Raw genomic sequence first — 56,461 nt, 5'->3', positions numbered from 1 at the left:
ACCTCCTCGCCGGCCAGCTTCTTCCTCGACGAGGTCTCGATGATGGTCGGGCAGGCACGACCGCCGAACAGCAAGGACGTGGTGTCGCTCTTCGGATCGCAGCCGATCAGCAGCACCTTCTTGCCCTGCTGCGCCATCATGTAGCTGAGATTGGCCAGCGTGAACGACTTGCCGATGCCGCCCTTGCCATAGATCGCGATGATCTGCGTCTCCTTGGTGACCGCACTTGTCACCGGCGCATCGGGCTCGATCGCGGCTTCGGCGCGCAGCGCATCCTTCATGTCGATCTGCGGGATGGCATTCATGAGGACACTCTCCAGTTCAGGACCATCTTGAGGCAGGCGGCGTCTTCAAACGCCGTGCGATAGGCTGTCGGCGCATCCATCGCGTCATGGCGATGCGTAATCAGGCCATCGAGCGACAGGCGCCCGGAATCGATCAGCGCGCGGGTGGCGGCGAGATCGTCGGGCTGCCACTGTGCCGCGATACGAATCCGCGCCTCCCGCATGAAGGCTTGGGCGAAAGCGAATGTCAGCGGCTCGTGATAAAAGCCCGCGAGCACGATTTCGCCTGTTGGCGCGAGACGCCCGATCAGCGTATCGAGCAGGCCGGCGTCGCCCGAGACATCATAAATGTTCTGGTAGTCGCGGCGCGGATCATTGGTGGGATCGACCACCTCGTAGCCGATCGCGCCGCTCATTCGCACGGGGTTCTTCTCCCACACCACCGGCGGCGCGGCGCGGTCCAGCGCCACCGCGATCCGCGCCAGCAACCGGCCGAGCACGCCATGGCCGACGATGCATTGCGGGAGCGTTGCGCCCGGCACGGCCAGCGCGTGATAGGCGGTGGCCGCCAGCGCCAGCAGGATGCCGCGCTCGCCGAGTTGCGCATCGACCGGCAATATGCGCGCCGCCGGCACCACCAGTCGTGAGGCCGACGCCCCGAACAGGCCGCGCACCTCGCCAAAACATTTCGCGCCCGGCACGAAAACGGGATCGCCGACGCGCAGACCGGTTTGGCCTGCGGTCTCGACCACGCGGCCGACCGATTCGTAGCCCGGGACCAGCGGATAACCCATGCCCGGAAACGCCGGCATTTTGCCGGACCACAACAGACGCTCGGTGCCGGTGGAAACGCCGCTGAAATCGACATCGACAACGACGTCGCCCGCGACCGGAGCCGTCAAAACCAGCGGTTCGAGCGCGATCTGCTCCGGCTGTTTCAAAACGACGGCGATGGTGTCCATCGCTAGCTCCCGATCTTAAGGCACCCGTCGTACCTTAACTGTCAGGTTACGCTGACGCTTCAGAGTGTCAAGTCTAATTAACATGACTTGTGTCAACGACACTCGACATTTTTCGCGCGGTGATCACGCAAGTGAGCATGGGCATGCCGGCCGGCTTCAACGCGATGTCGGCAAAACCGGCCTGGGACAGCATCGCCTGCAGCCGCTCGAACGAGCGCGGCCGGCCGGACCCCATCGCCAGCAGATAAAAGGCAAAATAAGCGTCGGCGATCGCCTCGCCGCCGCGCGTGCCGGAAAGCGGCTCGGCGATCAGCAACATGCCGCCTGCCGGCAATGCATCGTGCACGGCGCGCAACAACGTCATGACGTGATCGTCGTCGTGGTCGTGCAGGATTCGCACCAGGGATATGATATCGGCGCCCTGCGGCAGGGAATCGCCGAGAAAGCTGCCGCCGACCGCGCGGGCCCGCGCCGCCAGCCCCTCGCGTTGAAAGCGCTGGCTTGCCTGCGCGGCCACCGCGGGAAGATCGAACAGCACACAGCGCAGCTCCGGATATTTTGCCGCGACCGCGGACAGGAACGCGCCATTGCCGCCGCCGACGTCGAGCAGGCAGCGATGCCCGGCAAACGAGAAGGCGGCCAGCACCTGCGCCGAGATCATCGGCTGCGACTGCGCCATCAGCGCCGTATAGGGCGACACGTCCGCGCCGGTGAGGTCGGCTGGCGCCTTTGTGCCGGCATAGGGCCAGTAGCGGGCGAGCTGCCCTGCCCCGGACTCGTGACGCAACAGAGCGAGAGGGTCCTTGAGATCGTCATAGAGCATCGCGTGATGCCGGATCATCGCGACGACACCGGGATTGCCGAGCAGGGCAGCGCCGAGCGGACCAAGCCCGTAGCGACCGCCGCTGCGCGTCTGCAATAGCCGCAGCGACACCGCGGCGTCGAGCAGCAGCCGCATCGACGACGGCGGCAACGACAGCCGCGTCGCCAGTTCATCGGCACCGAGCGGCCCGCGCGCCAGCGTCTCGAACAGGCCGAGTTGCACACAAGCTTGCAGGACCTGCGAATAGACGAAGCCGGCGCACAGATCGAACAGCACCGAGGCGCGCTGCCGCGCAATCGGCCGCGTCAGTGCGAAGGAGCCCGCAAAGTGCTGAAATCGCGCATTCGATAGCACGCCATCGCGCCACGACAGCATCCGGTCGCGCCACGACAGAGGCGGGACATGCCGCACCGTCGTCACGCGCTGCGCGACGTCGGCCATGACCTTTAAGCCGCGAATTGCGCGAGCTTGGCCGGCACCAGGCGGCGCACTTCCGACAGCATCAGCGCGCGCAATTCCGCGCCGTTGACGCAGGGCGGCATCGCGCCGATCGCATCGCGCACCAGTTGATGCAAATGCTGCACGGCGCCATCGAGTCCGTAGGACAGCACGGCGCTCGGCCGCCCGTGCACGAGGTCCTGCCCGACCGGCTTGCCGATCTCGTCCTCGTCGGCAGCGGCGTCGCGAATGTCGTCGGCGACCTGATAGGCCTCGCCGAGCTTTTCACCGAGCATACGCCACGGCTCCGCATCCACGCCCGCCGCGGCGGCGCCCGCCACGGAGGCGGCGGCAAACAGCGCGCCGGTCTTGGCGCGGTGATAATGCGCCAGATCGATCTGCGATTCGCACTCCCATGCCTGTCCGGCCACGATGCCCGAGGGCACGCCGACCGAATTGGCGATGGTGAGGGTGAGCGTCGCCAGCCGCTCCGGCGCGCAGGGAATCCGAGCCAGCGTCTGGAACGCCAGCACGATCAGCGCGTCGCCGGCCAGCACGGCGAGCGGCTCGCCAAACGCCTTGTGCACCGAGGGCCGCCCGCGCCTGGTATCGGCCGCGTCGAAACATGGCAGGTCGTCATGCACCAGCGAGGCGCAATGCAGCAGCTCCAGTGCGGCGCCTGCGGCATCGGTCGCCGCGGCATTGTCTTCGCCGCAGGCGGCCGCCACGCTGTGGCATAGCCGGGGCCGGATCCGCGCGCCCTTGGGAAACACCGCATAGCGCATGGCCGCCGCCAGCCGCGGCGGGCATTCGGCCACCTCGCTTCTGGCAATCGCGGTGTTGAGGGCTTGTTCGATCCGGCTGGCGACGTCCATGACAGTCTCCCGTGGCGGTGATATACGTCACATTGACATGACACATCGAACTGTCAATATATATTTACACGTCGTTCGTCCATGAAAGTGTTACCGGGCATGTCGCACCATCGCGTGGTGATCGTCGGGGCGGGGATGGCGGGGCTGAGCTCCGCCATCCCCCTCGCCGCAACCGGCGTCGAAGTCACTTTGCTGGAACGCGACCAGGCGCCCGGCGGCAAGATCCGGCAACTTGGCGGCATCGACAGCGGGCCGACGGTGTTCACCATGCGCTGGGTGTTCGAAGAACTGTTCGCGCAGGCCGGACTAAACTTTGCCGACTATATCTCACTGCAAGCGCTGTCGATCCTGGCCCGTCACGCCTGGGACGAGCGATCGGAGCTCGATCTGTTCGCCGACGAAGAACGTTCGGTAGCCGCGATCGGTGCCTTTGCGGGAGCCGCCGAAGCCGCGCGCTATCGTAGTTTTTGCCGCGATACCAAACGGATCTATGACATCCTCGAAACGCCGTTCCTGCGTGCCGGGCGGCCCAGCATGGCCGCGCTGCTCGGCGCCAACGGGTTTCGCGGGCTGTTCGAACTGCCGGAGATCAAACCGTTTTCATCGATGGCCGCAGCACTCGCGCAATACTTCCACGATCCCCGGCTGCGCCAGTTATTCGGACGCTATGCGACCTATTGCGGCTCGTCGCCCTATCTGGCGCCGGCCACCCTGATGCTGATCGCCCATGTCGAGCGCGACGGCGTCTGGAGCGTTGAGGGCGGCATGCACGCGCTGGCGCAGGCGCTGGCCGGCGCGGCCACATCGCTTGGCGCGCGTGTCCGCTATGACAGCGAGGTCTGCGAGGTACTGGTCGCGAACGGGCGCGCAACCGGCGTTGTCCTGCGCTCCGGCGAGCGCATCGACGCCGATGCGGTAATCATCAACGCGGATGTGTCGGCCGTGGCGGGAGGCCTGTTCGGCCAGCCGGCCGGCCGTTCCGCACCAGCGATCCCGCCGCGCGCCCGCTCGCTGTCGGCGATCACCTGGAGCCTGGTGGCCAGGACATCGGGCTTCGCGCTGTCGCGCCACAACGTGTTTTTCTCGCGCGACTATCCGGCCGAGTTCGACGCCATTTTCAAGCACGATGCGCTGCCGGACGAGCCGACCGTCTACGTCTGCGCGCAGGACCGTAACGACGACAGCGCGGCTGTCGGCGGCGAGGAGCGGCTGCTGGTGCTGGTCAACGCCCCGGCGAATGGCGACCGGCATACTTATAGTTCAATGGAGGTAGAGCGATGTGCGCAAGCGACATTCGGCGTTCTCGAACGCTGCGGGCTGACGATCTCGGGCTCCCCGCAGCAAAGCCAGATCACGACGCCGACGGACTTCAACAAGCTGTTTCCGGCGACGGGCGGCGCCTTGTACGGCCGCAGCTCGCACGGCTGGACGGCCTCGTTCCAGCGGCCGGGGGTGCGGACGAAACTGCCGGGATTGTATTTGGCGGGGGGCAGCGTCCATCCGGGGCCGGGTGTGCCGATGGCGGCGTTGTCGGGCCGCGCGGCGGCGGCCTGCCTGCTCGCGGACCTGACTTCGCGCGCGCCGTCCCGCGCAACGGCTATGCGTGGTGGTATGTCGACGCGCTGAGCGACGATGGCCAGAGCGGCATCACGCTGATCGCCTTCATCGGCAGCGTGTTCTCCCCCTATTATGCGTTTGCCCGGCGCCGCGGACCGGCCGATCCGCTGAACCATTGCGCGCTCAATGTCGTGCTGTACCGCCCGGGCGGCAAAAGCTGGGCGATGACCGAGCGCCCGCGCGGCGCCGTGTCGCGCTCCGCCGATCATCTGCAGATCGGCCCGAGCCGGCTGGACTGGGATGGCAGAGCGCTGACCATCCATTTCGACGAAGTCACCATGCCGTTTCCCGGACGATTGCGCGGCACCGTCCGCGTGGTGCCGTCGGCCCTGAACGCGCAGGCGTTCGAGCTCAACGCATCCGGCCGCCATGTCTGGTGGCCGATCGCACCGCGGGCGCGGGTGCAGGTGGAGCTGGAAGGGCCGCAACTGCGCTGGCAGGGCGACGGCTATTTCGACATGAACCACGGCGACGCGCCGCTCGAAAGCGGCTTCAGCGACTGGCAATGGGCGCGCGGCGCGCTGCAGGACGGCACGACAATTCTCTACGAGGCCCGGCGCCGCGACGGTTCGCACACCAATCTGGCGATGCATTTCAGCGATGACGGCCGGATGCAGCCCTTTACGCCGCCCGATGGCATGGCGCTGAAACAGACCGGATGGCGGGTCGCTCGCAGCCTGCGCAGCGAGAGCGACCCGCGCCTGCTGCGCACGCTGGAAGACGCGCCGTTCTATGCGCGGTCCGCGGTCGCCGGACAATTGCGCGGCGAGCCGGTGGTGATGATGCATGAAAGCCTGTCGCTGGACCGCTTCCGCATGCCGCTGGTGCAAGCGATGCTGCCGTTTCGAATGCCGCGGGCGAGGAAATAGCTGATCATCGAACCCGCAACCGCTGAACTGTCGTCCCGGCGAACGCCGGGACCCGTACACGCTGGAGCTATAGCTGAAACGCAGCAATCGCGACGATACCGTTTCAACTACGATCGACGGAGGCTATGGGTCCCCGCTGTCGCGGGGACGAGTCGTGGAAGCTTCGCGCTCCGCTTTCTTGCGGTCGAGTCGGCGGCCCTGCCATTCGAGCACGGCCCACGCCGCGGCGAACATCGCGACGACGGCGATCAATTCGATTAAGCCGAGATAACTGTCCATGCCGGAGGCTCCATCGGCAACGCGCCCGGTCGCGACGACTTCCTCTACGAGGATTGCTGCCGCAGCATCCGGTCGCGACGCTCCAGCCGGGTGAAGAGATCCAGCACCCAGACCACCCGTTCCTCGACGGGACGCAGGCGCTCCGCCCCCCGCGCCGGCGGCGCCGCGGCGGCCACCGCGTCGATCAGAAACCGGACCTGCGGCAAAGCCGGCTGCGAAAGCGCCTGCGTGTGCCTATTCGAGCCGATCAGCCGGCCCGCCAGCACGGCGGCCTTGCGCCTGTTCGAGACGACAGCGCGCTCTGCGATCGAATTCAGCCCCGCGCGTTCGACCTCGCGGCCGATCTCCGCATAGAGCGCACGCGCGGCCTGAATGCCGGGGCGGCAGGTCCATGGCAGATGCATGATACCCGCGCCGGCACGCGCGTAGAGCGCATCGGCAGCATCGAGCAGGCACTGCACAAGCGCTGCGATTTCCGGCGAAAAACCCGGCTGCGCCAGCCAGGCGTCGGGCTCGATCCCGGCGTCGCGGAGCCAGCGCAGCGGCAGATACAGCCGCCCGGCGCGGGCGTCCTCGCCGATATCGCGGGCGATGTTGGTGAGTTGCATCGCCACCCCGAGATCGCAGGCGCGCGCCATCACATCGGGCGCACGATGTCCCATCACCAGCGTCATCATGGCGCCGACCGAGGCGGCCACGCGCGCGGCGTAATCCGTGAGGTCGTCCAGCGTTTCATAGCGCCGGCTTTCGGCATCCCAGGCCAGGCCCTCGAGCAAAGCCTCCGGCAGCGCACGCGGAATGGCGAATTGCTGCACGACGGCGGCAAAGGCACGGTCGGCGGGATGGGCGCCGGGCTGGCCGCGATAGACCTGTTCGAGCCGCACCTGCAAGCGCTCCACCGCTGCCGCCCGGTCCTGCCCGAGATCAACCGCATCATCGGCGAGACGGCAGAACGCGTAGAGCGCGATGGCGGGATCGGCGACCTTGCGCGGCAACACCAGCGAGACCGCGTGAAACGTGCGCGAGCCGCCTTTGAGCAAGCTGCGACAGGCGGCGATATCTGCTCGAGCGATCATGAGGCCACCACCTGACGGACATCGGGAACGATGGAGTCGAGAATGCGCGCCGACGACAGCACGCCGGGCAGTCCGGCGCCCGGATGCGTCCCGGCGCCGACGAGATAGAGCTGTTTGACGTCCTCGCTCAGATTGTGTGGCCGGAACCACGCGCTCTGCGTCAGCACCGGCTCGAGCCCGAACGCGGCGCCGCGGAACGACGACAGCCGGTCCTGGAAATCCTGTGGCGTCAAAAGGTGCGAGGTCACGATCTGGTTTTCCAGATCGGGCAGCACCGTATCGCTCAACCGCTGCGCTATCGCGCGACGATAGGTCTCGGCCGTCACGCTCCAGTCGGTGCCGCTCTCCAGATTCGGCACCGGCGACAGCACATAGAAGGCATCGCAACCGTCCGGCGCCAGCGATGGATCGGCGACGGTGGGGTGATGCAGATACAGGCTGAAATCATCCGCAAGGACCTTGCGCGTGAACATGTCATGCAGCAGTTCCTTGTAGCGCGGGCCGAGCAGCATCGTGTGGTGCAGCACGTCGGGATATTTCTTGCGGGTCCCGAAATACCAGACGAACAGGCTGGTCGAATAGCGCGCGCGCTCGATCTTCTTGTCGCTCCAGCGCGACCGCGCCGCGGATGGCAGGAGATAGCGATAGGTGGTGGCTGAATCGGCGTTCGAGACCACGATGTCGGCGTCGAGCACCTCGCCGCTGGCGAGCCGCACGCCGCATGCCGCGCCGTTCCTGACGATGATCTCGCGCACGTCCTGACGGAAGTGCAGCGTACCGCCCTGCCCGTGGATCAGCTTGACTAGGCCTTCCACCAACCGCCCCGTGCCGCCCATCGCAAAATGCACGCCCCAGCGCCGCTCCAGAAACGCGATCAGGCAGTAGATCGAACTTGCGGTGAAGGGATTGCCGCCGATCAGCAGCGGATGGAACGAGAACACGATGCGCAGATGCGGATGCTTGAAGAATTTCGAGACCACCGAGTAGACGCTGCGATGGCTCGACAGCCGGATCATCTCCGGCGCGATTTTCAGCATGTCGGTCCACTTGCTGAACGGCACATCGCCGAGCTGTTCGAAACCGACCTTGAAGATCGCTTCCGAGACCTTCATGTAGGCGTCGTAGCCATCGACGTCCTCGGGCGAGATCCGCGCGATCTCGGCGCGCATCGAAGCGGGGTCGCCGGAATAGTCGAAATGCGAGCCGTCATCGAAACGGATACGATAGAATGGCGACACCGGGATCAGCGTGACGTCGTCGGACATCCGCCGCCCGCATAGCCGCCACAGTTCTTCGAACAGGAACGGCGCAGTGACGATGGTCGGACCGGCATCGAAGGTGAAGCCGTCCTTGCGGAAGACATAGGCCCGGCCACCGGGCGCATCGAGCTTTTCCAGCACGGTGACGCGATAGCCCTTGGCCCCCAGCCGGATGGCCGCCGCCAGTCCGCCAAAGCCGCTCCCGATCACCACCGCATGCGGCTGGTGAGGTCCTGGCACCCTTGATGTGACGGCTGTCGGATCAAGCATGCCATCACTGTAACAAATTATGGACACTTGGCTAGAGGAGAACTGTACTATCTTCTTTACATATTTCGGGCTTCTAACCCGGGAACGGCTCCACGGCTGGCCGGGCGTATTTGAAAATGATGTCGGCAGTCCCGGCCGGCGCTTCTTCATGCGCCAGATGCCCGAGTCCGGCCACGCGCTCGATGACCGAGCCCGGCACTTTTGCACCGATCCGGTTGGCAAGCGCCGGCGGGATCGCGCGATCATTGCTGGCGGCGACCAGCACGAGCCTGGGTTTCAACAGAGGCAGCGCGTGTTGCAGCGACGCCAGATCCCAATTGGCCATCATCCGTAGCGCAGCCGCGACGTGGTCGGGATTGCGGACCAGTTTCCGATACAGCGCAACACCCTGCGGATCGATCTGCGAGCCGGTGTTGTCGAGCAGCCGCTCCACGGCGCCGCCATTTCCCGCCTGCCAGGCGAACAAGCGCGGCACCATGGAATTTTTGGCCAATAGCCGAGCCAGCGGCGCAAACAGGTGACCTGCGACCCCGTCGAATGGCAGCAACGCGCCGTTCAGGCTTATCAGCGCCTGGGGAGCGATCCGCTCATCGAGACACATCCGGGCCAGGATCGCCGCACCGGCGGAGTGGCCGACGGCCCATTGCGGGGAAACGCCGAGCGTGCGGAGCAACTGGGCGATGTCGGCGGCCATGCCCGGCAGGGACAATCGATGCGGCGGCGGCGGCGAGGTGAAGCCGTGTCCGGGCAGATCCATGGCGATGACGTCGAAGTGCGCCGCGAGCAGCGGGAGCAGTCCGCGCCATGAATGGGTGGCGGCCCCGGTGCCGTGCAGCAGCAGCATCTGCGGACCCTGCCCCATCCGCTGCACATGCCAGCGAATGCCGGCGGCCTCGACGAAGAAGCTGGCCTCTCGGTTGGGCCAATCCGCGCCGGCGTTGCTCCAGATCAGTTCGGGCATCGCCATTCACACCATCTTTGCAGGGTGGCGAACGCGCTTTGCCCGGTCCGTCCGACGGATGAAACAGCCATGCGCTACTCCGCGACCGTCGCAAGAAATTCGTCATAACGCGCGATGAACGCCGCTTCGGCTTCCATATGCGGCATCGCTCCGGTCTGGAAAATGTCGATGCGCCAGTTCGCGCGTCCCTCTACCGAGGATTTCTCGCCGTAATCGACGAAGTCACCGCGCACGCCGTGCGACATCCACACCGGCAAGGTCAGCGCGTGATAGAACCGCAGGATGTCCTTGCTGAACAGATAGCCGGAGACGAAGTAATACGGCGCATGCTGCGCGCCCGGCTGATGCGAGGTGATATAATCATACTCCGCCAGGCCACGGTCGTAATTGTCGGAGCCCCAGGTCTTCTTCAGAAAGAACCGGATGCTCGGCCGGCTGCTAAGCAGCCTGAAGAAGCCCTCGCTCCACAGCGGAAAGTCGAAGATCGCATGCAGCCAGGGCATCGCCCTTGTGCCGTCCTTGTCCTTGCTCTTGTTTTTCGTGGTCGTGAAACCGGTCGGGCTCACCAGGGCGGCGCTGCGAAACGCCAGCGGTATCTCGGTCACTGCGCGGGCGAGGAATTCCGACGACAGCGACACCGCCAGCGCATCGATCGGCGTCCTGCCGTGATCGTCCTGAATCACGCGCAGCATGGCCAGTATCGCATCCGTCATGATGCGGACGCTGTAGACCCGTTTGCTGCGGTCGGAATGGCCAAAGCCCGGTAGTTCCAGCGCGTAGACCGTCCGAAACTGGCGATAGTGCTCGTAGAGCGGCTTCACCTCATAGGCCGAGGCGGCCGCGTTGATACTGTGGATCAGCAGAAGAGGCGGTAGCTTGCTGCCGCCTTCCGGGTTCGCGGAATAATAGGCCAGACGACCGACCGGGGTGGTGAACTCGTGATACTGGCCGGACACCGGCGCGGGCAACGTGCCATCGCCCCACTGGGGAGGGGCCAGATTGGCAGTCGTCGCGTTCATCGTATCGTCCCTTGCGGTCATCATTCGCTTTAAGCCTAGCAGCCACCCCGGAATCGACAATGGCGCAGATCAGTCAGTTGCGTGGCATCGTGGCCAGCACGGCGCGCGACAACGTCGCGGCGTCGGCGTAAGGCAGCGGCAGATAGCGCGCACCCATCTCTCGCGCGAGCGCTTCCGCCAATGGCCCCGGTCGAGGCGACATATCGACCAGCACGGATGAAACGCCCGCGACGCGCAATTGTTGCGCGGCGCCGGTGGCATCCTGCTCGGCGCGCGGACGGCCCTGCGCGCCGTCGCGGGCGATGTTGGCACGGCCGTCGGTCAGGACGATGACGCTGGGCGTCTGCCCCTTGCGGCGCACCGCATCGGCCATCAGGAAGGCGGCGTCGAGCCCGGCAGCCAGCGGTGTGCCGCCGCCGCCGGGCAATCCGGCCAGGCTGCGCTTGGCGCGCGCCAGCGAACGGGTGGGCGGCAGCAGCACTTCCGCCATCGCGCCGCGAAACGCGATCACCGCGACCTGATCGCGGCGGACATAGCAATCCGCCAGCAACAGTTCGACCGCCCCCTTGGCCTCGGCCAGGCGATGCAGGGCCGCCGAGCCGGAAGCATCGACGACAAAGATCGTCGCCGTCTCGCTGCGCTGGCGGAAGCGGCTGATCCGCAGATCGTCCTTTTCGACGAGAATCCGCGGCGGCATCGACGTGTCGCCGGCCGCGCGGCGCCGCAGCGCCTGCCACGGCGCCGCGGCCCGCAGCGTCTCGATCACATTGAGCTTGGCGCCACCGCGCAACTCCCCGCGCCGCGTGCCGTTAGGACGGCCGCGCTGGCCGGATTTCTGCATCGCGCCCGACTTGCCCGCCGAACGCGAGCGCCTGGCGCCGGCCTCGGCCTGCAGCGCCGCGAGCAGGCCGGGCGGAATGGCGGCACGCGCCGCGGCGAGGATCACTTCGTCGAGCGCGCGATCGAGATCTGGCTGTTGTGGCTCATCATGCTCGCTGGAGGTATCTTTCGACGGGTCCTGCGGTGGCTGCTGGTCCGGCTCCTGTCCGGGCTCGGTCTGCGGTGGCAGGACGAGCGCGCGCGGCGCCAGCACCATCCGGGCAGCACGCGCGATATCGTCCTGTTCGACCTCGGCGTGCCCGTACCAGGCTGCGCTGGCGCGGGCGACGCGCAGCGCCAGCATCGGCGCCCGCAAGGACACGATGCCCAACGCCGCCGCCGCGTGGCACAGCGCCGAGGTCTGTTCGTCTTGCGTCGCGATGCCGGGGAGACGCCTTCGTGCGACGTCGGTCTCTTCGCCAGCGAGCGCAAATTCCTCGGCATCGCGCACCGGCATGTCATCGAGGTCGAGATGCAGCGCCAGCCGGTCACGCAAGGCGGCGGGAGCTGCTTCATCGTCGATGCCTTCATCCAGCGCGACCACGCCGAACCGCGCCGGCCAGCGCAGCGAAAGGCCGTCGCGCTCGACCAGCGCCTCACCGGAATCCATCGCCGCAGTGAGATGCACCATGGTGGAGGGCGGCACGCGCTCCGCCATGGCCAGCATCACCACACCGCCATGGGCTTCGGCCAGCAGGCCGCGCTCGGCCACCGGCCGGCCGGCCCGCAAGGTGGCGTCGAGGTCGAGCCCGCCGAGCAGGCGGCTGTCGGCGATATGCAGCGGCAATTGCCGGAACGGCTGTCCGGCGGGTAGCGCGGCCTTTAACGCGGCCAGCAGGCGATCGCGCACCGGGCCGGCGCGAACCCGCAACAGCAGGCCGATGCCGGGATCGACGGCAAACAATTGCGCCGCCAGAACCGCGTCGGCCCAACGCACCGCGCTCATCCGAAAATTTCGGCAACGGCGCGATCGACGCGCACGCTGGATCCGGCATCGTCGAGCGGATTGCGCCGCAGCCGGTGCCGCAGCGCCGGCGGCGCGATCCGCTTCAGATGGGTGTCGGTGACGGTTGCTTCACCCTCCAGCGCCGCAAGCGCCCGCGCCGCGCGCATCAGGGTCAATTCACCGCGCAAGCCGTCGGTGCCGAGCGCCATGCACAGCATGGCGGCCCGCTCCAGCGCCGCGTCGGGCACGACGACCGATGCCAGATGGTCGCGTGCCGCGGTGATCTTCTTGCGCTGCCGGGTTTCATGTTTGGCCCAGGCGGCCACGAAAGCCGCGCTGTCGCGCTCGAAGGCGTCGCGACGCTTTACGACCTCGATGCGGTCGGGAAGATTATCCGGCGTCCGCACCTCTACCGACAGGCCGAAGCGATCCAGCAATTGCGGTCGCAACTCGCCTTCCTCGGGATTGCCGGTGCCGACCAGCACGAAACGGGCGGGATGGCGTATGCTCAGACCCTCGCGCTCGACGACGTTTTCGCCGGAGGCGGCGACGTCGAGCAGCAGGTCCACGAGGTGATCCTCGAGTAGATTGGCTTCGTCGATATACAAAAAACCGCGATGGGCGCGCGCCAGCAGGCCGGGCTCGAAAGCTTTTTCGCCCCGCGCGAGTGCGCGCTCCAAATCGAGCGCGCCGACGACGCGATCTTCCGTGGCGCCCAGCGGCAGATCGACCACCGGCACGGTGACCGATACGGCCTTCAGCGCGCCTTTCGACGCATTGCTGCGGCAGTCGTCGCAAAATTCCTCGGCACGGTCGGGATCGCAATTGTAGCGACATCCGGCGACCACCTTCATCTTCGGCAGTAATCCCGCCAGAGCGCGCACCGCGGTCGATTTGCCGGCACCGCGATCGCCGAACGCCAGCACGCCCCCGACCTTGGGATCGACCGCTGCGATCAGCAGCGCCAGTTTCATTTCGTCCTGTCCGACGATTGCCGAAAACGGAAACACTATCGCCATAGAGGACCTGCTCATCGCGCCCTGATTGCGGTAGCGGAGATTAGTATCCGCGCGTCGAGGAATGCAAACATCCAATTTGCGCTGCAGCGCAAACCGATAGACCGATGACGATTCCGGCGTCCGACGACGAAACAGATGAGGCAGATCAACTTGCGACTGATAAAGCAGCGCGCCGCAGGATTGGCGGCGCACTGTCGCGTAGCGGTTATTTAACCTGGCCGGTCGATCCGTTTTCAGCGCCCACGCCGGTGTTGGAGCCGGTCGGAGCCGTGCGCGTATCAGGGGCCGGATTGGCCGGCTGATAGGCCTTGGGCTGATCTGCCTTGCCCGGCTCCTGCGCCATGCCAGTCGTCTTGCCGCCGACTGGCGGCGTGATCTGCGCGGTCTCGAAACTGGACTTCCGGCTGTAGCCGGTCGCCAGCAGCCCCATGACGGCCAGCATGACGGCCGCGAGGCCAATAAGTTCAGGTGCTGCGCCCGACGGCACATTGGCCGGCCCGCCGCGACCATCGCCTTGCAGCGCGTCCGCCGCGATTTCGCGATTGCGGCGCGAACGCAGGAAATAGATGAAAGAACCGGCGATGATGAAGACGCCGGAAACGAGCGTGAAGAACGTAAGCGAGGTAATTGCACTGTCGCCCTGCATGGGAAGCTCCTTAGTTGATTTGCAGGACAATCTGAACGATTGTGTTTGGTTCCGATCGCGTTGCGGGCGCGGCATCATGGATCAAGCGGTGGGTGCAGACAGGGCCCTGTCAGGGATCGACGCTCGCCCCGCCGCCCGCTGCCCCGTCCCCACGGCACCGCTATTCCTTCCTCTTGCGCCAGATCAAAGGTTGGTGGCCGGACGGGATCTAGTATCTGGCCACAAGATCAGAGGTTGCCATGCGCGCTGAACAGATCATGACCCGTCACGTCATCGCGGTGTCTCCCGAGACCTCGATACTCGACGCCGTCGATATAATGCTGAAACATCGCGTCAGCGGATTGCCCGTCACAGGCGGTGCCGGTGAATTGCTCGGGATCGTTTCGGAAAGCGATTTTCTGCGGCGCTCCGAGATCGGGACGCAGCGCAAGCGACCGCGCTGGCTGCAATTCCTCGCAAGCCCGGGACGGCTGGCGAATGAATATGTGGCCGAGAGCGGTCGCAGGGTCGAGGACGTCATGACCCGCCCCGCGATCTCCGTCGATGAGCAAACCGAGATGGACGAGCTGGTCTCGCTGATGGAGCGGCATCGTATCAAGCGCCTGCCGGTGATGCAGCAAGGCCGGCTGGTGGGCATCGTGACGAGGTCCAATTTGCTGCAGGCCTTTGCGAGCATGGCCAAGGAAATCCCCCAACCGACCGCGGATGATGATGATATCCGTGCGCGCCTGTTGCGCACCTATGATGCGGCCGAGTGGCGCCCGATCGGCGTGCAGGTGACCGTCCGCAACGGCGTCGTGCACTTGCATGGCCGCATCAGTGACGACCGCGCCCGCCGCGCCGCGGTGGTCGCGGCCGAAATCATCGACGGCGTCAGAGAGGTGCACGACCATATCTGCCTCGTCGATAACTGGTCGGGCCACTACATGGATTCGCCGGAAGACAGCAAAGCAAGCGGCTGACGGGCAACGCCGCCGGCCTGCCGATCACGGCAGCCCGCCAACCTCGTCCGGCGCCAGTCCGAGCCAACGGCTGACTACATCGGTCGTGATGTCGAACAGGTCGAGGACGCGGCCGAGCGTGTGATCGACCACCTGCTCCAGGCTCTCCAGCCGGGCATAAAACGTCGGCACCGGCGGATAGATGATGGCGCCGATCTCGGCGACGGCGATCATCGAGCGCAGATGGCCGAGGTGCAGCGGCGCCTCGCGCACCATCAGCACCAGCCGGCGGCGTTCCTTCAGCACGACATCGGCCGCGCGCGTCACCAGCGACGACGTCACGCCGGTGGCGATCTCCGCCAGCGATCGCATCGAACACGGCGCGATCACCATGCCGAGGGTTTTGAACGAACCGCTGGAAATCGCGGCGCCGATATTGTCGGCCTGATGCACGACGTAGGCGAGATCGCCGAGGTCGGACACAAGCAAGTCCATTTCCTCCGCCAGCGTGATTTTCGCCGACGGGCTGACCACGAGACGCGTCTCGATCATCAAGGGCTGCAGCAGTCTCAGCAACCGGACGCCGTAGATCGCCCCTGATGCGCCGGTGATGCCGACGATCAGGCGCCTCGGTGTGGGCGCCCGGTCGGGAACGGGAGTTTGCATCTGCACCAGCGTCTCGCAATCATCCTGAAGCGCGGCCACCGGGCGGCAAACGCCCGGCCGCATGCTTGGCCGAACCCGCTCTATAGCAATTCGGCGCCGAAGTTGCGCGCCGGGTCCATCTCCGCGACCCGCCGGCCGCCAGGTGCCGCGGCGGCGCCCCCTTCGCGCAGCATCAGGCGACCGTCCCCCGGCTGGCCCGCAAAGCGATCGCCTTCGACCAGCACCCGACCGCGCAGCAGCACGGTTTCCGGCCATCCGGTGATGGTGCGGCCGACATAGGGCGTGAAGCCGGTCTTGTCGTGCATCATCGCATCGGTCAGCGTGACCTCGCGCACGCGGTCCCAGATCGCGATGTCGGCGTCCTTGCCGATCGCGATCGAGCCCTTGCCCGGCAGGTTGTAGATCTGCGCCGGCGCCGTCGAGGTCAGTTCGACGAATTTCGACAGGCCGAGCCGGCCGTTCGACACCATCGCATCGAACAACAGCGGCAGCCGCGTCTCCAGACCCGGCAGGCCGTTGGCGATCTGCTTGAAGCTCGGGTTCGGGCCGGCGCGCAGCTTGCCGGTATCGTCGAAGCGGTACGGCGCGTGGTCCGACGACACCAGTTGCAGGTCGCCAAGTTCGAGCGCGCGCCACAGCGCGTCCTGGTCGTCCGTCGTGCGCGCTGGCGGGCTGCACATCCATTTCGCGCCCTCCGCGCCGGGCTTGTCGAGATCGTCCGCGGTGAGGAACAGATATTGCGGACAGGTCTCAGCGAACACTTTCACGCCGCGGCCGCGCGCCTCGCGGATCACGGCCGCACCCTCGCGGGTCGAGACGTGGAAGATCATGATCGGCTGGTCGAGCAATTCGCTGAATGCGATCAGTCGCGTGAAGGCCTCGGATTCCGACAGCCTCGCATGGCTGACAGGGTGGTATTTTGGCGCGGTATAGCCGCGCTCGGTCAATCGCTTCACCATCCACGAGATGATGCCGTGATTTTCAGCGTGAACGCAGACCAGCGCCTTGGCATCGCGCGCCGCAGCGAGGATATCGAGCAGCTTCTCGTCCTCGACCCGGAGCCGGTCGTAGGTCATGAAGATCTTGATCGACGAGAAGCCCTCGGCCACCAGAGCGGGAATGTCCTCGACGATCACCTTGTCGGTGACATCCGAGACGATGATGTGAAAGGCGTAGTCGATCGTCGCGCCGCGCTTCGCCAGCGCGGTGTAATCGGTCACCACCTCGCGCACGTCCATGCCGACATGTTGGGCGGCAAAACAGATCACGCTGGTAGTGCCGCCGAACGCCGCCGATTTCGTCGCGCTCTCGAAGCTGTCCGCGTTCATGATGCCGGCGGCGGACAGCTGCTCGATATGGGCATGGGCATCGACACCGCCCGGCAGAACCAGCTTGCCGCGCGCGTCGATCTCGGTCTTGCCGGCCGGCAGGCCGCTGCCGATCGCCACGATGGTTTCGCCGATAATGCCGACGTCGGCGGCAAACACATCGCTCGACGTGGCCACCGTGCCACCGCGGATGACGAGATCGTAGATCGAATCGGACAAATCAGGCTCCATTCACTGAACGCTTTGATGCGCAGCACTTTCCGGCAATACTGCCGCCCTGACAAGGAGCCCGGCATGAGCAGGCGCAAGAAGATTCTCGTAATCAACCCGAATTCAAATCCGCAGGTGACACTCAATCTGGCCGAGGCGCTGCGGCCGATCGGCTTCGACGACGGCCCGGAGATCGAATGCGTCACGATGGCGGAAGGTCCGTTCGGCGTCGAGACGCAGGCGGACCTCGAAAGCGCGGTGATGCCGCTGCGCCGGCTGGTGGCGGCGGACAATTCGGCCGATGCCTTCGTGATCGCCTGCTATTCCGACCCCGGCCTGCAGGTCTGCCGCGAGGCGACGTCGCGGCCGGTGTTCGGCATCGCCGAGTCCGGCGTGCTGACGGCGCTGTCGCGCGGCGACCGCTTCGGCGTGATCGCAGTGGCGCAGCGTTCGATCGGCCGCCACATGCGGTATCTGCGGCAGATGGGCCTGATGGACCGCCTCGCCGGCGAACGCCCGCTCGACATGACCGTCGCCGAAACCGCCGCCGGCGAGGGCACGCTGGCGCGCATGGTCAGCGTCGGCCGCGAACTGATCGACCGCGACGGCGCCAATGCGGTGGTGATGGGCTGCGCGGGGATGGCCCGGCATCGCAAGGCGCTGGAGCAAGAACTCGGCGTGCCGGTGATCGATCCGACGCAGGCCGCGGTGGCGATGGCGCTGGGTGTGGTGATGTTTCAGTAGGAACGCGCAGCAACGTGCGGATCACCTCTCCCCGCCGGGGAGAGGTGAGGATAGAGCAACGCTCGCCCTACTACGACGGCAGGATCACGCCGACCTGCGAGGTGATGCGGCCATAGTGCTCGGGGCGGCGGTGGCGCTCGAAGTCGAAGATGGTCTTCTTGCCGAACTTCGTATCGTCGAGGTCGCAGGCATGGACCAGCAGCTCGTCGCCCTCGGTCTCGGCTTCGGCCACGATGACGCCGTCGGGATCGACGATCAGGCTGCCGCCGATCAGCGGGAAGCCGTCCTCGTCGCCGGCCTTGGCGACCGCGACCACGAAGGTCGAATTCTGGTAGGCGCCCGCCTGCACCGACAGACGGTTATGAAACAGCCGCTGCTCCGGGCCTTCCTGCGGCTTCTGCGAATTCACCGACGGCGTGTTGTAGCCCAGCACGATCATCTCGACGCCCTGCAGGCCCATCACGCGGTAGGATTCCGGCCAGCGCCGATCGTTGCACACCATCATGCCGAAAATGCCGTCGAGCGCGCGGAACACCGGGAAGCCGAGATCGCCCGGCTCGAAATAGCGCTTCTCCAGATGCTGGAAGGCGCGCTCGGTGTCGAACTCGACATGGCCCGGCAGATGGATCTTGCGATACTTGCCGACGATCTTGCCGGTGCGGTCGGTCAGGATCTGGGTGTTGAAATGATGCCCGTCCGGCGTCAGTTCGGCATAGCCGATCGACAGCGCAATATTGGCCGCAGCGGCCGCATCGAACAACGGCTGTACCACGGCGTTCGGCATTTCCGACTCGAACCAGGTATCGACCTCTTTCTGGTCGGTCATGTAATAGCGCGGGAAGAACGTCGTCAGGGCCAATTCCGGATAGACCACCAGATCGGCGCCTTTCGCCTTGGCCTGTTCGAGCAGCGCCAGCATCCGCTGCACAACGGATTCGCGGCTCTCGGCCTTCTGGATCGGGCCCAGCTGGGCGGCGGCGACGGTGAGAATACGCATCAAATTGTCCCGTTTGGAGAATGAGAATCGTCAGGCGGCGGCATGGTCTTCGGGCGGGCGCGAGCCGCATCAACGGCCGCAACGGCGTTAGATGTATCGCGCGACGACAGCGGCGTCGAGCGCGCCGCCCGTGCAGTCGTTGCCAGTTTTTGTCGCGCATGCCCGTTTTGCGGTCAGGAGTTATGCGCGCAGCAGCCGTTCCAGAGTGGCGCGAAACCGTCGCGCGATCGGCTCCGCCGCGTGATGGCGGCCGTCGCTGACCAGAAGCTGGCCGCGCACCCAGACGGCGTCGACGGGCGAGCGGCGGGCCGCAAAGACAAAACTGTCGAGGATGGCGTCGCCGTCGCGTGCGACCAAGGCAGCGTTGTCCCCGTCGAGCGCGACGATATCGGCGGAGGCGCCTTCGAGCAGTCCGGCCGCCCCAACGCCCAGCGCCTGCGATCCGCCGTTCAGCGCGCCGTCGAACAGGGTGCGGCCGGTCGATGGCAACGCGCCGGTGACCGCGTTGCGGATCCGCCACGCCAGCCGCTGCGAATATTCGAGCTGGCGCAATTCGTCGCTGACGCCGATCAGCACGTTGGAATCGGTACCGATGCCGAACGCGCCGCCCTGCCCCAGGAAGTCCGGCGCTTCAAAGGTGCCGTCGCCGAGATTGGCCTCGGTGACCGGGCACAGGCCGGCCACCGCGCCGCTCTGCGCCATCCGGCGAATTTCATCTGGCGTGGCATGCGTGGCGTGGATCAGGCACCAGCGGCGATCCACCGCGGCGTGCTCCATCAGCCAGTCGATCGGACGCTGTCCGCTCCAGGCGAGGCAATCCTCGACCTCGCGGGTCTGCTCGGCGATGTGGATGTGGATCGGGCCATCGCCCAGACTTGCCACCGCGGCGAGCTGTTCCGGCGTCACCGCCCGCAGCGAATGCGGTGCGACGCCGAGCACGGCACCGGGCACGCCCGCCACGGCGCCGCGGCTGGCCTCCAGCAGTTTCGCAAAGCCATCGAGATCGTTGATGAATCGCCGCTGCCCTTCGTTCGGCGCCTGCCCGCCGAAGCCAGCATGGGCATAGAACACCGGCAGCAGCGTCAGGCCGATGCCCGTCACGGTGGCGGCGGCGGCGATCCGTTCCGCCAGTTCGGCGATGTTGCCATAGGGCGCGCCGGAAATGTCGTGATGGATGTAATGGAATTCGCCGACGCGCGAAGAACCGGCTTCCAGCATCTCGACGAAGGCCTGCGCCGCCACCGCCTCGATATCGTCCGGCGTCATGCGGCCGACGAAGCGATACATCACCTCGCGCCAGGTCCAGAAACTGTCGGCCGTGGCGCCGCGGATTTCGGCGAGGCCCGCCATGCCGCGCTGGAAGGCGTGGCTGTGCAGATTGGGCATGCCGGGAAGGCCGGTCGCGTGGCGCTCGTCGCCGGGCCGCGGTGTCGTTTGCGTCTCGACGGCCTGCAGCCGTCCCGCCGCGATCGTTAGCCGCACGTCGCGCGCCCAGCCGTCCGGCAGCAGCGCCTGATCGAAAAAGAGGGCGGCCACAGAGATCTCCGCTGATATTGAAGCGCTGGACAGCTCCTGCCCAAACCCATATCACGCGCCCATGACAGACGTCGACCACCTCTGGCATCATTGCCGCATCGCCACGCTGGCGCCATCGCGCGAGGGCCTCGGCCTAATCGAAGACGGCGTAATTGCCGCCCGCGACGGCCGCATCGTCTATGCCGGTCCGGCCAGCGACGCGCCGGTGTTTAACGCAACGGATCGCACCGATTGCGATGGCCGCTGGATCACGCCCGGCCTGATCGACTGCCACACCCATCTCGTTTACGGCGGCAACCGCGCCCATGAATTCGAACGCCGCCTGGCCGGCGCCTCTTACGAAGAAATCGCGCGCGCGGGCGGCGGCATCGTATCGACCGTCAAGGCGACGCGCGAGGCCAGCACTGAACAACTGGTTGCCGCCGCACTTCCGCGGCTCGATGCGCTGATCGCCGAAGGTGTCACGACGATCGAGATCAAATCCGGCTACGGCCTCGAACTCGCCACCGAGCGCCGCCAATTGCAGGCGGCGCGACAGCTCGGCGAACTGCGGCCGGTCTCGGTGCGCACGACGTTTCTCGGCGCCCACACGATTCCGCCGGAGATGAAGGGCAACAGCGCCGGCTATATCGACGCGCTGTGCGCCACGATGCTGCCGGCCATCGCCGGCGAAGGCCTGGCCGATGCGGTGGATGCGTTCTGCGAGGGCATCGCATTTTCGGTCGAGGAGACCGCGCAGGTGTTTGCCAGGGCCCGCGAGCTCGGGCTCCCGGTCAGGCTGCATGCCGACCAGCTCTCCAACCTGCATGGCGCTGCTCTCGCCGTAAAGTTTGGCGCGCTGTCTGCCGACCATCTCGAATTCTGCGATGACGACGGCGTCGCCGCGATGGCGAAAGCCGGCACGGTGGCCGTGGTGCTGCCCGGCGCCTATTACTTCATTCGCGAAACGCAATTGCCACCGATCGCGGCGATGCGCCGCCACGGCGTCAACATTGCGCTCGCCACCGATTCGAATCCCGGCACCTCGCCGATGACCTCGCTGCTGCTGGCGATGAACATGGGCGCGACGCTGTTTCGCCTCACCATCGATGAATGCATCGCCGGCGCCACGCGGGAGGCCGCGCGTGCGCTCGGCGTATTCGATGACACCGGCAGCATCGAAGCCGGCAAGTTCTGCGACCTCGCGATCTGGGACATCGAGCGCCCGGCCGAGCTGGTCTACCGCATGGGCTTTAATCCGCTGCACGCCCGGGTCTGGCACGGCCAGACTACAACCCGCTGATCTCTCGCCGAGGAATGCACCATGACCCGCACCGATAATGAACGCGTCGTCCGCGCCGCGCATGGCAGCGAGCTTTCCGCCAAATCCTGGCTGACCGAAGCGCCGCTGCGGATGCTGATGAACAACCTCGATCCGGATGTCGCCGAGAAGCCCGGCGAACTCGTCGTCTATGGCGGCATCGGCCGCGCCGCGCGCGACTGGGAGAGTTTCGATCGCATCGTCGCCACGCTCAAGCGGCTCGAAGGCGACGAGACGCTGCTGATCCAGTCCGGCAAGCCGGTCGGCGTGTTCAAGACCCATGCCGACGCGCCGCGCGTGCTGATCGCCAACTCGAACCTGGTGCCGCACTGGGCGACCTGGGAGCATTTCAACGAGCTCGATCGCAAGGGCCTGATGATGTACGGCCAGATGACGGCCGGCTCGTGGATCTATATCGGCTCGCAGGGAATCGTGCAGGGCACCTACGAAACCTTCGTCGAGATGGGCCGCCAGCACTTTGGCGGCTCGCTCAAGGGCAAGTGGATCTTGACCGCCGGGCTCGGCGGGATGGGCGGCGCGCAGCCGCTGGCGGCGGTGATGGCCGGCGCTTCGATGCTCGCCGTGGAATGCCAGCCGTCGCGGATTGAGATGCGGCTGCGCACCCGCTATCTCGACAAGCAGGCTGCCAATCTCGACGAGGCGCTGGAGATGATGGCGCAGGCCGCGCGCGACGGAAAGCCGGTCTCGGTCGGCCTGCTCGGCAATGCCGCCGACATATTCCCCGAACTGGTCCGCCGCGGCGTCCGCCCCGATGCCGTCACCGACCAGACCTCGGCGCACGATCCCGTCAACGGCTATCTGCCGAAGGGCTGGACCACCGACGAGTGGGAACGCCGCCGCGCGACCGATGGCGCAAGCGTCGCCAAAGCCGCACGCGCGTCGATGGCCGAACATGTCCGCGCCATGCTGGACTTCCACCGCATGGGCATTCCGGTCGTCGACTACGGCAATAACATCCGCCAGATGGCGCTGGAAGAAGGCGTCTCCGACGCGTTCGATTTCCCCGGCTTCGTGCCGGCCTATATCCGCCCGCTGTTCTGCCGCGGCATCGGCCCGTTCCGCTGGGCCGCGCTCTCCGGCGATCCGGAGGACATCTACAAGACCGACGCCAAGGTGAAGGAGCTGCTGCCCGACAACAAGGCGCTGCATCACTGGCTCGACATGGCGCGCGAGCGCATCTCGTTTCAGGGCCTGCCGGCGCGGATCTGCTGGGTCGGCCTCGGCGACCGCCATCGGCTAGGGCTTGCCTTCAACGAGATGGTGGCGAGTGGCGAGCTGAAGGCGCCGGTGGTGATCGGCCGCGATCATCTCGATTCCGGCTCGGTCGCCTCGCCGAACCGCGAAACCGAAGCGATGCAGGACGGCTCCGACGCGGTATCCGACTGGCCGCTGCTCAACGCGCTCCTGAATTGCGCGTCGGGTGCGACCTGGGTGTCGCTGCACCATGGCGGCGGCGTCGGCATGGGCTTTTCGCAGCATGCCGGCATGGTGATCGTCGCCGACGGCACGCCGGAAGCCGCCGCGCGGATCGGCCGCGTGCTGTGGAATGATCCGGCGACCGGCGTGATGCGCCATGCGGACGCTGGCTACGATCTCGCGATCGAGAGCGCGCGCGAGAATAGTCTCGACCTGCCGAGCCTGACGTAGCCCCGTGCGTCTTCTCCGCGCCTCCGACCGACTGGCGATGCCGTGGAAGAACGGCGGCGGCTCGACCACGGAGATCGCGATCGGCCCGGCCGGCGCATCGCTGGAGTCGTTCGACTGGCGTATCAGCATGGCCGAGGTAGCGACCGATGGGCCGTTCTCGATGTTCGACGGCATCGACCGCACGCTGGCAGTGATTCAGGGCAGCGGTATGGAGCTGAAAATCGGCGAACAAGCCGCTGTCGTCCTTGGCTGCGAGTCCGCACCGCTCAGCTTCCCGGGCGACACGCCGACCACCGCGCGACTGCTGGCCGGCGAGATCACCGACCTCAATGTCATGACGCGGCGCGGGCGGTTCGGGCATCGCGTGATACGCATCACGCATCCGATGGATTGTCGTTTCGACGGCGATGACGTTGCCATCGTGCTGTCGCTCGATGGCACGACCGGGGTGACCGTATCGAACGAACAGACTACGCTTCAACACGCCGATGCCGTCACGATCGAAGCCCACGAGACGCCCACGTTTCAGGTCAATCCCGCGGGCCAGTGCTATCTGATCTGGCTGTCGAGCGCCTTGACCGCCTGATAGATCGCCGCGGCGCCCGCTGCGATCTGGTCGCGGTCGGACCATTCCTCCGGCGCGTGACTCTTGCCGGCGCGGCACGGCACGAAGATCATCGCAGACGGACAGATCCGGCTCATGAACGCCGCATCATGGCCGGCGCCACTCGGCAGATCGGTCAAACTCAGGCCCAGATCCTCCGCTCCCTGCCGCAGCGCCGCGCGCAGGCCTGCATCGCAGGCCACTGGTGGGCCGTCGGAAAGCATCGCAAAACTCGCGCGCGTAACGCGCGCGGCAGCGGCATGCGCTGCGCTTTCAAGATCGATGATTTCGACGAAACGCTGCGTCAGCGCGGGCTGCGTGGTGCGGGCGTCGATCACCAGCCGGCAGCGGCCCGGCACGATGTTCGAGGCGGAGGGATCGACGCCGAGAATGCCGACGGTGGCGACGAAGTAGTCCGTGCCTTCGACCGCCAGTTCCTCGGCGACACGCCGCACCGACGTCACGGTGGCCGCAGCGGCGACCAGCGCGTCGTGGCGCAGCGCCATCGGTGTCGTGCCAGCATGGTCGGCCTCGCCCTGGAAGATCACCTCAAGGCGTCGGATGCCGACGATCGAGGTGACGATGCCGACATCGAGCGATTGCGATTCCAGCACGATACCCTGCTCGATATGCAGTTCCAGAAAAGCCCGGATATCGTCACGCTTAGCCATTTCGAGCCGATTCGGATCGCCGCCGACGCGGACCAGCGCGTCACGCAGCGTCTCGCCACTCGGCTCGGTCAGCGCCAGCATGGTGTCGTCCAGCGACCCGGTCATGCCGCGGCTGCCGACGCAGGACAGACCATATTCGCTGGGCTCCTCGGCGAGAAAGTCGATCACCTCAATCGTATGATCGAGCTGAATGCCGGCATCGCGCAGCGCACGGATGATTTCCAGGCCGGTGGCCACGCCGGCGATGCCATCGAAACGCCCGCCGGACGGCACGGTGTCGCTGTGCGAGCCGATTGCGATGACGCCGAGCGCGGGGTTGCGGCCCTCAAGACGGCCGATCAGATTGCCAGCGGTATCGATCCGCGTGGTCAGGCCCGCCTCCTGAAAGCGCCGGTCCACCCATTCACGGCCTTCCAGAAACAGCGCCGTAAACGAACGTCTTGTATAGGGCCGCGCCGGATCGGTGATCTCAGCCAGATCCATGACATCGGCCCACAGCCGGTCGGCGTCGAGCGGAAGGTTCGTCTTGGCCATGGGAAGCGCCTCGCTTGTGCGAGCCGCGCATGCAAGCGGCCCTCGCCCGGCGATTACCTTGCCGAGGGCCGCGACGCAATCACCCCCAATCGCCGGTCAGGCCGCAGCAGCGCGCCGGTAGAGATGGAAGCCGCCATAGATGCCGGAGCGGTCGGCGGCCAGCGCTTTGCTGCTCGCGGCATCGTCGCGCTGCCAGGTCGCCTGCAGCGACGACAATTCGGGGCCATCCAGCGGCGATTCCGCGCCGGCGGTGCGGAAGATCACGCGGACGTCGTCATGGCCGGCACGATCGATCGCGTTCCACAGCGCGCGGATTTCATCCGGCGCCATCCAGTCCTGCGAATCCAGCAGCACCACGGCGTTGACCTGCCGCGCCGGCTGCGCCTCCAGGAAGACGCGCAGATTGGCATGCACCGGCGTCACCCGACCGGCGGCGCGTTGCATGTCGGCGAAACGGCACTGCTGCAGATACAGCGGCAGGCAGGTGTCGCCGGGGCCGGGATAGCGGCGGGCCAGCGCCTGCCAGGCGAAATAATTGGTCTGGTTGGGATGGACATCGATCAGGGCCAACAGGCGCTGGTGCAGCACCTCGTTGAGCGGCTGACCGCCGCCCAACAGCTCGCGCTGCTGCGGCGGAATGCCGAGGCTGAACAAAAGCGCCGGCATCCGCGTGATCAGACGCGCCAGCCGGGAATGAAACAGGCCATGCAGCCTCTGCATCGCGGCCTGCCGGGCCGGCGAACGGGCATCGTCCTGCAGCAGCACCGCGAGGTCGATGCGGAAGATTTTGGCGAGCTGATGCGCAAAGCCGATGAAGCGGCCGAGCGCACCGTGGCGATAAAAGCCGTCGGTGAAGTAATTGGAGCGCGGCCGCCCGCGGATGTCGCGTTCGTCCCAATAGCCACGCGCCTCGGCGTCCAGCACCGGGCGCAGCCGGAAGTCATACAGTTTGGCGTTGGCGGGCGACGAGCCCTCGCCGAAGAACTGCCAGAACTGTGCATAATTTGGCAGCGCGCGCAGGCCGGCGAGTTTCAGCTTGAGCAGCGACAGATGCGCCTCGTTGAGATCGACGGCAAATATCTGCGCCGGCTTCGCCGCGAGGTAGGACAGCGCGTTGCAGCCGCCGCTGGAAATCGTGACGATGGTGGCGCCGGGCGCAAGCTGCAATGCTGCGAGGTCGGCTTCGGGGTCTTCCCAGATCTGGGTGTAGACGAGGCGGCGAAACCAGAAGGCAAACAGCCGGTCCCAGATGCCGGCCTCTTCGCTGGCGCGGCTGTTACGCACGGCGTCGGTGATCAAATGCGTGTTCATCGTTTCCTCGAATCGACCCTTTGAAACTTTTACCAAGGGCAGGCTGCGGTTTTGCGACAGAGCTTCCGCTGCTGCGCTTCGCGCACTGTCACACCCGCGTCGCGAAGCGGTGGAAAACATTAGTTTTGCGCCGGCTGCTGCGAGAGGGACGCCATGAGCTCGATTTCCGATTTCGACGACGCCGAGACCTCGCTATGGCAGAGCGAAGCCACCGGCCGCATGAACCGGATGTACCGCTGGCAGCGCTACATCTATGACGCGACGAGGCGTTATTATTTGCTCGGCCGCGACGAAATGATCGATCGTATCCAGCCGGCCGCAGGCGCCATGGTGCTGGAGATCGGCTGCGGCACCGGTCGCAATCTGGTGCAGGCCGCCCGGAAATATCCGGCCGCGCATTTCTACGGGATCGACGTCTCCACCGAGATGCTGACGACAGCGATCGCCGCGACGGAGCGCCACCGCCTCAACGGTCGGATTCGCGTCGCGCATGGCGATGCCACCTCGTTCGATCCCGCCGCCTTGTTCGAGGTCGCCGCTTTCGATCATGCGATGATCTCCTACAGCCTGTCGATGATCCCCGACTGGCACGCCGTGCTCGACCAGGCCGTGCTGCGCCTGAAACCGGGCGGCCAGTTGCACATCGTCGATTTCGGACATCAGGAACGGCTGCCGCGAATCGCCCGCGCCGTACTGCTGCGCTGGCTGGCGCTATTCGACGTCACGCCGCGCCGCTCGCTGCAAAGTGCGCTGGAAGCCCTCGCCGCCAAAGCCGGCGCGCGCCTCACCTTCGAGCGGCCCTACTGCGGCTACGCGCAGTCCGCGGTGCTGACGCTACCTAACCGGCCGGACTGACGCCGCGGCGCACGGCATTGCGCCAGGCTTCGACCGCGCCGAACAGTAGCAGCGACAGCACGAACGGGACGAGGTGATAGAACAGCCGGAACAGCAGCAGCGTCGCCAGCAGCTGTTCGTTATGCGCGCCGCCCAGTCCGATCAGGATGGTCGCATCGAAGACGCCGATCCCGGCCGGCGCATGGCTGGCGAAGCCCAGCAATGTCGCGGCGATGAACACCACGACGACGCGGGCAATGCCGACATCCATCCCGGCCGGCATCAACACATACATCGCCAGCGCCGCGGTGCCGAGATCGAACAGGCCAATGCCGATCTGCAGGAACACGTTGCGCCCGCTAGGCAGCGGCACCGCCCATTTGCGGCGGCCCATCTGGCGGCTGCCGTTCCAGGTCCAGCACACGTAGAACACGATGCCGGCGAGGATCGCCAAAGCGATGGCGCTGTTGGCCGTGGGTGACAGATGATCGATCCGGCTGATGGCGTCCGGCTCATACAGCACGCTGAGGCCGAGCGCGGTGAGATTGCCGAGCCAGAAGGTCAGTCCGGTCAGGAAGCAGATCCGCGCGACGTCGCCGGCGCCGATGCCGTGCGGCGCATAGATGCGGTAGCGGATCGCGGAGGAGACCAGCAGCACCGCGCCGGTGCCGTGAGCGATCGGATAGGAGGTGAAGCTGGCCAGCGCGGCAATCCGGAACGGAATGTCGCCGCGCCCGATCAGCACCAGCGCCAGCCGGTCATACAGCGTCAGGCTGGCATAGGATACCGCGACCAGCCCGAGCGACAGTGCCATCGCGGCCGGCGCGGTCTGCCGCATCGCAGCGAGGACTTCGGCGAAATCGACGCCCTTCAGCGCTTGGCTGAGGGATATGAACGCAAAGGTGGCGATCGCGAGGCTGATGCAGAAGCCAAGGCTCTTCCAGCCGAGCTTTCTGCCGATCGCCTTGAGCCTGTCCAAGCCGCGCAGCGGAATCTCCATGGTGACATTGCGCTCAGCGGCGCATCTGTTCGCTGTGTGACAGGTTGCCATGACATCCGCGTAAACGGAACGGGATCAGAGCAATTTTCCGTCCGGCCCGAAGAACGGATGCGGGCCGTCGAACGCCCCGATCGGGACGCTGTGGGTAACGACGTGGCCGAAGCCCTCGCCGGGAAACCAGACATGAAGATGAAACGCCGGCGGCTCGACGATGAAGGATGGCGGCAACAGCGCGCGGAGATCGAGCGCCACGGCATGGTTGGGCGCCGGGCAGATCGTGGCCGGGACGCCTGCGAAGGACGTCAGCGTGGCGCGGTGGACGTGGCCGGCGGCAATGCCCTGCACGCGCGGATGCCGCGTCACGATCGCCGCCAGCGCATCGGCATTAAGCAGGTTCTGCACGTCCATATGCCCGATCCCGGTACGGAACGGCGGATGATGCAGGAAGATCAGGGCCGGAGCCTCGCTCGACCTGGCCAGCGTAGCGTCGAGCCATTGCAGGCTTGCCATTTCGAGCTCGCCATGCGGTTTCGCGTCGACGCTGGAATCCAGCAGGATGATATCGAGGCCGCCGATATTCACGACCTGATCGAGCGCGTCGGGCCCGGCATACTTCCAGTCGGGAAATGCCGTGCGCATCATGGCGCGGGAATCATGGTTGCCGGGAATGCCGATGAACGGAATGGCCAGCGGCGCCAGCAGGCGCTTGAGGTGGTCGTATTGTCCGGGCGTCGGCGTATCGACGAGATCGCCGGAGATCACCACCAGATCGGGGCGCGGCTGCAACTCGTTCAACGCCGCGACGCAGCGCTGCAGCGCCGCCGCGGTATCGACCCGGCCATAGGCCAGTTCGCCGGGCGCCTTGATATGCAGGTCGGAGATCTGCGCAATCAGGATGGGTTTTGACGACATCAGTCCTCGCTTGGTAGCAGCCGCACGGCGTCACGCGCGATCGACAGGCCGACGCGGTCGCCGTTTTTCACGCAAATGGTATTGGGTGCATCGACGGTGAGCGGCCGGTCCGCCGCGCCGGTCACGACGAGGCGCTGCTTGTCGCCAATGAAACTGACGCTGTCGACGAGGCCGCACAGCGAGGCCTCCGCAGCGTCGATGATCCCGATCGTCTCCGGCCGGATCATGGCGGTTGCGGCCGCAGCATTTGCTGCGGCCGCGACCTCGAGGCGTCCACCCGGCAGCACGAGATGCCCCTCGGCCACCGGCGCCTCGATGATGTTGGCGGCGCCGACGAACTCCGCCACGAACCGGCTCTGCGGCGCGAAGTAGACCTCGCGCGGCGTGCCGATCTGTGCGATCTCGCCCTTGCGCATCACCACGATGCGATCGCCGAGCTCCATCGCCTCGGCCTGATCATGCGTCACATAGATCGCGGTGATCCCCAGCGAGCGCAGCAAGCGGTTCAGCTCGCCGCGCAGCCGGTCGCGCAACGAGGCGTCGAGCGCGGTCAGCGGCTCATCCAGCAGCAGCACCCGCGGCCGGATCGCCACCGCGCGGGCCAGCGCCACGCGCTGGCGCTGGCCGCCGGAGAGCTGGTCGATCCGGCGGTTTTCGAGCCCACCGATATTGGTCAGCGCCACCATCTCGGCGATGCGCTGGTCGCGCGCGGCGCGGCCGACGCCGCGGATCTTCAAGCCATAACCGATATTGTCAGCGACGCTCATATTGGGGAACAGCGCATAGGACTGGAACACCATACCGACCTGGCGTTGCTCGATCGGCACCGCCGTCATATCGTTGCGATCGAACAGGATGCGGCCGCCGGGATCCGGCGTTTCCAGCCCGGCAATGATGCGCAGCATGGTGGTCTTGCCGCAGCCGGAGGGGCCGAGCAGCACCAGGGTCTCGCCACTGACGATGTCGAGCGAGGCAGGGGCCAGAGCCTGCGTGCCATCGGCAAACGTCTTGCCGCAGCGCTCGATGTGTACGGCGGCGCCGTGTCCCGCAATCGACGTCATTTCTTCTGGCCCTCGTCGGCAAACATCTGCATCGCCACCAGCAACGGGACAATCATGACAAAGAAAATCAGGGTGTAGGCGGACGCCACTTCGAGCCGCATCGAGGCATAGGCGTCGGCGAGGCCAACCGGCAGCGTCTTGGTCAGCGGCGTGTGCAGCATCCAGGTCAGGTTGAACTCGCCGAGCGACAGCGTCACCACCATCAGCGAGCCCGCCACGATGCCGGGCATCGCGTTGGGCACGATGACGTTGCAAAACCGCGGCCACGGCGAGGCGCCGAGCGAGGCTGCGCCCTCGTCCAGCGTCTTGACGTCGATGCTACCGAACACCGCCATCACCGAGCGCACCATGAACGGCATCGTGAACACGACATGGCCAGCGAGGATGAACAGCCACGAGCGGCGGAAGTCGCCGAACCCGCCATAGGTCAACAGCAGCGCCAGCGCGATGGCGAGGCCGGGGATCGCCAGCGGCAGCGTGATGATCTCCTCGATCACCCGCGACAATCTTCCGCCGCGCACATGCAGCGCATAGGCCGCGGGCACGCCGATGACGAGCGTGACGAGCAACGTCGCGATGGCGATCACGAAGGACAGCAATATCTCTCCGGCATAGAGATCCCACACCTGCATTACCCATTGCAGGGTGACGCCGGAGGAAATGCCGCGGAAGTAGTTGACGGTGACACCGGCCATCAGCGACAGGATCACCGGCACCACGAGGAAGGCGGCGATGAGCAGCGTGAAGCCAAGTTGGCCGATGAAGATCAGGCGATCGCGCATGGCCTAGCCCGCCGCCGCGACGGCGCTGCCGCTGAACGAACGCGCCAGCGCGAGGATCGCCCAAGCGATCAGGCCCAGCCCGATCGACAGCGCCGCCGAGATCGAGAAGTTCGCCGCGAGCGTGAACTCGGTATAGATCAGCATCGGCAACACATCGATATTGGTGGCCAGCGTGAACGCGGTGCCGAACGCACCCATCGCGGTAGCGAAAGCGATCGCGCCGGAGGCGACGAAGGCTGGGCCCAGCGCCGGCAGCACGACGTCGCGCTGCACGGCCCATGGGCTGGCGCCGAGCGAGCGCGCCGCTTCCTCCAGTCCGGCATCGAGCTTCTGCACCGCCGCCATGATGGTGAGGATCACGCGCGGGATCGAGAAGTACAGATAGCCAAGAAACAACCCGAAGATCGAATAGGCAAACACGATCTTCTCGCCGCTCACCGCCTGCGAGATCGCGCCGATCAACCCCTGGCGGCCGGCCAGCAGGATGATCAGGAAGCCGATCACCACGCCGGGAAACGCCAGCGGAAACGTCAGCATCGCGATCAGCACCGCGCGACCGGGAAACCGCTGGCGCTGCAGAAACAGCCCCGCGATCGTTGCAACCACCAGGGTGACCAGCGTCGTTGCCGCCGCCAGCACCACGGTATTGATCAGCGTGGCGCGATAACGCGGCTCGGTGAGAATGGCGAGATAGGCACCTAGGCCACGCGGGCCTGACGCGCCGACCACCAGCAATTGCGCCATCGGCAGCAGGAAGAAGGCAGCGGTCACCACTACCAGTGGCAGCAGGCACAGCCAGACGAAGGATTTATGCGACATGGGAAAACGGTGCCCCGCTCACGGGGCACCCGATAGCAATAACCGTATTCACTGGGATCAACGGACGTCCGCGAGGTAGCGATCGGTGAAGCCCTTTTGCGCGAGCTCCATCTTGCCCCAGTCGACGCTCTTGGCACGAGCGTATTCGCTGTCCGGCAGGAACTTGGCCTTGACCGCTTCCGGCAGCTCGATCTTGCGAGCCGGGCGCAGATAGGCGTTGGTCCAGATCGCCTGACCCTTGTCGGACAGCAGATAGTCGATGACCTTCTTGGCCGTGTCCTTGTCCGGCGCGTTCTTCACGAGGCCGACGACGTACGGAAACACCACAGAGCCTTCGCAGGGAATGACGAACTCGAAATTGCCCTTCTCGGAGTATTTCGCGCGGTAGGCGTTGAAGTCATAGTCGAACAGGATCGGCAGTTCACCCGACACGACGCGGGCGTAGGACGTCTGCTTCGGCACGATCGGATCGTTCTTCTTGAGGTCCTTGAAGAACTTCAAGCCTGGCTCGAAATTGGTATCGGAGCCGCCGAGCGCCAGATTGACGGCGACTGCGCCGACATAGCCGACGGCCGCGGACGACGGATCGAGATAGCCGACCATGCCCTTGTAGGCGGGCTTCAACAGATCAGCCCAGCATTTCGGCACCGGCGCGCCGCCCAGCGCGTCCTTGTTGACGAAGAAGCCCAGCGTGCCGGAATGGATCGTGGTCCAGTACCCCTCCGGGTCCTTCAGGCCGGCATCGACCTGATCCCAGCCCGCGGGCTTGTAGGGCTCCAGCGCGTCCTGTGCCTTGGCCTTCATGCCGAAGGTGACGCCGAAATAGCCGATGTCGCCGACCGGGTTGGCCTTCTCGGCAATGATCTGCGCCAGCGCCTGCCCGGAATTCTTGTTGTCGTGCGGCATGTCGATGTTGAGATCGGCCTTGACCGCCTTGATCATCGACGCCCAGTCCGCCCATTCCGGCGGGCAATTGTAGCAGATCACGTCGGCAGCGCGGGCTGCCGGCGATGCCGCGATGAACACGGCAGCGGACAGCACGAAGGCAAAACGATTCAGGGTCACGACAGTTCTCCATCGAAAGGAAAGGCCATCGAGCGATCGAAATACGCAGCGCGGCTTACGTCGCTTCCATTATCGGCGACCCATGAAAGATTTGTGACAAAGCGATCCGGGCCGTCATGACGCAGACGAAGACGTCGCAACGGCCGCTATTGGTAGCGATGCAGGTTGAAATCGTCGGCTTTGATATCCGGCGTGCGGCCGACGATCTGGTCTGCGAGCACGCGCGCGGCGCCGCAGGCCATCGTCCAGCCCAGCGTGCCATGTCCGGTATTGAGAAACAGGTTCGGATAGCGCGCAGCGCCGATGATCGGCGGACCATCCGGCGTCATCGGCCGCAGACCGCTCCAGAACTCCGCCCGCGACAGATCGCCGGCGCCCGGAAACAGCTCGGTCAGCGAGCGGTCGAGCGTGACCTTGCGGTCGGGATACAATTTGATCTCGTAGCCGCTGAGTTCGGCGGTGCCGCCAACGCGGATGCGGTCGCCCAGCCGCGTGATCGCGACCTTGTAGCTCTCATCCATCACCGTCGATTGCGGCGCGGCGGCCTCATTCACGATCGGCACGGTGATCGAATAGCCCTTGACCGGATAGACCGGAATCTTGATGCCGAGCGGACGCAGCAACAGCGGCGAGAAGCTGCCGAGTGCCACGACGAACGTATCCGCGGTGAACACGCCCTTGTTGGTGGCGACCCGCGCGATGCGACCGCCGGCGACGTCGACCGATGTGACATCGATTCCATACTCGAACTTCACGCCGAGCCCGGCGGCCACTTCGGCGAGCCGCTGGGTGAACAGATGGCAATCGCCGGTCTCGTCATCCGACAGCCGCAGCCCGCCAACGAAGCGATCGCGGGTCGCGGCGAGGCCCGGCTCGGCGCGCACGCAGCCCTCGACGTCCAGCACTTCGAACGGCACGTTGTATTGCTTGAGCACTTCGATATCGCCGCCGATGGCGTCGAGCTGGTACTGCTTGCGGAACAGCTGCAGCGTGCCCTGGCTGCGCTCGTCATAAGTGATACCGATATCGGCGCGCAGCGCGCGCAGGCAATCGCGGCTGTATTCGGCGATCCGCACCATGCGCGACTTATTGACGGCGTAACGCGCCGCTGTGCAGTTGCGCAGCATCTGGAACATCCAGCGCCACATCGCCGGATCGGCCTGCGGACGGATCACCAGCGGGCCATGCTTGTCGAGCATCCAGCGCACCGCCTTGACCGGCACGCCCGGCCCGGCCCAGGGCGACGCATAGCCCGGCGAGACCTCGCCGGCATTGGCAAAACTGGTTTCGAGCCCGGCGCCGGGCTGTCGGTCGAGTACCGTGACGTCGCAACCGGCCTTGGCGAGGTAATAGGCCGAGGTCACGCCGATCACGCCGGCGCCGAGAATAACGACTTTCATGGGAGCATTCCTGGAGGGTCGGTGGGGTCACCGGCGGTGGAACCATCATGTCAGCTCCAACGCGGCGGTTCCCGGCGTTCTGGGCCTCAAAACCCCCTCATTGCGCAGGATTTCGGCTTCAGTTAGACCAGATTCGGGATTTTTCACCGAAGGCCTGACCATGACGCACGACTCATTCGATCTGAAGATCTTGGGCGAGTTGGTCAAGGACGCCCGAGTCAGCCAGGTGCAGCTGTCCGAACGCGTGGGGCTGTCGCCGACCGCCTGTGCGCGGCGGCTGATCCAGCTCGAGGAGACCGGCGTGATCCGCGGCTATTCGGCCGAGATCGATGCCAGCCAGCTCGGCTTCATGATGACTGTGCTGGTCAACATCACGCTGGAGCGGCAGAGCGAGGATGCGCTGGCTGCGTTCGAGAAGGAAATCAGCAGATGCCCGGATGTGGTGTCGTGCCACCTGATGTCGGGCAATGACGATTATTTGGTCCAGGTGCAGGCGCGCGACATGGCGGACTACGAACGCATCCACAAGCTGCATTTGTCGCGGATGCCCGGCGTGTCGCGGCTGCATTCCAGCTTCGCGATGCGCAGCGTAGTGAAACGCAGCATCTCGCCGGCAGCGCTGGCGGGTTGAATCGAGCCACAGCCGTCATTGCGAGGAGCCCTTGCGACGAAGCAATCCAGTTCTTGAAGAGTTCGCGGCCTTCTGGATTGCCGCGTCGCTTCGCTCCTCGCAATGACGTTGGGGGTTGGCCGGTGCGAGCCGCTCAGGATTGAACTATTCCGACGAGGTCCACCTGCACCTCGCCATTCTCAATCCGCACCGCATAACGCCGCAGTGCCCGGCTGGACCAGCCGGGCGAGATCCGCCCATCGATGAGGTCGAACCAGGCCTGATGGCGTGGACAGTGCAACCGGCCATCGGTCACGCGGCCGAGGCTGAGATCGGCCTGCTCGTGCGGGCAGGCGCGCTCGCAGGCATAGAGCCGGTCGCCGTCGCGGATTACCAGCAGCGCCACGCCGGCCGCCTTCGTGCAGATCATCGGCTGATCGCGCAGCCGCTCGGCTTTGCAGACGACGACCCAGCCCGGCTCAGCCGCCAAGATAGGCCCGCCGGACATGCTCGTTCTCGATAAGGTCGTGGCCCGCGCCGGACAGCACCACGCGGCCCGCCTCCAGCAGATAGGCGTGATCGCACATCTCCAGCGCCGCGAAGGCGTTCTGCTCGACCAGCAGCACCGTGGTGCCGGCATCACGTATGGCGCGGATGATCGCGAAGGTGCGCTCGACGATGTTGGGCGCCAACCCGAGCGAGGGCTCGTCGAACATCACCAGACGCGGACGCGACATCAGCGCGCGGCCGATCGCCAGCATCTGCTGCTCGCCGCCGGACAGCGTGCCCGCCGCCTGCTTGCGGCGCTCGGCGAGGCGAGGAAATTCGCCGTAGATGCGGTCGCGGTCAGCGTTTATCTCTGAGGTATCCGAGCGCAGGTACGCGCCCATGTCGAGATTTTCTGCCACCGTCATGTGCGGGAACACGCGACGGCCTTCCGGACAATGCGCGATCCCCTTCGTCAGTACCTTCTGCGGGCTGGCGGAGGTGATGTCCTCGCCCTCGAAAATCATGCTGCCGGAGCGCGGCGGAACGAGTCCCGAGATCGCACGAAGAGTCGTGCTCTTGCCGGCGCCGTTGGCGCCGATCAGCGCCACCAGCTGCCCGGCCTTCACGGACAGGGTGACACCGCGCAGCGCGGTGATCTGGCCGTAGCCGCAGACCATGTCCTGGATCTCAAGCATGCGCGGCCGCCTTCTTTCCGCTCTGGCCAAGATAGGCTTCGATCACCGCGGGATCGTTGCGGATGAATTCGGGCGTGCCCTCGGCGATGATGCGGCCGTAGTTCAGCACCACGATGCGGTCGGAGACTTCCATCACCATCGGCATGTCGTGTTCGACAAGCAGGATGGTGACGCCGCTGTCGCGGATCGATCGGATCAGTTGCACGAAGGTGTGGGTTTCCGATGCGTTCATGCCCGACACCGGTTCGTCGAGCAGCAGCATTTTTGGCTGCGCCGCCAAGGCCAGCGCGACGCCGACCAGGCGCTGCTCACCGTAAGACAACGAGCCCGCGAGATCGTTGGCGCGGGCTTCGAGCCCGACCCGCGACACCAGCTCGGCGGCGCGCTCGCGCAGCAGCCGCTCCGAGGCCCGCGCCTTGGGCAGGCCGAGGATCGCGTTGAGGAGGCCGAGCTTGCCCTGGCGGTGCAGGCCGATCAGCACGTTGTCGAACACGGTGTCGCGCGGAAACACCGATGTGCGCTGGAAGGTGCGGATCAGGCCGAGATCGGCGATCTCGTGGGATTTCAGACCGCGCAATGGCACGTCACGAAACTTCACCGCGCCCTTGGTCGGGGTGAGAAAGCCGGTCATCAAATTGAACGCGGTGGTCTTGCCGGCGCCGTTCGGGCCGATCAGGCTGAGAATTTCGCCTTCGCCGACGCAGAAGTTGAGATCGGACAGCGCGACGAGGCCGCCGAACTGCATGCCGACATGATCGACGCTGAGGATGGTTTCGCGGGCCACGGTCATGCGCCCTCCTCCACGGCGTTTACAGACTTCCGCGACGTACTTCCCTTCTTGCGTTCCAATCCAAGCAGGGGCGCCAGCCTAGGCACGATGCCTGATGGCAGCACGAACAGGATCACGATCAGCACGCAGCCATAGGTGATCCACTGCGCCTCCGGCGGCATGATCGGCCGCAGGAACACCGGCAACAGGCCGAAAATGACGCCGCCGACCACAGGACCGGCGAGCGAGCCCTTGCCGCCGGAGACGACCATGATCACCATGGTCACCGTCGAGATGAAGGCGAAGACATCGGGATCGATGATGCGGATGTAATGCGCATAGAGGCTGCCGGCGGCCCCGGCGATGCCGGCCGAGATCACAGCCGCCAGCGTCAGCGTCTTGGTGACGTCGATACCGACGGCGACCGCGAGCGTCTCGTTCTCCATCAGACCACGCATGGCGCGCCCGTAATGCGAATGCACCAGCCGCGCAATCAACAGATACGACAGCGCGGCAACCGCGAGCACCAGATAATAGTTCTGCAATTTCGTTTTCAGCACCAGATAGCCGAGGCCCGGCAGGCCGATGGTGATGGAGGGAATGTTGGTCAGCGCCAGCGGGCCCTGGGTGAGATCGACCCAGTTCAGCGCCACCAGCCGGACAACTTCGGCGAACGAGATGGTCACGATGACGAAATACGCGCCGCGCACGCGGAACGACAGCCGGCCGACGAGATAGCCGCAGAAGCCGGCAATGACGATCGACAGCGCGAAGCCAGCAATCGGTGGCCACGGCACATGGACGATGTGGAAGTCGCCAACAATCGGCACGTCGAAGCCGAGCGAGGTCAGCGCGCTGACATAGGCGCCGATGCCGAAGAAGGCGATATGACCAAGGCTGAGCTGGCCCGTGAAGCCGAGCAGCAGGTTGAGGCTCATCGCGCCGATAATAAAGATGCCGGTGGTGATCAGCGCGTTCAGCAGATACGGGTCCGTCAGCCACAGCGGCAGCGAGATGAAAGCGGCGAAACAGAGGAGCGTGGCGAGCCGGTTCATCCGACGCGCTCCGCGCGGGCGAACAGCCCGGTCGGCTTGAAGATCAGCACGGCGATAATGATGAGGAAGCCCATTGCGTCGCGATAGCCCGACGACACGTAGCCCGCGCCGAGTTCTTCGGCGAGCGCCAGGATGAAGCCGCCAATCACCGCGCCGGTGATGTTGCCGAGGCCGCCGAGGATGACGATGGCAAAGGCCTTCACGGCGGCGAGGTCGCCCATCTGCGGGAAGATGACATAGACCGGGCCGAGCAGTGCGCCGGCGGCAGCCGCAAGGCTGGAGCCGATCGCGAAGGTCGAGGTGTAGATCCAGCTCACATTGACGCCCATCAGCGCCGCGGTGTCGTGATCCTGGAAGGTGGCGCGCATCGCCTTGCCGAGCTTGGTGCAGTTGATCAAGAGGTAGGCGATGACGATCAAGAGGGCCGCGGCGGCCAGCACGAACAGCCGCAGCCACGACACCGAGACGGGGCCGATAACCAGCGGCGCATCGGGAAACGGGTTGTCGACGGATTTCGCCACGCCGCCCCAGATCCAAAGCGCGCCGGACTGCATCGCGATCCAGGCGCCGATCATCACCAGCATGGTGGTGTCGATGTCGGAGCCGCGCAGCGGCCGCAGCAGCACGATCTCGATGGCTGCCCCGAGCAGCCAGCCGGCCACGATCGACAGCGGCAGCGCGAGAAAGAAGTTCACGCCGAGCTGATGCACAACGATGAACATCATGTAGGCGCCGAAGGTGTAGAGCACGCCGTGCGTGAAGTTGACGACGTTCATGATGCCGAAGATCAGCGTCAGCCCGATGCCCAGCAGCGCATAGGTGCCGCCGAGCACCAGCGTGTTGAGGAGATGTTGCAGAAGCTGGTCCAAAGGGAGATCCTTATGGTCATTCCGGGGCGCGGGCGGCGCTAGCCGACTGCGAGCCCGGAATCCCGAGTTGTTTTGAACATATCGAGGTTCCGCGTTCGCTCGCGCTGATGCGCTCGCGCCCCGCAACGACAGTTTTATCAGAGCGTCTTCATGCCGACTTTGCCGTCGGTGATCTCGATCAGATACACGTTGGGAAAGCTCTGGCCGCTCTCCTGGCCGGCGGGGCCGGACTTCTTGAACACGATGTCGCCGTTCAGGCCCTTGATGTTGATCTCCCAGAGTGCTGCCTTGATCGCGGCGGGCTCGGCCTTGCCGGCCTTCTCGATGGCCGCTGCCGCAGTGCGGATGCCGTCATAGCCGCGGAAGCTCTCGGTCACGCCGGCGAATTCGAAGCCGCGCTTCTTCCACTCGCCGATGAAATAGTTGGTGGCTTCCGGGTTCGGCGTCTTGTCGGGATACCACGGCAGGAACGTGGTCAGATGCATCGTGCCGTTGGCGGCAGCACCCGCCTGCGCAATGATCTGGTCGGGATTCTGCGAACCGCCGGTGGTGATGATGCGCTTCCTCAGGCCGATGGCGGCGGCCTGCTTGAAGATCAGCGTGAGCTGATCGACCGCGGTGGTGACGATGATGGTCTCTGAGTCAGTCGCCTTGAGCTTGGAGAGCTGCGCGCTCATGTCCTGCGCCGACTGGTCCATGGTCTCGACCTGACCGATGACAATGCCGTGCTCCTTCATCATCTTGCCGAAGTCTTCGGCGGTGCCGCGGCCCCAGTCGTTGTTGATGACCAGGAAGTCGGCCTTCTTGATCGCCAGCTTGTCGATGATCTTGCTGAAGGCAGCGCCCTCGACCGCCGACGGCGGCGAGATGCGGAAGATGTAGGGATTTCCCGAAGTGGTTATCTTGCCGGCCGAGGAGGTCTCGACCACCATCGGCACTTCATATTCCACGAGCTTGGGCATCACGGCGAGCGTCAGGCTGGAGCCCCAGGCGCCCATCATTACGGGGACCTTGTCGCGCGTGATCAGCTTCTCGGCGACGGCCGCGGCTTCGGTCGGGTTGCTCTTGTTGTCCTCGATGACCAGCTCGATCTTCTTGCCGAGCACGCCGCCCTTGGCGTTGATCTCGTCGGCGGCGATCTTGGCGCCATTGACGACATAGGTGCCGGACGCGGCGAAGGCGCCGGTCAGGGGCTCGTTGACGCCGATCTTGATGGTTTGCGCGTGCGCCGCGCCGTCGAACAGCGCGAGCGCCAGAGCGATCGCAGGTACGGCCTTGAAGCTTCGTGTCATGTCATTCTCCCGGTGAACGCTGGTGAAAGTCGCGCAGTGCAAACCTCGCCGCCCCGCATGCGGATGCGTCGATTCATGATGCCGTGTCTCCGCGGCCGGTGATCCGGTGCAACATTCGCGCCGCGCGGTCCCGCAGCAGCCCGAATACCAGCGAAATTCCGTTGAGCTCGGCGACCGGCGCCGCCGATGCGCAGGCATCGCCCGACAGCTTGCGATCGAGGTTCTTCGCGAATTCAGCAACCAACCTTGCCGCGAGATCGCGCACCAGGCCGGAGCGGCCGATTTGCGCCAGCACGCCGGTCAGGCTGTAGCCGATCGAAAGTTCGACACGCGTGGCCGCACCGTCTTGAAGCGACAGCAGTTTGTAGCGGATTTCGCCCTGCGTCTGCGAGCGACTGCGCTGGTCGATACCGATGCCGAGGATGCGGCCGGACAAGGTCGCCGGATCGCTCTCGACGCGCGCCGCGCCGTTGAAGTTCGCGGAGATCGGGCCGATCTTGACGCGGATTGCGCCCTCGACGCGCTCCGGCACCGGCGTTCCGGTCAGCGAAGCTCCCGGCAGACAGGATGCGACGGCGGCGATATCGTCGAACATCGCAAACACTTTGGCCGGCGGATGCGCGACGTCGAAAGACTGGTCGAGCACGGTCGACGGCGTGAAGTCGGGAATGACCAGGGGCGCGACCGCACTGCGCTGCTCCACCGGCGCGAGCCGTGGCTTCTTAGTCTCATGTGACGAGTTGCAGGTCTTGTGACCCGACCCGACCGGCCCCAGCAGCTTGCGGCCCGCATCCGGCTCCGGCGCAATGTCGCGAGCGCGGCGATCGGCGATCACCGAGCGCACCGCGTTGACGATGCCGACATAGCCGGTGCAGCGGCACAAATTGCCGCTCATGCCGACGCGGATGGCCTGCTCGTCAGCATCCGGCAGCCGCTTCACCAGATCGCGCGCCGCGACCAGCATGCCCGGCGTGCAGTAGCCGCATTGCAGCGCATGTTCGCGGCTGAAGGCCGCGCGCAGCTCGATCGCGATCTCGTCGTCGTCAAGGCCTTCGATGGTAGTAACTTCGGCGCCATCGCAGGCGACTGCATAGGTGATGCAGGAACGCGCCGGCACGCCGTCGAGCAGCAGCGTGCAGGCGCCGCAGACGCCGTGCTCGCAGCCGAGATGGGTGCCGGTAAGATCGCGCTCGTCGCGCAGGAAATCGGCGAGGCTGGTGCGCGGCTCGACCAGCGCCTGGACGGTGCGGCGGTTGACCGTGAGTTCGATATTGTTCATGCCGCGGCCTCCGCGATGGCTTTGCGCAACACGGCGACATGGATGTGGCGGTCAGCAGCGTCGCTGATGCCGGCCTTCGACAACAGCGCGTCCGCGACGCGCGGATCGAATGTGTTGCCAAACTCGCCGTCGATTCGACCGCCGAACAGTTCAGCGGCCTCGTCGATCACGATTGGCGCGGCTTCGACGGCCCCGATCACAATGCGCGCCGTGGCCGCGGCGGGATCGATCAACACCGCGCCGATGGCGTGGGCAAACTCGCCGGTCTTGCGGCAGGCCTTCACATAGGCCCAGCGCGCCGACGCCGCCATGGCCGGAACGCGCACGGATGCGATCATCTCGCTGGGCATCAGCACGGTTTCGAGCGCGCCGACGACAAAGTCCTTCATGGCGACGTTTCGCACGCCGCGCGCGCTTTGCAGCGTCAGTGTGGCGCCCAGCGCCGACAGCGCCGACACCCAGTCCGCGCTGGGATCGGCATGGCTGAGCGAACCGCCGATCGTGCCGCGGTTGCGCACCGCGCGGTAGGCGATGGCCGAGGCGACGCGCTGCATGGCGCCGCGGGTGACGTCCGGGATACGGCCGTCCTCGATGTCGGCATGCGTGACGCAGGCGCCGATCACCAGTCCGTCACCGACGCTCTCGACTTGCTTCAACTCTTCGAGCCCGGCGATATCGACCAGCAAGTCGGGCGCGACCAGGCGCAAATTCAGCATCGGCCCGAGCGATTGCCCGCCGGCGATGATTTTCACCACACCGTCGCCCGCCATCGCGGCAAGCGCTGCCGAAAGATCGCGCGGACGCTCATAGTCAAAGGGTGCCGGCTTCATGCCGCCGGCCTTTGCGCGTCACGGGCTTCGAGGATCGCAGACATGATGCGGCGTGGCGAGATCGGCGAATGCAACAGTTCGACGCCGAGCGGACGTAGCGCGTCATTGATCGCATTGCCGATCGCCGCCGGCGGTGCGATGGCGCCGCCCTCGCCGATCCCCTTGACGCCGAACTTGGTGTAGGGCGACGGCGTCTCCATATGGTCCATCCGCGGCGAGGGCACTTCGGTCGGGCCCGGCAACAGATAGTCGGCGAGCGTGGTGGCGAGCGGCTGGCCCGCAGCATCGAACGGCATTTCTTCGTACAGAGCGGTGCCGATGCCCTGCGCGAGACCGCCAAAGATCTGGCCGTCAACGATCATTGGATTGACCAGCACGCCGCCGTCCTCGACGATCACGTAGTCCAGAATTTCGACGTCGCCGAGATCGGGGTCAACAGCGACGATCACCGCATGGGCAGCATAGCTGAAGGTGCCGGAATCGCGCTGCGGCTTGTAGCCGGACGTGGTCTCCAGCCCGGCGGGATCGACATCGCCCGGCAGATCCTGCGGGCGGCGATACCAGGTGTGCGCGATCTCCTTCAGCGTCACGCTGCCGCTGGCGCCGCGGACCTCGCCATCGGTCAGGACGACGTCGGCCTCGTCGAGTTGCAGCAGCTTGGCGCCGATCTTTTTGGCGCGCTCGGCGAGTTCGGCGCAGGCGGTGGCCACCGCGCCGCCGGCCATCACCATTGAGCGCGAGCCCCAGGTGCCGGTCGAATACGGCGTCATCGCGGTGTCGCCATGGACCACGCGCACCTTGGCGACCTCGACGCCGAGCATTTCATGCGCGACCTGCGACAGCGTGGTCTCCATACCCTGGCCGTGCGAATGCACGCCGACGCGCAGTTCGAGCCCGCCGTCCGGCGTCAGCCGCGCGGTGGCCTGTTCGTGGCCCGGCACCATCGGGATGCCCCAGCCGGAATAGACCGAGGTGCCGTGCGCGGCCTGCTCGCAGAAGATCGACAAGCCGACGCCGATCAGCCGGCCATCGGCCTCATGCCGGCGCTGCCGCGCGCGCACCGCATCGACGTCGATCATCTTCAGCGCACGCCTCATCGCTTGCGGATAGTCGCCGCTGTCGAAATGCTTGTTGGTGATGTTGTCGAACGGCATCTGCTCCGGCTGCACCAGATTGCGCAGGCGCACCTCGCCGGGCTCCAGCCCCGCTTCGGCCGCGACCAGATCGAGCATCAGCTCCAGCGCGAAGCAGACGCCGGTGCGGGCGACGCCGCGGTACGGCAGGATCGGGCACTTGTTGGTGGCCACCGAATAGGTGCGGCAGCGATAGGCCGGCATCAGATAGGGCCCCGGCAGGATGCTGACCACCTGCGCCGCCTCCAGGCAGGCCGAAAACGGATAAGAGGAGTAGGCGCCGGAATCGACGGATGCCTCGCAGTCGATGCCGCGCAGCTTGCCGTCGCGGTCGGCATAGACGGTGATCTTGTAGTGGTGCTCGCGACAATTGGCCGACGCCACCAGATGCTCGCGGCGGTCCTCGATCCAGCGCACCGGATGGCCGCGCTTCATCGTCAGCCACGACAGGCAGACTTCCTCGGGCAACAAAATGCCCTTGTGGCCGAAGCCGCCGCCGACATCCGGCGAGACGATGCGGATCTGGCCCTGGTCGATGCCCAGCGTATCCGACAGGCCGTTGCGCACGATGTGCGGCATCTGGCTGCCGGTATAGAGCGTGAGCTGGTCGAGCCGGTGATCGAAGGTGGCCACCACGCCGCGGCCTTCCAGCGGCGACATGCATTGCCGGGAGGTCGAGATCTCGCGCGTCACCTTGATCGGCGCGTCCAGCGCGCCTGCGATATCGATCTCGAAAAAGCTTTCGAGAAAGATATTGTCGCCCCAATGCTCATGCACGAGCGGCGAGCCCGGCTCGCGCGCTTGCAACATGTTGTGCACAGCGGGCAGTTCCTCGAGATCGAGCGTCACGGAGGCAGCGATATCCTCGGCCTCGGCGCGCGTCGGCGCCACGCACATGGCGATGAGCTCGCCTACCTGGCGGATCTTGCCGGTGGCGAGGATCGGCTGCTCCGAAATCTTGAAGCCGGGCAGTCCTGTAATGGCGCGGATCGGTTTGACGCCGTCGAGATCCGCTGCGGTGAACACCACGTCGCGATAGCGCTCCGGCACATGGATGGCGCGGATCCGGGCATGCGCCACCGGACTGCGCACGAAGGCGACATCCTGCAATCCAGCAAGGCGAATATCGGCAACGAACTGTCCGCGGCCGCGCATCAGGCGATCATCTTCCTTGCGCAGCACGCGCGCGCCGACGCCCTGCCCTTCGGCAGGCGCATCCGACAGAGGTTTGCGCATATCACTCATAGGTAGACCCTGCTCTCTCATGGGCACCGCTTACGCGGCGACCGCCTCGGGCAGGATCGACGCCACCGCATCATGGCGCACGCCGGCGCGCAGGCAGAACAGCGGCTGCATCAGCCCGTCCGCCACCACTTCGGTATTCTCGTTGTCACGCAGGATGTAGCGGCCCGGCTTGGTCGTGATCACCGAGACGTCGGCATCCACGCCGACCTTCAAGGAGCCGACCGTGTCCGACAAGCCGATCATCTTCGCCGGATTGGACGTCACCATCGGCACCACCTGCTCCAGCGTCAGGCCGAGCGCCATCATCGAGCTCATCGCCTGCACCAGGCTGAACTTGGCCTGACCTGCAAAGGGATGGTTCTCCTCGTCTTCGTGCTCGTCCGGTGTGCCGGCCGGCGCGGGGACATGGGTGTTGTAGCCATGGATGTCGGCGCCGAGCGTGTTCGGCACGATGCCGGCGGCGATCGCCTTCTTCGCCAGGCGGTAGGAGAAGTGGCTGCCGTGGCCGACGTCGATCTTGAGGCCGCGATCGATCGCAGCCCTAATCACCGGATGCACCTCGCCCTCACGATTGACGAAACCGCCGGGATGCCGCGTGAAGGGATGCGCCAGCACGTCGCCTTCCTTGAGCAGAGGGATCACGCGCTCCAGGATGGTGTCGACGTCCTCGCCATTGGTGCCGCTTTCCGGCAGGCCCCAGAGCTGGCCGAAATGCACATAGACCGGCAGTTCGGTCTGCTTGCCGATTTCCGCCGCCATTTCCAGCACGCGAATGCCCCAGCGCGCAAAGCCGCCGATTTCGGCATGCGCCTTGATACCGCGCACCAGATCGCGATTAGCCAAAGCGGATTTCACGGTGGCGTCGATATCGACGCCGTCCGGGCTGTACAGATTGGGATAGAAATGGCCCTCGAGCCCGCCGACCAGATAGGCCGACAGGAAGGCATAGACGCGCGATTTGGCGGGCTCGGCAATGAAGTGACGAAAGCCCGGCAATGTCATGCAGGACGGACCGCCCTGATCGATCAGCGTGGTGACGCCCGATTGCACGCCCACCATGTCGGGATTCATGCCGAAACGCCCCGAGACATATTGATAGACATGCGCGTGGGTGTCGATCAGGCCCGGCAGCACCAGCTGGCCGGTGACGTCGACCACTTCCTTCGCGCTGGTCGGCAAGATGTCGGACTGCACGGCCGCGATCTTGCCATTGCGGATGGCGACATCCTTCAGGCCGTCGATGCCCGAGGCCGGATCGATGACGCGGCCGCCGCGCAACAGCAAATCAAAAGTGGCGGTGACGGACATGACGGTCTCCTCTTACTTAACGGCAGGCTCTGCAGGTCTGCTTCAAATGCGAAGCATACTTCGTATTTTACAAAAGCAAAGACCATGCCATAAGAAACCGATGCTGCGTTTGCGAAGCCGAACGATCAGGAGAGCATGTTGCCATCAGCCAAACCGCCAAGCGACCGGATTGCGCCCAAACCCGCGCACCGCCCCTGGCCGCTGCAACAAAGGCCCGGATTTCTGATCCGCCGGTTGCATCAGATCCACGTCGCGCTGTTTCAGCAGGCCTGCGCCAGCTTCGACGTGACGCCGCTGCAATACAGCCTGCTGTCGGCGCTTGCAGGGCGCGGCGCGGCAGACCAGACTACTTTGGCTGCAGATATTGCTCAGGATCGCACCACCACGACGGGCGCACTGAAGCGACTGGCCGCGCGCGGGCTCGTGGAACGCACGATCGACGGCAATGACCGACGCGCCCAACTGTGCCGGCTGACGCCATCGGGCGCCGCCCTGCTCGCCCGCCTGGAAACGCCGGCGCGCGACGCCCATCGCGCCACGCTCGGCCGGCTAAGCAGGAAGGAACAGGCCGTCTTCATCGCGATGATGCAGCGAATAGTCGCAGAGCAAGCGACTGACGGCAGCGACGGGACGAGCGACCACTGAACTCTGCAACGCTCGCTTGGACCGATTCGACGCAAGGCGTGGCTACAAGATGGGCAGCTTGCTTGGCAAACAGCACACAGTTCGATGCACGCTCGGCGTGTTGAACCGATCGCTCATTTCCTGATCAGACGCATGCGCTACTCTGGTACAGTTCTTGCTGATCGCTTTCGCCGGTAGTTTTCATCAGCGGGGGCGAGCATGACGAATTCCGAGTTGCGGGCCGACATTCACAGCATCGAACCCATTCCCGACGCCGACCGGGATTCCACCGGACCGCAGCAAATGTGGATCTGGGCCGGCGCCAACATCGCGCCGGTGAACTGGGCGCTCGGCGCGCTCGGCATTATTCTCAAGCTCGGCCTGCTGGAAACGATCGCCGTGATCGTGATCGGCAACCTGATCGGCTGCGCAATCTTCGGCGCCTTCACGGTGATGGGCCACAAGACCGGCGTCAACCAGATGGTATTGAGCCGTGCCGCCTTCGGCCGTCGCGGCGCCTATCTGCCGAGCCTGCTGATGTTCCTGATGACGCTGGGCTGGATCGGGGTCAACACCTACTTCCCCGCCAAGATCTCGATGGCCATCCTCGCCCAGTTCGGCATCAGTGACACCTGGACCGCGAACTTCCTCGTCATCACCCTCGTGATGGTGCTGCAGGTGATGATCGGCATCTATGGCTTCTATGCCATCCGTACCTTCGAGAAGTACACCGTGCCGGCGACCGTGGCGATCATGGTGCTGATGAGCATCCTGGCCTGGAGCCAGGCCGGCGTCGTCAATTGGGGCCTCAAGACGTCGCTGGAGCCCGGCGCGCATCTGGCGATGCTGACGCTGCTGATGACCGCCGTCGGCGTCGGCTGGGGAATCTCGTGGGTGACCTGGGCCTCGGACTATTCGCGCTTCGTGCCGCGCACCATCTCCTCGAGACAGGTCTTCTGGTACAGCTACATCGGCATGTTCGTGCCCTCGGTGTGGCTCGCTGTCCTCGGCGCTACCATCGCGTCGGTAACGCTGGATGCCGATCCGGCCAAGATGGTCAGCGCGGTGTTCGGCGGCGTTGCCGCGCTGCTGGTGCTCTTGATGGTTCTGCATGGGCCGATCGCCAGCAACATCCTCAACGTCTATTCGGCGGCGCTGGCGGCGTTGAGCATGGGCCTCAAACTGTCGCGCACGGCGCTGGCGCTGATCGTCGGTGTCGCCGGCTATGCGGTGACGATCTACTTCATCTCTGCGCCGTCTTTCGCCAAGGCGTTCGACAACTGGCTGATCAGCCTGTTGATGTGGATGAGCCCCTATGCCGGCGTGATCCTCGCGGACTTCTTCGTGAAGCGGAAGGGCGTGATCGACGTCGCCGAACTCTACAAGTCTCCGCAGACGAGCGCCTATGGCGATATCAATTGGAGCGGAATGATCGCCTTCGGCGTCGGCTTGGTCGCCGCATGGCTGTTTCAGGACGGGCTGGTGCCGGCGCTGCAGGGACCGATCTCGATCAACCTGCTGGGCGGCGCCGATTTGAGCTGGCTGGCCGGGATTCTGGTGGCGGGCGGTGTTTATCTTGCGATGGACAAGTACGCTGCCACGGCGCCGGCGATCGCGAGCCCGGCGGAGTAAACACCTCCCGCACCACCTTTTTACGAAAACGACGTTCGGTCTCTAGCCCAGCCGCGACGCACGGTTACCTCTCCCCGCCGGGGAGAGGTAACCGAGGGTCGCGGCTAGAATTTGATGTGGGATGGCAAGCAAGCGAGCGCTAAGAACTCTGCTCGCTCAGCTTGCCTGTTCGGCGCTGATGCTGGCGAAGCGGTCGTCCAGCGCGTAGCCGGCGCCGCGCACGGTGCGGATCGGATCCTGCTCGCCGCGCGGGTTGAGGATCTTGCGCAGACGGCCGATATGCACGTCGACGGTGCGCTCGTCGATATAGATATCGCGGCCCCACACGCTGTCGAGCAGTTGCTCGCGGCTGAACACCCGGCCGGGATGTTCGAGGAAGAATTCGAGCAGGCGATATTCGGTCGGGCCGAGATCGATCGGCCGGCCGGAACGAACGACGCGGCGCTTGTCGCGGTCGAGCTCTATGTCGCCGAACGACAGCACGGTCGCCAGCCGCTCCGGCGCGGCACGGCGCAACAGGCCCTTCACGCGGGCCAGCAGCTCCGGCACCGAGAACGGCTTGACGATGTAATCGTCGGCGCCGGTGGCCAGGCCTCGGACGCGTTCGCTTTCCTCGCCGCGCGCCGTCAGCATGATGATCGGCAGCGACTTGGTCTCCGGACGCGCGCGCAGCCGGCGGCACAATTCGATGCCCGACAGGCCCGGCAGCATCCAGTCCAGCACCACCAGATCCGGCACCCGCTCTTTCAAGCGGGTGTCGGCGTCGTCGCCGCGGGCGACGGTCTCGACCTCGTAGCCTTCGGCGTCGAGGTTGTAGCGCAGCAGCGTGGTCAGCGCTTCTTCGTCTTCGACCACCAGAATGCGCGCGTTCATGGGCTTGTCTCTCTCGTTAAACCGGGGCGTTGGCGAAATTGGTCATATCGCCCTTCGGGCGCTTGTCCAGGATCGCTTCGCCCTCAATCATGTAGAATACGGTTTCGGCGATGTTGGTGGCATGATCGCCGATCCGCTCGATGTTTTTGGCGCAGAACATCAGATGGATGCAGAACGAGATGTTGCGCGGATCTTCCATCATGTAGGTCAGCAGTTCGCGGAACAGCGAGGTGCAGATCGCGTCGATCTCCTCGTCGCCCTTCCACACCGCCATCGCCGCCGGCAGATCATGCGCGGCGTAGGCATCGAGCACGGCCTTGACCTGCGAGCGCACCAGATCAGTCATGTGTTCGAGGCCGCGGATCAGCTTCAGCGGATGGAAGTCGCTGTCCAACGCATTGACGCGCTTGCCGATGTTCTTGGCGAGATCGCCGATCCGCTCCAGATCGGTGGCAACCCGCATCGCGCCAACGATCTCGCGCAGATCCACCGCCATCGGCTGACGCCGGGCAATGGTGAGCACGGCACGCTCTTCGATGACGCGCTGCAGTTGGTCGATTTCCTGGTCGGCGGCGGCCACCTTCATTCCCAGCGGAATGTCGCGACGCACCAAGGCGTCGACGGAATCGGTGATCTGCCGCTCCGCGAGACCACCCATTTCAGCGACCAGCCGGGTCAATTCCTGCAGGTCGCCGTCGAAGGCCTTGGTCGTGTGTTCGAAAGCCATATCAATCCCTCCCGCGTTCAACGCGTCAGCCGAACCGGCCGGTGATGTAATCCTGGGTACGGCGATCTGTCGGCGAGGTGAAGATCTTGTTGGTCGGGCCGAATTCGATCAACTCGCCGAGATACATGAAGGCGGTGCTGTCAGAAACGCGCGCCGCCTGCTGCATGTTGTGGGTGACGATGGCAATGGTGTAGTCGTTCTTCAACTCGTCGATCAATTCCTCGATCTTGGCGGTCGAGATCGGATCCAGCGCCGAGCACGGCTCGTCGAACAGGATCACCTCGGGCCTGACCGCAATGGTGCGCGCGATGCACAGGCGTTGCTGCTGGCCGCCCGACAGGCTGAGACCGGAGGCGTTCAGCTTGTCCTTGACCTCGTTCCACAGAGCGCCGCCGCGCAGCGCCTTCTCGACGCGGCCATCCATCTCCGACTTCGAGATCTTCTCGTAGAGACGCACGCCGAAGGCGATGTTTTCGTAGATGGTCATCGGGAACGGCGTCGGCTTCTGGAACACCATGCCGACGCGGGCGCGCAGCAGGTTGAGATCCAGCTTCGGATCGAGCACGTTCTGGCTGTCGAGCATAACCTGACCCTCGGCACGCTGGCCGGGATAGAGGTCGTACATGCGGTTGAAGATGCGCAGCAGCGTGGACTTGCCGCAGCCCGACGGGCCGATGAAGGCGGTGACGCGGTTGGCGACCAGCGTCAGGTTGATGTGCTTCAGCGCGTGATGGTCGCCGTAATAGAAATTCAGGTCGCGGACGCTGACCTTGGAGCGCTCCTCGCCCATCGCCACCTGCGGCGGCAGGGAAACCGAGGATACGCCGGAAGATACGGATAGTTCACTCATTTCGCTGTCCTCTCGGCGCCGAGAATGCGCGCGCCAATGTTAAGGGCAAGTACGGCCAGGGTTATGATCAGAGCGCCGCTCCAGGCCAGCTGCTTCCAGTACTCGTAGGGGCTTTGAACGAAATTGTTGATGGTCACCGGCAGGTTGGCCATGGTCCTGGTGAGATCCAGGCTGAAGAACTGGTTGCTCAGCGCGGTGAACAGCAAGGGCGCAGTTTCGCCGGCGACGCGGGCCGTCGCCAGCAGAACGCCGGTGATGAGGCCGGCGCGGGCGGCGCGGTAGGCGATCCGCTTGATCACCAGCGAACGCGGCAGGCCGAGCGCCGAGGCCGCTTCGCGCAGCGGATTGGGCACCAGGCCGAGCATGTCCTCGGTGGTCCGGACCACCACAGGGATCACGATCACGGCCAATGCCAATGAACCGGCGAAGGCCGAGAAACCGCCCATCGGCACCACCACCGCGCCATAGACGAAAAGGCCGATGATGATTGAGGGCGCCGACAGCAGGATGTCGTTGATGAAGCGGATCACATCGGTGAGCCGGTCGTTCTTGCCGTATTCGGCCAAATAGGTGCCGGCGAACAGGCCGAGCGGCGCGCCGATGCCGACGCCGATCGCCGTCATGATGATCGAGCCGACGATGGCGTTGAGCAGGCCACCTTCGGCGGAGCCCGGCGGCGGCGTGTTCTGCGTGAACAACTGCACGCTGAGGCCGGCGAGGCCGTTGCTGAACAGCGTGAACAGGATCAGCGCCAGCCAGGAGACGCCGAAGATGGCGGCGCCGAAGCACAGCGCACGGATCAGCATGTCGAAACGGCGGCGGGAAGCGTAAATCGGGTTCATGACATCACCTGAAGCATGATGGCCTTATCCGAAAACCGGTATCCACTTTTCGGGGCCATGCTAGTTACCCGCCTTCTTTTCGAGACGCATCAGCATCAGCCGCGCGCCCGACAGCACGAAGAATGTCAGCACGAACAGCAGCAGGCCGAGCAGGATCAATGCGGACTGGTGCAGGCCATCGCTTTCCGCGAACTCGCTGGCGATCGCTGCCGAGATAGTGGTGCCCGGCCCGAATAGCGACCCGGAAATCCGGAACGAGTTGCCGATGATGAAGGTCACCGCCATCGTCTCGCCGAGCGCGCGGCCGAGCGCCAGCATGATGCCGCCGATCACGCCTACCTTGGTGTAGGGGATGACGACATTGCGCACGACTTCCCAGGTGGTGCAGCCGACGCCATAGGCGGCTTCCTTCAGTACCGGCGGCACCGTCTTGAACACGTCGACCGAGATCGAGGTGATGAAGGGCAACACCATGATGGCGAGGATCAGCGCCGCGTTGAACAGGCTGAGATAAGAGGGCGGGCCGGCGAAGATGGTGCCGAGAACCGGCACGCCTTCAAAAGTGGCGATCATGAACGGCTGCACATGATCGGCCAGATACGGCCCGAGCACGAAGAAGCCCCACATGCCGTAGATGATCGAGGGAATGCCGGCGAGCAGTTCGATTGCCATGCCAATCGGCCGGCGCAGCCACTGCGGGCACAGCTCGGTGAGGAAAATCGCGATGCCGAGGCCGACCGGAATGGCGATCGCCATGGCGATCACCGAGGTCACCAACGTGCCGTAGATCGGGCCGAGCGCACCCAGCACCGGCGGATCGTTGGCCGGCGCCCAGCGCTGCGTCCACAGGAACGCCAAGCCGTATTCCTTCATCGCCGGCCAGGCGCCCGCGATCAGCGAGAGAATGATGCCGCCGAGAAGCAGCAGGACGGACATCGCGCACAGGCGCGTGATCCAGTAAAATGCCTGATCACCGAACTTGAAGGCGCTCAGCGCCTTCGCACGATCATACGGTCCGGCAGCTTCCATCGACGAGCTCTGTACGGCCATATCTGCCACGCCAGTCCCCTGTTTTTACTGTACTGGATGCACGGGCGCATCGTTGAGAAATTCGAGCTGCGCTGATGCCGCGCTGCGGTCGTCGTTATGGTGAGCCACCAGTCCCGCGGCCCCCCCTTGCGGGGGAGGGTGGCGCGAAGCGCCGGGAGAGGGCGAGCCGCAAGCGCCGTCGCCCGGCGCCCCCCTCTCCCTGCCCCTCCCCAAAGAGGGGGGAGGGTACACTACTGCCAGCTTGTGATCGCTCAGCTCTTGATGTCAGCCGACCAGGTCTTTTCGATCAGCTTGACGACCGGCTCCGGCATCGGAATGTAGTCGAGTTCCTCGGCCATCTTGTCGCCCTTCTCGAAGGCCCAGGTGAAGAACTTGATGGCTTCGGCGGAGGCTGCCTTGTCGGCTGGAACCTTGTGCATCAGGATGAAGGTTGCGGCGGTGATCGGCCAGGAGGCGTCGCCCGGCTGGTCGGTCAGGATCACGTAATAGCCGGGAGCCTTGGCCCAATCGGCGTTGGACGCGGCGGCCTGGAACGAGGCGACGGTCGGCTGCACGGTCTTGCCGGCCTTGTTGATCATGCCGGCATAGGTCAGCTTGTTCTGCTTGGCGTAAGCGTATTCGACGTAACCGATCGCGTTCTTGGTCTGGCTGATGTTGCCGGCAACGCCTTCGTTACCCTTGGCGCCGACGCCAACCGGCCATTCGACGGCGGTGCCCATGCCGACCTTGGTCTTCCAGTCCGGGCTCGCCTTGGCGAGATAATCGGTGAAGTTGAAGGTGGTGCCCGAACCGTCCGAACGGCGGACCACGGTGATGGCGGCCGAGGGCAGTTTCAGCTTGGGGTTCAGCTTGACGATCGCGGCGTCGTCCCACTTGGTGACCTTGCCGAGATAGATGTCGGCCAGCAGTTCGCCGGACAGAACCAGTTCGCCGGAAGCGATGCCTTCAAGGTTCACGACGGGAACGATCGCGCCCATCACCATCGGCCACTGCACGAGTCCGTCTTTTTCGAGCTGCTCAGCCTTGAGCGGCGCGTCGGTGGCGCCGAAGGTCACGGTCTTGGCCTGGATCTGCTTGATGCCTGCGCCGGAGCCGATCGACTGGTAATTCAGGCCATTGCCGGTCTCTTTCTTGTAGGCGTCAGCCCACTTCGAATAGACCGGGAAGGGGAAGGTCGCGCCCGCACCGGTGATGTCGGCAGCGAATGCCGAGGTCGAAGCGGCCATCAGGCCGACTGCGACGATTGCCTTGAGGAATTTCATGGGTGATCTCCGTTGGGTCAAGGGCGCCCGTCCCGGAGCCCTGTGCCGCCTCTTTACGAGCCTGCTGTGGAGCTAATATTGCAATTGGATGACGTTCATGTGACACGGCATTTCATCAATGATTTCAATGATAAAACCCGTTTCCCCGGAGCTGTGCGAGCGATATTTGGCCGGTTATGGAAGGTTCGATCGTAGACGGGGGTACCAGACGATACCGCGGACTTAGCGCCGCATTAACGAATTGCTAACGCTGGTCTCCGATGAATAGATGCGCGGTTTTCGCGCTGCAATCGAGGCAGGCCCATGTTTGAGCACTTCCCGAGGTTTCGTGCCCAGCACTATCTCCGCGGCATGATCGGCGAGCGCGAATTCAAGGCGCGTTCGGCTTCCCGTGACGCCGAGACCGACAGCGGGCGCGTCCACGCGATCCTGCTGGCGATCGAGCAGGCCTTGACGGGTGCCGAAAAGGAACATGCCGGCCTCACCCGCCGGGTCGATGACGTGCTGTCGCGCGCCGCCGTAACCTTTGGCAACGGCAATGATGAGTATCTGACGCGCGAACCGCTCGACAGCGATCATCTCGATCTGTTGGAGAAGGAGATTTCCAACGGTCAGCGCCGGCTGCGCGAACTCGTCGAGGGCATCGCCAACTACAAATCCATGAGAACCGTGCTGCTGTCACGCTTCGCCGAGCACGAACCGCAACGTTCGGGGACGGCCCCCACTTCTATTTAGGTCGTACGCTTTGATCGGTGGTGGAATTGCCGGGGGGCGGAAGTACCGGGGTCGTACCGGCGTCCGGCGCAGGCACGCGCATTTCTGTATCGATCCCACCGGGCGGACACAACACGCCATCGGATCTGGCCAACCTGTCGCTCAAAGGCTCGGAATTCCGGCCGGATGGCGCGCGCTCAGGTGACAACGTCCCCTGCTGCGGATCGGTCTGCGTCGGCGTGCAATTCGTCGCCTGCGGGAACGCGATGCCCGTGCCGGCGAGTGAAAGACTGACGATCAACAGCGTTGACGTGAACTTCATCGGGGTCAACGGCGCGACCGCCTGCATGTTCCGATCGGCACATCAGGTTTTGCGGTACCGGATCAGCGAAAAATGGCCCATCGGGGGCATCGGACGGCGTTCGGCCAGGGTGATGCCTCCATGTCCGGCAGCCCAGTCCACCAGCCGCCCCCACGGAAACTCGGGACGCCAGCCGAGCCGGCGCGCCAATGGCGCAAAGGCCAACTCGAACAATTTTCGCGGGCCGCTTTCAGCACCGATATGGTTCACAAGGATCAGCTCGCCGCCAGGCTTCAGAACGCGAATGAAATCGTCCAGCGTCGCTTCGGGATCGGGCACGGCGGTGATGACGTACTGCGCCACCACGGCGTCAAAGTAGTCATCCGCAAAAGCGAGGTTCTTGGCGTCCATCACCGCCAGCGTCTCGACGTTGGTCAGGTTCAGCGCCTTCACGCGCTGATGCGCCTTGCGCAGCATCGGCTCGGATATATCGACGCCGCAGATCCGGGTGGTGCGGGAATAATCGATCAGCGACAGCCCGGTGCCGACGCCGACGTCGAGAATACGGCCGCCGATCCGGTCGGCCTCGATGATCGTGGCCTGGCGGCCGGACTCGAATACCTTGCCGAACACGATGTCGTAGATCGGTGCCCACAGCCCGTAAGCCTTCGCGACCCCCGCGCGGTCGATATCGCCAGCCATTTCCTGCCCTGATCTCTTAGATACGCAACGCTGCGACCAGCGGCTGCTGAACGTTAACATCCCTGGCCGGACGACCAACAACGCTGTTTGCCGCCGCGCTTTTGATGAAGCCGCCGCCTAGCACGCGGGCCTGGCCACTGGCGGCATCATAGAACACGCAGGCCTGGCCGGGCGACACACCCTCCTCGCCGCCGACCAGTTCGATCTCGTAACCGCCACTCACCGCGCGCAGCCACGCCGGCTGCGGACCGCGGGTCGAGCGCACCTTGACGAACAGTTCGAGCCCGTCGCCGACCGCCGCATCCAAAGTGCCGCCGCCGATCCAGTTGATGTCACGCAGCGCGATGCGGTGCATGCGCAAGGCCTCGCGCGGACCGACGATGACGCGCCGGGAGGCGGCGTCGAGCTTGATGACATAGAGCGGCGCACTCGCCGCAATGCCGAGGCCGCGGCGCTGACCGACGGTGAAGTGCACGATGCCCTCATGACGGCCGATCACGCGGCCATCGAGATCGACGATGTCGCCGGGCTCCAGCGCGTTCGGCTTCATGCGCTCGATCACGTCGGTGTAACGGCCGGACGGCACGAAGCAGATGTCCTGGCTGTCCTGCTTGTCGGCAACCGACAGGCCGAACTGCCGCGCCAGTTCGCGGGTCTGCGGCTTGGTCATGTCGCCGAGCGGAAAGCGCAGATAGTCGAGCTGTT

The 56,461-nt window shown here is 65.3% G+C and carries 56 protein-coding genes (2 of these 56 cut by a window edge); 12 read left to right on the top strand and 44 right to left on the bottom strand.

The features are described 5' to 3' along the window. The 4 genes from FIU28_RS05955 to FIU28_RS05940 all read right to left on the bottom strand — a co-directional run. Window positions 1-305 carry the beginning of a chlorophyllide a reductase iron protein subunit X gene (locus tag FIU28_RS05955; protein WP_143572091.1) on the bottom strand. It extends 691 nt beyond the left edge of the window, so only the first 305 of its 996 coding nucleotides appear in the window; its start codon is at window positions 303-305; its stop codon lies beyond the left edge, outside the window. Further along, a complete protein-coding gene (bchC, locus tag FIU28_RS05950) occupies window positions 302-1,246 on the bottom strand; it encodes a chlorophyll synthesis pathway protein BchC (RefSeq protein ID WP_143572090.1) in 945 nt (314 codons plus the stop codon). Before bchC ends, FIU28_RS05955 begins: the two co-directional genes overlap by 4 nt. A 73-nt stretch (window positions 1,247-1,319) precedes the next feature. Further along, entirely contained in the window at window positions 1,320-2,510 is a 1,191-nt protein-coding gene (locus tag FIU28_RS05945; protein WP_143572089.1) for a methyltransferase, read from the bottom strand. 5 nt (window positions 2,511-2,515) lie between these two features. Further along, the gene (locus FIU28_RS05940; protein WP_143572088.1) at window positions 2,516-3,382 is read right to left on the bottom strand and encodes a polyprenyl synthetase family protein; all 867 of its coding nucleotides are present in this window, start codon (window positions 3,380-3,382) and stop codon (window positions 2,516-2,518) included. An 81-nt stretch (window positions 3,383-3,463) separates the two neighbouring features. Here FIU28_RS05940 and crtD point away from each other — a divergent pair, with 81 nt between their 5' ends. After that, window positions 3,464-5,008: a 1-hydroxycarotenoid 3,4-desaturase CrtD gene (gene crtD, locus FIU28_RS05935; protein WP_143572087.1), complete on the top strand. Its 1,545-nt coding sequence runs from the start codon at window positions 3,464-3,466 to the stop codon at window positions 5,006-5,008. Continuing rightward, window positions 4,933-5,868: a carotenoid 1,2-hydratase gene (locus FIU28_RS05930; RefSeq protein WP_143576062.1), complete on the top strand. Its 936-nt coding sequence runs from the start codon at window positions 4,933-4,935 to the stop codon at window positions 5,866-5,868. Before crtD ends, FIU28_RS05930 begins: the two co-directional genes overlap by 76 nt. Window positions 5,869-5,991: 123 nt before the next feature. Here the strand turns inward: FIU28_RS05930 and FIU28_RS26305 are convergent, their stop codons facing one another. The 8 genes from FIU28_RS26305 to FIU28_RS05895 all read right to left on the bottom strand — a co-directional run bounded on the left by FIU28_RS26305 (window position 5,992) and on the right by FIU28_RS05895 (window position 14,300). Then, window positions 5,992-6,147, bottom strand: coding sequence for a hypothetical protein (locus FIU28_RS26305; RefSeq protein ID WP_168207209.1), 156 nt, complete (start codon window positions 6,145-6,147; stop codon window positions 5,992-5,994). 44 nt (window positions 6,148-6,191) lie between these two features. Then, entirely contained in the window at window positions 6,192-7,223 is a 1,032-nt protein-coding gene (locus FIU28_RS05925) for a phytoene/squalene synthase family protein (RefSeq protein ID WP_143572086.1), read from the bottom strand. Then, entirely contained in the window at window positions 7,220-8,752 is a 1,533-nt protein-coding gene (locus FIU28_RS05920; RefSeq protein ID WP_143572085.1) for a phytoene desaturase, read from the bottom strand. The genes FIU28_RS05925 and FIU28_RS05920 overlap by 4 nt, the downstream gene beginning before the upstream one ends. Before the next feature lie 73 nt (window positions 8,753-8,825). Then, window positions 8,826-9,713 (bottom strand): alpha/beta fold hydrolase BchO, encoded by an 888-nt coding sequence (gene bchO / locus FIU28_RS05915; protein WP_143576061.1) that lies wholly within the window; start codon window positions 9,711-9,713, stop codon window positions 8,826-8,828. Window positions 9,714-9,787: 74 nt separating this feature from the next. Further along, window positions 9,788-10,732 carry an alpha/beta hydrolase gene (locus FIU28_RS05910; protein WP_143572084.1) on the bottom strand — a complete coding sequence of 315 codons (945 nt, stop codon included), beginning with the start codon at window positions 10,730-10,732 and terminating at the stop codon, window positions 9,788-9,790. Between the two features lie 73 nt (window positions 10,733-10,805). Then, complete coding sequence (locus tag FIU28_RS05905) at window positions 10,806-12,557, bottom strand: magnesium chelatase subunit D (protein ID WP_143572083.1); 1,752 nt, start codon at window positions 12,555-12,557, stop codon at window positions 10,806-10,808. Next, window positions 12,554-13,576, bottom strand: coding sequence for a magnesium chelatase ATPase subunit I (gene bchI, locus FIU28_RS05900; RefSeq protein ID WP_143576060.1), 1,023 nt, complete (start codon window positions 13,574-13,576; stop codon window positions 12,554-12,556). Before bchI ends, FIU28_RS05905 begins: the two co-directional genes overlap by 4 nt. 205 nt (window positions 13,577-13,781) lie before the next feature. Next, the gene (locus FIU28_RS05895) at window positions 13,782-14,300 is read right to left on the bottom strand and encodes a hypothetical protein (protein ID WP_368039458.1); all 519 of its coding nucleotides are present in this window, start codon (window positions 14,298-14,300) and stop codon (window positions 13,782-13,784) included. Window positions 14,301-14,461: 161 nt separating this feature from the next. On the opposite strand from FIU28_RS05895, the gene FIU28_RS05890 reads away from it, so the two are divergent. Next, the gene (locus FIU28_RS05890; protein WP_143572082.1) at window positions 14,462-15,184 is read left to right on the top strand and encodes a CBS domain-containing protein; all 723 of its coding nucleotides are present in this window, start codon (window positions 14,462-14,464) and stop codon (window positions 15,182-15,184) included. Between the two features lie 24 nt (window positions 15,185-15,208). Here FIU28_RS05890 and FIU28_RS05885 read toward each other — a convergent pair whose 3' ends face one another. Together FIU28_RS05885 and hydA are read right to left on the bottom strand one after the other, a co-directional pair. Continuing rightward, window positions 15,209-15,829, bottom strand: coding sequence for a UbiX family flavin prenyltransferase (locus FIU28_RS05885; protein ID WP_143576058.1), 621 nt, complete (start codon window positions 15,827-15,829; stop codon window positions 15,209-15,211). 80 nt (window positions 15,830-15,909) lie between these two features. Further along, the gene (gene hydA / locus FIU28_RS05880; protein ID WP_441351273.1) at window positions 15,910-17,388 is read right to left on the bottom strand and encodes a dihydropyrimidinase; all 1,479 of its coding nucleotides are present in this window, start codon (window positions 17,386-17,388) and stop codon (window positions 15,910-15,912) included. Window positions 17,389-17,451: 63 nt separating this feature from the next. On the opposite strand from hydA, the gene FIU28_RS05875 reads away from it, so the two are divergent. Continuing rightward, the gene (locus FIU28_RS05875; RefSeq protein WP_143572080.1) at window positions 17,452-18,111 is read left to right on the top strand and encodes an aspartate/glutamate racemase family protein; all 660 of its coding nucleotides are present in this window, start codon (window positions 17,452-17,454) and stop codon (window positions 18,109-18,111) included. A 70-nt stretch (window positions 18,112-18,181) separates the two neighbouring features. On the opposite strand, the gene FIU28_RS05870 is transcribed toward FIU28_RS05875, so the two are convergent. Together FIU28_RS05870 and FIU28_RS05865 are read right to left on the bottom strand one after the other, a co-directional pair. Next, entirely contained in the window at window positions 18,182-19,108 is a 927-nt protein-coding gene (locus tag FIU28_RS05870) for an N-carbamoyl-D-amino-acid hydrolase (protein ID WP_143572079.1), read from the bottom strand. Window positions 19,109-19,288: 180 nt separating this feature from the next. After that, window positions 19,289-20,644, bottom strand: a complete 1,356-nt coding sequence (locus FIU28_RS05865; RefSeq protein WP_143572078.1) for a formimidoylglutamate deiminase — start codon at window positions 20,642-20,644, stop codon at window positions 19,289-19,291. A gap of 61 nt (window positions 20,645-20,705) precedes the next feature. Here FIU28_RS05865 and hutI point away from each other — a divergent pair, with 61 nt between their 5' ends. The 3 genes from hutI to FIU28_RS05850 are packed head-to-tail and all read left to right on the top strand — an operon-like array spanning window position 20,706 to window position 24,198. Beyond that, complete coding sequence (gene hutI / locus FIU28_RS05860) at window positions 20,706-21,926, top strand: imidazolonepropionase (RefSeq protein ID WP_143572077.1); 1,221 nt, start codon at window positions 20,706-20,708, stop codon at window positions 21,924-21,926. Window positions 21,927-21,947: 21 nt separating this feature from the next. Continuing rightward, window positions 21,948-23,612 (top strand): urocanate hydratase, encoded by a 1,665-nt coding sequence (gene hutU, locus FIU28_RS05855; RefSeq protein ID WP_143572076.1) that lies wholly within the window; start codon window positions 21,948-21,950, stop codon window positions 23,610-23,612. A 4-nt stretch (window positions 23,613-23,616) separates the two neighbouring features. Continuing rightward, complete coding sequence (locus FIU28_RS05850) at window positions 23,617-24,198, top strand: HutD/Ves family protein (protein WP_143572075.1); 582 nt, start codon at window positions 23,617-23,619, stop codon at window positions 24,196-24,198. On the opposite strand, the gene FIU28_RS05845 is transcribed toward FIU28_RS05850, so the two are convergent. Together FIU28_RS05845 and FIU28_RS05840 are read right to left on the bottom strand one after the other, a co-directional pair. Then, window positions 24,162-25,421 (bottom strand): Zn-dependent hydrolase, encoded by a 1,260-nt coding sequence (locus tag FIU28_RS05845; RefSeq protein WP_143572074.1) that lies wholly within the window; start codon window positions 25,419-25,421, stop codon window positions 24,162-24,164. The two genes, FIU28_RS05850 and FIU28_RS05845, sit on opposite strands and share 37 nt — an antisense overlap. Window positions 25,422-25,517: 96 nt before the next feature. Continuing rightward, window positions 25,518-26,732, bottom strand: coding sequence for a DUF3419 family protein (locus FIU28_RS05840; protein ID WP_143572073.1), 1,215 nt, complete (start codon window positions 26,730-26,732; stop codon window positions 25,518-25,520). 153 nt (window positions 26,733-26,885) lie between these two features. Between FIU28_RS05840 and FIU28_RS05835 the strand changes: the two genes are divergently transcribed. Beyond that, complete coding sequence (locus tag FIU28_RS05835) at window positions 26,886-27,587, top strand: class I SAM-dependent methyltransferase (RefSeq protein WP_143572072.1); 702 nt, start codon at window positions 26,886-26,888, stop codon at window positions 27,585-27,587. Here the strand turns inward: FIU28_RS05835 and FIU28_RS05830 are convergent. From FIU28_RS05830 to FIU28_RS05800, 7 genes are all read right to left on the bottom strand, one after another. After that, a complete protein-coding gene (locus FIU28_RS05830) occupies window positions 27,571-28,566 on the bottom strand; it encodes a lysylphosphatidylglycerol synthase transmembrane domain-containing protein (protein ID WP_143572071.1) in 996 nt (331 codons plus the stop codon). The two genes, FIU28_RS05835 and FIU28_RS05830, sit on opposite strands and share 17 nt — an antisense overlap. A gap of 75 nt (window positions 28,567-28,641) precedes the next feature. Continuing rightward, window positions 28,642-29,478: a phosphodiesterase gene (locus FIU28_RS05825; protein WP_143572070.1), complete on the bottom strand. Its 837-nt coding sequence runs from the start codon at window positions 29,476-29,478 to the stop codon at window positions 28,642-28,644. Next, entirely contained in the window at window positions 29,478-30,539 is a 1,062-nt protein-coding gene (locus FIU28_RS05820; RefSeq protein WP_143572069.1) for an ABC transporter ATP-binding protein, read from the bottom strand. The genes FIU28_RS05825 and FIU28_RS05820 overlap by 1 nt, the downstream gene beginning before the upstream one ends. Beyond that, window positions 30,536-31,321, bottom strand: coding sequence for an ABC transporter permease (locus FIU28_RS05815; protein ID WP_143572068.1), 786 nt, complete (start codon window positions 31,319-31,321; stop codon window positions 30,536-30,538). Before FIU28_RS05815 ends, FIU28_RS05820 begins: the two co-directional genes overlap by 4 nt. A 3-nt stretch (window positions 31,322-31,324) precedes the next feature. Next, entirely contained in the window at window positions 31,325-32,140 is an 816-nt protein-coding gene (locus tag FIU28_RS05810) for an ABC transporter permease (protein WP_143572067.1), read from the bottom strand. A gap of 57 nt (window positions 32,141-32,197) precedes the next feature. Beyond that, window positions 32,198-33,199 (bottom strand): ABC transporter substrate-binding protein, encoded by a 1,002-nt coding sequence (locus tag FIU28_RS05805; RefSeq protein WP_246660974.1) that lies wholly within the window; start codon window positions 33,197-33,199, stop codon window positions 32,198-32,200. Window positions 33,200-33,351: 152 nt separating this feature from the next. Then, entirely contained in the window at window positions 33,352-34,605 is a 1,254-nt protein-coding gene (locus FIU28_RS05800) for a D-amino acid dehydrogenase (protein WP_143572066.1), read from the bottom strand. Window positions 34,606-34,765: 160 nt separating this feature from the next. On the opposite strand from FIU28_RS05800, the gene FIU28_RS05795 reads away from it, so the two are divergent. Then, complete coding sequence (locus tag FIU28_RS05795) at window positions 34,766-35,236, top strand: Lrp/AsnC family transcriptional regulator (RefSeq protein ID WP_143572065.1); 471 nt, start codon at window positions 34,766-34,768, stop codon at window positions 35,234-35,236. A 133-nt stretch (window positions 35,237-35,369) separates the two neighbouring features. Here the strand turns inward: FIU28_RS05795 and FIU28_RS05790 are convergent, their stop codons facing one another. The 10 genes from FIU28_RS05790 to FIU28_RS05745 form a co-directional block, all read right to left on the bottom strand. Further along, entirely contained in the window at window positions 35,370-35,705 is a 336-nt protein-coding gene (locus FIU28_RS05790) for a Rieske (2Fe-2S) protein (protein WP_246660883.1), read from the bottom strand. Next, window positions 35,695-36,399: an ABC transporter ATP-binding protein gene (locus FIU28_RS05785; protein WP_143572063.1), complete on the bottom strand. Its 705-nt coding sequence runs from the start codon at window positions 36,397-36,399 to the stop codon at window positions 35,695-35,697. Before FIU28_RS05785 ends, FIU28_RS05790 begins: the two co-directional genes overlap by 11 nt. After that, entirely contained in the window at window positions 36,392-37,189 is a 798-nt protein-coding gene (locus FIU28_RS05780) for an ABC transporter ATP-binding protein (protein ID WP_143572062.1), read from the bottom strand. Before FIU28_RS05780 ends, FIU28_RS05785 begins: the two co-directional genes overlap by 8 nt. Continuing rightward, window positions 37,186-38,223 carry a branched-chain amino acid ABC transporter permease gene (locus FIU28_RS05775; RefSeq protein ID WP_143572061.1) on the bottom strand — a complete coding sequence of 346 codons (1,038 nt, stop codon included), beginning with the start codon at window positions 38,221-38,223 and terminating at the stop codon, window positions 37,186-37,188. Before FIU28_RS05775 ends, FIU28_RS05780 begins: the two co-directional genes overlap by 4 nt. Then, on the bottom strand, window positions 38,220-39,092 hold the full coding sequence (locus FIU28_RS05770) for a branched-chain amino acid ABC transporter permease (RefSeq protein WP_143572060.1): 873 nt from the start codon (window positions 39,090-39,092) through the stop codon (window positions 38,220-38,222). Before FIU28_RS05770 ends, FIU28_RS05775 begins: the two co-directional genes overlap by 4 nt. Before the next feature lie 137 nt (window positions 39,093-39,229). Then, complete coding sequence (locus FIU28_RS05765) at window positions 39,230-40,384, bottom strand: ABC transporter substrate-binding protein (protein ID WP_143572059.1); 1,155 nt, start codon at window positions 40,382-40,384, stop codon at window positions 39,230-39,232. Window positions 40,385-40,457: 73 nt separating this feature from the next. After that, window positions 40,458-41,663: a xanthine dehydrogenase family Fe-S subunit gene (locus FIU28_RS05760; protein ID WP_143572058.1), complete on the bottom strand. Its 1,206-nt coding sequence runs from the start codon at window positions 41,661-41,663 to the stop codon at window positions 40,458-40,460. Continuing rightward, entirely contained in the window at window positions 41,660-42,493 is an 834-nt protein-coding gene (locus FIU28_RS05755) for an FAD binding domain-containing protein (RefSeq protein ID WP_143572057.1), read from the bottom strand. Before FIU28_RS05755 ends, FIU28_RS05760 begins: the two co-directional genes overlap by 4 nt. Beyond that, window positions 42,490-44,871 carry a xanthine dehydrogenase family protein molybdopterin-binding subunit gene (locus tag FIU28_RS05750; RefSeq protein ID WP_143572056.1) on the bottom strand — a complete coding sequence of 794 codons (2,382 nt, stop codon included), beginning with the start codon at window positions 44,869-44,871 and terminating at the stop codon, window positions 42,490-42,492. Before FIU28_RS05750 ends, FIU28_RS05755 begins: the two co-directional genes overlap by 4 nt. Window positions 44,872-44,901: 30 nt before the next feature. Continuing rightward, the gene (locus FIU28_RS05745; RefSeq protein ID WP_143572055.1) at window positions 44,902-46,179 is read right to left on the bottom strand and encodes an amidohydrolase/deacetylase family metallohydrolase; all 1,278 of its coding nucleotides are present in this window, start codon (window positions 46,177-46,179) and stop codon (window positions 44,902-44,904) included. 135 nt (window positions 46,180-46,314) lie between these two features. Between FIU28_RS05745 and FIU28_RS05740 the strand changes: the two genes are divergently transcribed. Then, the gene (locus tag FIU28_RS05740) at window positions 46,315-46,824 is read left to right on the top strand and encodes a MarR family winged helix-turn-helix transcriptional regulator (RefSeq protein ID WP_143572054.1); all 510 of its coding nucleotides are present in this window, start codon (window positions 46,315-46,317) and stop codon (window positions 46,822-46,824) included. A gap of 198 nt (window positions 46,825-47,022) precedes the next feature. Next, entirely contained in the window at window positions 47,023-48,435 is a 1,413-nt protein-coding gene (locus FIU28_RS05735) for a cytosine permease (protein WP_143572053.1), read from the top strand. A 156-nt stretch (window positions 48,436-48,591) separates the two neighbouring features. On the opposite strand, the gene phoB is transcribed toward FIU28_RS05735, so the two are convergent. The 6 genes from phoB to pstS all read right to left on the bottom strand — a co-directional run bounded on the left by phoB (window position 48,592) and on the right by pstS (window position 54,039). Next, window positions 48,592-49,308, bottom strand: coding sequence for a phosphate regulon transcriptional regulator PhoB (phoB, locus tag FIU28_RS05730; RefSeq protein WP_143572052.1), 717 nt, complete (start codon window positions 49,306-49,308; stop codon window positions 48,592-48,594). 16 nt (window positions 49,309-49,324) lie between these two features. Further along, window positions 49,325-50,035, bottom strand: a complete 711-nt coding sequence (phoU, locus tag FIU28_RS05725) for a phosphate signaling complex protein PhoU (RefSeq protein WP_143572051.1) — start codon at window positions 50,033-50,035, stop codon at window positions 49,325-49,327. A 25-nt stretch (window positions 50,036-50,060) separates the two neighbouring features. Continuing rightward, a complete protein-coding gene (gene pstB, locus FIU28_RS05720; protein WP_143572050.1) occupies window positions 50,061-50,885 on the bottom strand; it encodes a phosphate ABC transporter ATP-binding protein PstB in 825 nt (274 codons plus the stop codon). After that, entirely contained in the window at window positions 50,882-51,727 is an 846-nt protein-coding gene (gene pstA / locus FIU28_RS05715; RefSeq protein WP_143572049.1) for a phosphate ABC transporter permease PstA, read from the bottom strand. The genes pstB and pstA overlap by 4 nt, the downstream gene beginning before the upstream one ends. A 60-nt stretch (window positions 51,728-51,787) precedes the next feature. Beyond that, on the bottom strand, window positions 51,788-52,786 hold the full coding sequence (gene pstC / locus FIU28_RS05710; protein WP_143572048.1) for a phosphate ABC transporter permease subunit PstC: 999 nt from the start codon (window positions 52,784-52,786) through the stop codon (window positions 51,788-51,790). Window positions 52,787-53,028: 242 nt separating this feature from the next. After that, a complete protein-coding gene (gene pstS, locus FIU28_RS05705; RefSeq protein WP_143572047.1) occupies window positions 53,029-54,039 on the bottom strand; it encodes a phosphate ABC transporter substrate-binding protein PstS in 1,011 nt (336 codons plus the stop codon). Window positions 54,040-54,342: 303 nt separating this feature from the next. Between pstS and FIU28_RS05700 the strand changes: the two genes are divergently transcribed. Next, window positions 54,343-54,774 (top strand): hypothetical protein, encoded by a 432-nt coding sequence (locus tag FIU28_RS05700; protein WP_143572046.1) that lies wholly within the window; start codon window positions 54,343-54,345, stop codon window positions 54,772-54,774. On the opposite strand, the gene FIU28_RS05695 is transcribed toward FIU28_RS05700, so the two are convergent. The 3 genes in view from FIU28_RS05695 to mnmA are tightly spaced (at most 16 nt apart) and all read right to left on the bottom strand, a layout consistent with a single transcriptional unit that may run on beyond the window. Further along, window positions 54,767-55,102, bottom strand: coding sequence for a hypothetical protein (locus FIU28_RS05695; protein ID WP_246660882.1), 336 nt, complete (start codon window positions 55,100-55,102; stop codon window positions 54,767-54,769). The genes FIU28_RS05700 and FIU28_RS05695 overlap by 8 nt on opposite strands. A 15-nt stretch (window positions 55,103-55,117) precedes the next feature. Next, window positions 55,118-55,756, bottom strand: a complete 639-nt coding sequence (locus tag FIU28_RS05690; protein ID WP_143572045.1) for a class I SAM-dependent methyltransferase — start codon at window positions 55,754-55,756, stop codon at window positions 55,118-55,120. Window positions 55,757-55,772: 16 nt separating this feature from the next. Next, window positions 55,773-56,461 carry the 3' portion of a tRNA 2-thiouridine(34) synthase MnmA gene (mnmA, locus tag FIU28_RS05685; protein ID WP_143576055.1) on the bottom strand. The gene runs 514 nt beyond the window's last position, so 689 of the gene's 1,203 nt are visible here — the last part of the coding sequence; its start codon lies beyond the right edge, outside the window — the gene reads right to left on this strand; the stop codon is at window positions 55,773-55,775.

It is taken from the genome of Tardiphaga sp. vice154 (genome assembly GCF_007018645.1).
Taxonomy (GTDB): domain Bacteria; phylum Pseudomonadota; class Alphaproteobacteria; order Rhizobiales; family Xanthobacteraceae; genus Tardiphaga.
This window is presented reverse-complemented; position numbering and strand designations above follow the sequence as displayed.

Coding starts and splice junctions, on each gene's coding strand:
- bchC (WP_143572090.1), bottom strand. CDS start 1,246: ATGGACACCATCGCCGTCGTTTTGAAACAGCCGGAGCAGATCGCGCTC.
- FIU28_RS05945 (WP_143572089.1), bottom strand. CDS start 2,510: ATGGCCGACGTCGCGCAGCGCGTGACGACGGTGCGGCATGTCCCGCCT.
- FIU28_RS05940 (WP_143572088.1), bottom strand. CDS start 3,382: ATGGACGTCGCCAGCCGGATCGAACAAGCCCTCAACACCGCGATTGCC.
- crtD (WP_143572087.1), top strand. CDS start 3,464: ATGAAAGTGTTACCGGGCATGTCGCACCATCGCGTGGTGATCGTCGGG.
- FIU28_RS26305 (WP_168207209.1), bottom strand. CDS start 6,147: ATGGACAGTTATCTCGGCTTAATCGAATTGATCGCCGTCGTCGCGATG.
- FIU28_RS05925 (WP_143572086.1), bottom strand. CDS start 7,223: ATGATCGCTCGAGCAGATATCGCCGCCTGTCGCAGCTTGCTCAAAGGC.
- FIU28_RS05920 (WP_143572085.1), bottom strand. CDS start 8,752: ATGCTTGATCCGACAGCCGTCACATCAAGGGTGCCAGGACCTCACCAG.
- bchO (WP_143576061.1), bottom strand. CDS start 9,713: ATGCCCGAACTGATCTGGAGCAACGCCGGCGCGGATTGGCCCAACCGA.
- FIU28_RS05910 (WP_143572084.1), bottom strand. CDS start 10,732: ATGAACGCGACGACTGCCAATCTGGCCCCTCCCCAGTGGGGCGATGGC.
- FIU28_RS05905 (WP_143572083.1), bottom strand. CDS start 12,557: ATGAGCGCGGTGCGTTGGGCCGACGCGGTTCTGGCGGCGCAATTGTTT.
- bchI (WP_143576060.1), bottom strand. CDS start 13,576: ATGGCGATAGTGTTTCCGTTTTCGGCAATCGTCGGACAGGACGAAATG.
- FIU28_RS05895 (WP_368039458.1), bottom strand. CDS start 14,300: ATGATGCCGCGCCCGCAACGCGATCGGAACCAAACACAATCGTTCAGA.
- FIU28_RS05890 (WP_143572082.1), top strand. CDS start 14,462: ATGCGCGCTGAACAGATCATGACCCGTCACGTCATCGCGGTGTCTCCC.
- FIU28_RS05885 (WP_143576058.1), bottom strand. CDS start 15,829: ATGCAAACTCCCGTTCCCGACCGGGCGCCCACACCGAGGCGCCTGATC.
- hydA (WP_441351273.1), bottom strand. CDS start 17,388: ATGGAGCCTGATTTGTCCGATTCGATCTACGATCTCGTCATCCGCGGT.
- FIU28_RS05875 (WP_143572080.1), top strand. CDS start 17,452: ATGAGCAGGCGCAAGAAGATTCTCGTAATCAACCCGAATTCAAATCCG.
- FIU28_RS05870 (WP_143572079.1), bottom strand. CDS start 19,108: ATGCGTATTCTCACCGTCGCCGCCGCCCAGCTGGGCCCGATCCAGAAG.
- hutI (WP_143572077.1), top strand. CDS start 20,706: ATGACAGACGTCGACCACCTCTGGCATCATTGCCGCATCGCCACGCTG.
- hutU (WP_143572076.1), top strand. CDS start 21,948: ATGACCCGCACCGATAATGAACGCGTCGTCCGCGCCGCGCATGGCAGC.
- FIU28_RS05845 (WP_143572074.1), bottom strand. CDS start 25,421: ATGGCCAAGACGAACCTTCCGCTCGACGCCGACCGGCTGTGGGCCGAT.
- FIU28_RS05840 (WP_143572073.1), bottom strand. CDS start 26,732: ATGAACACGCATTTGATCACCGACGCCGTGCGTAACAGCCGCGCCAGC.
- FIU28_RS05835 (WP_143572072.1), top strand. CDS start 26,886: ATGAGCTCGATTTCCGATTTCGACGACGCCGAGACCTCGCTATGGCAG.
- FIU28_RS05830 (WP_143572071.1), bottom strand. CDS start 28,566: ATGGAGATTCCGCTGCGCGGCTTGGACAGGCTCAAGGCGATCGGCAGA.
- FIU28_RS05825 (WP_143572070.1), bottom strand. CDS start 29,478: ATGTCGTCAAAACCCATCCTGATTGCGCAGATCTCCGACCTGCATATC.
- FIU28_RS05820 (WP_143572069.1), bottom strand. CDS start 30,539: ATGACGTCGATTGCGGGACACGGCGCCGCCGTACACATCGAGCGCTGC.
- FIU28_RS05815 (WP_143572068.1), bottom strand. CDS start 31,321: ATGCGCGATCGCCTGATCTTCATCGGCCAACTTGGCTTCACGCTGCTC.
- FIU28_RS05810 (WP_143572067.1), bottom strand. CDS start 32,140: ATGTCGCATAAATCCTTCGTCTGGCTGTGCCTGCTGCCACTGGTAGTG.
- FIU28_RS05800 (WP_143572066.1), bottom strand. CDS start 34,605: ATGAAAGTCGTTATTCTCGGCGCCGGCGTGATCGGCGTGACCTCGGCC.
- FIU28_RS05795 (WP_143572065.1), top strand. CDS start 34,766: ATGACGCACGACTCATTCGATCTGAAGATCTTGGGCGAGTTGGTCAAG.
- FIU28_RS05785 (WP_143572063.1), bottom strand. CDS start 36,399: ATGCTTGAGATCCAGGACATGGTCTGCGGCTACGGCCAGATCACCGCG.
- FIU28_RS05780 (WP_143572062.1), bottom strand. CDS start 37,189: ATGACCGTGGCCCGCGAAACCATCCTCAGCGTCGATCATGTCGGCATG.
- FIU28_RS05775 (WP_143572061.1), bottom strand. CDS start 38,223: ATGAACCGGCTCGCCACGCTCCTCTGTTTCGCCGCTTTCATCTCGCTG.
- FIU28_RS05765 (WP_143572059.1), bottom strand. CDS start 40,384: ATGACACGAAGCTTCAAGGCCGTACCTGCGATCGCTCTGGCGCTCGCG.
- FIU28_RS05760 (WP_143572058.1), bottom strand. CDS start 41,663: ATGAACAATATCGAACTCACGGTCAACCGCCGCACCGTCCAGGCGCTG.
- FIU28_RS05755 (WP_143572057.1), bottom strand. CDS start 42,493: ATGAAGCCGGCACCCTTTGACTATGAGCGTCCGCGCGATCTTTCGGCA.
- FIU28_RS05750 (WP_143572056.1), bottom strand. CDS start 44,871: ATGAGTGATATGCGCAAACCTCTGTCGGATGCGCCTGCCGAAGGGCAG.
- FIU28_RS05745 (WP_143572055.1), bottom strand. CDS start 46,179: ATGTCCGTCACCGCCACTTTTGATTTGCTGTTGCGCGGCGGCCGCGTC.
- FIU28_RS05740 (WP_143572054.1), top strand. CDS start 46,315: ATGTTGCCATCAGCCAAACCGCCAAGCGACCGGATTGCGCCCAAACCC.
- FIU28_RS05735 (WP_143572053.1), top strand. CDS start 47,023: ATGACGAATTCCGAGTTGCGGGCCGACATTCACAGCATCGAACCCATT.
- phoB (WP_143572052.1), bottom strand. CDS start 49,308: ATGAACGCGCGCATTCTGGTGGTCGAAGACGAAGAAGCGCTGACCACG.
- phoU (WP_143572051.1), bottom strand. CDS start 50,035: ATGGCTTTCGAACACACGACCAAGGCCTTCGACGGCGACCTGCAGGAA.
- pstB (WP_143572050.1), bottom strand. CDS start 50,885: ATGAGTGAACTATCCGTATCTTCCGGCGTATCCTCGGTTTCCCTGCCG.
- pstA (WP_143572049.1), bottom strand. CDS start 51,727: ATGAACCCGATTTACGCTTCCCGCCGCCGTTTCGACATGCTGATCCGT.
- pstS (WP_143572047.1), bottom strand. CDS start 54,039: ATGAAATTCCTCAAGGCAATCGTCGCAGTCGGCCTGATGGCCGCTTCG.
- FIU28_RS05700 (WP_143572046.1), top strand. CDS start 54,343: ATGTTTGAGCACTTCCCGAGGTTTCGTGCCCAGCACTATCTCCGCGGC.
- FIU28_RS05695 (WP_246660882.1), bottom strand. CDS start 55,102: ATGCAGGCGGTCGCGCCGTTGACCCCGATGAAGTTCACGTCAACGCTG.
- FIU28_RS05690 (WP_143572045.1), bottom strand. CDS start 55,756: ATGGCTGGCGATATCGACCGCGCGGGGGTCGCGAAGGCTTACGGGCTG.